This is a genomic window from Nocardia vulneris, assembly GCF_001613425.1.
In the GTDB taxonomy this organism is placed as follows: domain Bacteria; phylum Actinomycetota; class Actinomycetes; order Mycobacteriales; family Mycobacteriaceae; genus Nocardia; species Nocardia vulneris.
In genome coordinates, this window is the sequence record NZ_BDCI01000047.1 from 112,802 (window position 1) to 168,611 (window position 55,810).

The 55,810-nt window shown below is 68.8% G+C and carries 59 protein-coding genes and 1 riboswitch (2 of these 60 cut by a window edge); of the genes, 24 read left to right on the forward strand and 35 right to left on the reverse strand.

Features of this window, described 5'->3' with window-relative positions; all coding sequences use genetic code 11:
- The 3 genes in view from NVU01S_RS38440 to NVU01S_RS38450 are tightly spaced (at most 45 nt apart) and all read right to left on the reverse strand, a layout consistent with a single transcriptional unit that may run on beyond the window.
- Positions 1–30, reverse strand: the 5' end (the start) of a protein-coding gene (locus NVU01S_RS38440) for a copper homeostasis protein CutC (protein ID WP_043676821.1). Its footprint begins 714 nt before the window's first position; the window shows 30 of its 744 coding nt (coding positions 1–30); its start codon is at positions 28–30; the stop codon falls past the left edge of the window.
- A 26-nt stretch (positions 31–56) separates the two neighbouring features.
- The gene (locus NVU01S_RS38445; protein ID WP_043676900.1) at positions 57–332 is read right to left on the reverse strand and encodes a hypothetical protein; all 276 of its coding nucleotides are present in this window, start codon (positions 330–332) and stop codon (positions 57–59) included.
- Between the two features lie 45 nt (positions 333–377).
- Positions 378–1,610, reverse strand: coding sequence for an FAD-dependent oxidoreductase (locus NVU01S_RS38450; RefSeq protein ID WP_209444841.1), 1,233 nt, complete (start codon positions 1,608–1,610; stop codon positions 378–380).
- A gap of 388 nt (positions 1,611–1,998) precedes the next feature.
- Between NVU01S_RS38450 and NVU01S_RS38455 the strand changes: the two genes are divergently transcribed.
- A complete protein-coding gene (locus NVU01S_RS38455; RefSeq protein ID WP_052281009.1) occupies positions 1,999–2,667 on the forward strand; it encodes a TerD family protein in 669 nt (222 codons plus the stop codon).
- A gap of 12 nt (positions 2,668–2,679) precedes the next feature.
- Here the strand turns inward: NVU01S_RS38455 and NVU01S_RS38460 are convergent, their stop codons facing one another.
- Positions 2,680–4,794: an acyltransferase family protein gene (locus NVU01S_RS38460; protein ID WP_043676822.1), complete on the reverse strand. Its 2,115-nt coding sequence runs from the start codon at positions 4,792–4,794 to the stop codon at positions 2,680–2,682.
- 213 nt (positions 4,795–5,007) lie between these two features.
- Between NVU01S_RS38460 and NVU01S_RS38465 the strand changes: the two genes are divergently transcribed.
- Positions 5,008–6,168 carry an AbrB family transcriptional regulator gene (locus NVU01S_RS38465; RefSeq protein WP_082032255.1) on the forward strand — a complete coding sequence of 387 codons (1,161 nt, stop codon included), beginning with the start codon at positions 5,008–5,010 and terminating at the stop codon, positions 6,166–6,168.
- A gap of 10 nt (positions 6,169–6,178) precedes the next feature.
- Here NVU01S_RS38465 and NVU01S_RS38470 read toward each other — a convergent pair whose 3' ends face one another.
- On the reverse strand, positions 6,179–7,198 hold the full coding sequence (locus NVU01S_RS38470) for an ABC transporter substrate-binding protein (RefSeq protein WP_244467398.1): 1,020 nt from the start codon (positions 7,196–7,198) through the stop codon (positions 6,179–6,181).
- 128 nt (positions 7,199–7,326) lie between these two features.
- On the opposite strand from NVU01S_RS38470, the gene NVU01S_RS38475 reads away from it, so the two are divergent.
- Positions 7,327–8,844: an endoglycoceramidase I gene (locus NVU01S_RS38475; protein WP_052281011.1), complete on the forward strand. Its 1,518-nt coding sequence runs from the start codon at positions 7,327–7,329 to the stop codon at positions 8,842–8,844.
- Between the two features lie 14 nt (positions 8,845–8,858).
- On the opposite strand, the gene NVU01S_RS38480 is transcribed toward NVU01S_RS38475, so the two are convergent.
- The 12 genes from NVU01S_RS38480 to NVU01S_RS38535 form a co-directional block, all read right to left on the reverse strand.
- On the reverse strand, positions 8,859–9,695 hold the full coding sequence (locus NVU01S_RS38480; RefSeq protein WP_043676825.1) for a siderophore-interacting protein: 837 nt from the start codon (positions 9,693–9,695) through the stop codon (positions 8,859–8,861).
- A gap of 37 nt (positions 9,696–9,732) precedes the next feature.
- A complete protein-coding gene (locus tag NVU01S_RS38485; protein ID WP_052281012.1) occupies positions 9,733–10,728 on the reverse strand; it encodes a Fe2+-enterobactin ABC transporter substrate-binding protein in 996 nt (331 codons plus the stop codon).
- Between the two features lie 57 nt (positions 10,729–10,785).
- Positions 10,786–11,634, reverse strand: coding sequence for an ABC transporter ATP-binding protein (locus tag NVU01S_RS38490; RefSeq protein ID WP_082032256.1), 849 nt, complete (start codon positions 11,632–11,634; stop codon positions 10,786–10,788).
- Between the two features lie 29 nt (positions 11,635–11,663).
- Positions 11,664–12,686 carry a FecCD family ABC transporter permease gene (locus NVU01S_RS38495; RefSeq protein WP_043676910.1) on the reverse strand — a complete coding sequence of 341 codons (1,023 nt, stop codon included), beginning with the start codon at positions 12,684–12,686 and terminating at the stop codon, positions 11,664–11,666.
- Between the two features lie 26 nt (positions 12,687–12,712).
- Positions 12,713–13,723 carry a FecCD family ABC transporter permease gene (locus NVU01S_RS38500; protein ID WP_052281013.1) on the reverse strand — a complete coding sequence of 337 codons (1,011 nt, stop codon included), beginning with the start codon at positions 13,721–13,723 and terminating at the stop codon, positions 12,713–12,715.
- 107 nt (positions 13,724–13,830) lie between these two features.
- Positions 13,831–14,787 carry an alpha/beta fold hydrolase gene (locus NVU01S_RS38505; RefSeq protein WP_043676829.1) on the reverse strand — a complete coding sequence of 319 codons (957 nt, stop codon included), beginning with the start codon at positions 14,785–14,787 and terminating at the stop codon, positions 13,831–13,833.
- 225 nt (positions 14,788–15,012) lie between these two features.
- On the reverse strand, positions 15,013–15,825 hold the full coding sequence (locus NVU01S_RS38510) for an MBL fold metallo-hydrolase (RefSeq protein ID WP_043676831.1): 813 nt from the start codon (positions 15,823–15,825) through the stop codon (positions 15,013–15,015).
- Positions 15,826–15,951: 126 nt separating this feature from the next.
- The gene (locus NVU01S_RS38515; protein WP_043676832.1) at positions 15,952–17,394 is read right to left on the reverse strand and encodes an MFS transporter; all 1,443 of its coding nucleotides are present in this window, start codon (positions 17,392–17,394) and stop codon (positions 15,952–15,954) included.
- Positions 17,391–18,113 carry a tRNA-dependent cyclodipeptide synthase gene (locus NVU01S_RS38520; RefSeq protein WP_043676834.1) on the reverse strand — a complete coding sequence of 241 codons (723 nt, stop codon included), beginning with the start codon at positions 18,111–18,113 and terminating at the stop codon, positions 17,391–17,393. Before NVU01S_RS38520 ends, NVU01S_RS38515 begins: the two co-directional genes overlap by 4 nt.
- 2 nt (positions 18,114–18,115) lie before the next feature.
- Positions 18,116–18,889: a 2OG-Fe(II) oxygenase gene (locus NVU01S_RS38525; protein ID WP_043676836.1), complete on the reverse strand. Its 774-nt coding sequence runs from the start codon at positions 18,887–18,889 to the stop codon at positions 18,116–18,118.
- A gap of 153 nt (positions 18,890–19,042) precedes the next feature.
- Positions 19,043–19,161: riboswitch (SAM riboswitch) on the reverse strand.
- A gap of 82 nt (positions 19,162–19,243) precedes the next feature.
- Positions 19,244–19,984 (reverse strand): phytanoyl-CoA dioxygenase family protein, encoded by a 741-nt coding sequence (locus NVU01S_RS38530; protein ID WP_280140807.1) that lies wholly within the window; start codon positions 19,982–19,984, stop codon positions 19,244–19,246.
- A gap of 125 nt (positions 19,985–20,109) precedes the next feature.
- Entirely contained in the window at positions 20,110–20,706 is a 597-nt protein-coding gene (locus NVU01S_RS38535; RefSeq protein ID WP_052281014.1) for a TetR/AcrR family transcriptional regulator, read from the reverse strand.
- Between the two features lie 198 nt (positions 20,707–20,904).
- Between NVU01S_RS38535 and NVU01S_RS38540 the strand changes: the two genes are divergently transcribed.
- Both NVU01S_RS38540 and NVU01S_RS38545 read left to right on the forward strand, forming a co-directional pair.
- Positions 20,905–22,002: an agmatine deiminase family protein gene (locus tag NVU01S_RS38540; RefSeq protein WP_043676840.1), complete on the forward strand. Its 1,098-nt coding sequence runs from the start codon at positions 20,905–20,907 to the stop codon at positions 22,000–22,002.
- Positions 22,003–22,028: 26 nt separating this feature from the next.
- A complete protein-coding gene (locus NVU01S_RS38545) occupies positions 22,029–22,607 on the forward strand; it encodes a VC0807 family protein (protein ID WP_156161779.1) in 579 nt (192 codons plus the stop codon).
- A 1-nt stretch (position 22,608) separates the two neighbouring features.
- Here NVU01S_RS38545 and NVU01S_RS38550 read toward each other — a convergent pair whose 3' ends face one another.
- From NVU01S_RS38550 to NVU01S_RS38560, 3 genes are read right to left on the reverse strand one after another with little or no spacing between them, the layout of a single operon-like run.
- Positions 22,609–22,797, reverse strand: coding sequence for a hypothetical protein (locus NVU01S_RS38550; RefSeq protein WP_043676841.1), 189 nt, complete (start codon positions 22,795–22,797; stop codon positions 22,609–22,611).
- A gap of 47 nt (positions 22,798–22,844) precedes the next feature.
- The gene (locus NVU01S_RS38555; protein ID WP_156161780.1) at positions 22,845–23,831 is read right to left on the reverse strand and encodes a hypothetical protein; all 987 of its coding nucleotides are present in this window, start codon (positions 23,829–23,831) and stop codon (positions 22,845–22,847) included.
- Positions 23,828–24,607, reverse strand: coding sequence for a bestrophin-like domain (locus NVU01S_RS38560; protein WP_043676845.1), 780 nt, complete (start codon positions 24,605–24,607; stop codon positions 23,828–23,830). The genes NVU01S_RS38555 and NVU01S_RS38560 overlap by 4 nt, the downstream gene beginning before the upstream one ends.
- A 582-nt stretch (positions 24,608–25,189) precedes the next feature.
- Between NVU01S_RS38560 and NVU01S_RS38565 the strand changes: the two genes are divergently transcribed.
- Genes NVU01S_RS38565 through NVU01S_RS38580 form a run of 4 tightly spaced genes read left to right on the forward strand, consistent with a single transcriptional unit; the run spans position 25,190 to position 29,740 of the window.
- Positions 25,190–26,509, forward strand: coding sequence for an extracellular solute-binding protein (locus NVU01S_RS38565; protein ID WP_052281016.1), 1,320 nt, complete (start codon positions 25,190–25,192; stop codon positions 26,507–26,509).
- Between the two features lie 6 nt (positions 26,510–26,515).
- Positions 26,516–27,475, forward strand: coding sequence for a carbohydrate ABC transporter permease (locus NVU01S_RS38570; RefSeq protein WP_043676848.1), 960 nt, complete (start codon positions 26,516–26,518; stop codon positions 27,473–27,475).
- Entirely contained in the window at positions 27,466–28,338 is an 873-nt protein-coding gene (locus tag NVU01S_RS38575) for a carbohydrate ABC transporter permease (protein ID WP_014985904.1), read from the forward strand. Before NVU01S_RS38570 ends, NVU01S_RS38575 begins: the two co-directional genes overlap by 10 nt.
- A gap of 1 nt (position 28,339) precedes the next feature.
- On the forward strand, positions 28,340–29,740 hold the full coding sequence (locus tag NVU01S_RS38580; RefSeq protein WP_043676851.1) for a beta-N-acetylhexosaminidase: 1,401 nt from the start codon (positions 28,340–28,342) through the stop codon (positions 29,738–29,740).
- Positions 29,741–29,744: 4 nt separating this feature from the next.
- Here the strand turns inward: NVU01S_RS38580 and NVU01S_RS38585 are convergent, their stop codons facing one another.
- Complete coding sequence (locus tag NVU01S_RS38585; protein ID WP_043676854.1) at positions 29,745–30,626, reverse strand: phosphotransferase enzyme family protein; 882 nt, start codon at positions 30,624–30,626, stop codon at positions 29,745–29,747.
- Between the two features lie 111 nt (positions 30,627–30,737).
- Here NVU01S_RS38585 and NVU01S_RS38590 point away from each other — a divergent pair, with 111 nt between their 5' ends.
- From NVU01S_RS38590 to NVU01S_RS38600, 3 genes are read left to right on the forward strand one after another with little or no spacing between them, the layout of a single operon-like run.
- Positions 30,738–31,637 carry an SAM-dependent methyltransferase gene (locus tag NVU01S_RS38590; RefSeq protein WP_043676923.1) on the forward strand — a complete coding sequence of 300 codons (900 nt, stop codon included), beginning with the start codon at positions 30,738–30,740 and terminating at the stop codon, positions 31,635–31,637.
- Positions 31,638–31,697: 60 nt separating this feature from the next.
- Entirely contained in the window at positions 31,698–31,985 is a 288-nt protein-coding gene (locus NVU01S_RS38595; protein ID WP_373864243.1) for a hypothetical protein, read from the forward strand.
- Positions 31,985–32,317 carry a ribbon-helix-helix protein, CopG family gene (locus NVU01S_RS38600; RefSeq protein WP_043676857.1) on the forward strand — a complete coding sequence of 111 codons (333 nt, stop codon included), beginning with the start codon at positions 31,985–31,987 and terminating at the stop codon, positions 32,315–32,317. Before NVU01S_RS38595 ends, NVU01S_RS38600 begins: the two co-directional genes overlap by 1 nt.
- Here the strand turns inward: NVU01S_RS38600 and NVU01S_RS38605 are convergent, their stop codons facing one another.
- The 4 genes from NVU01S_RS38605 to NVU01S_RS38620 all read right to left on the reverse strand — a co-directional run bounded on the left by NVU01S_RS38605 (position 32,318) and on the right by NVU01S_RS38620 (position 35,177).
- On the reverse strand, positions 32,318–33,253 hold the full coding sequence (locus tag NVU01S_RS38605) for a phosphotransferase family protein (RefSeq protein ID WP_082032257.1): 936 nt from the start codon (positions 33,251–33,253) through the stop codon (positions 32,318–32,320).
- A 55-nt stretch (positions 33,254–33,308) separates the two neighbouring features.
- The gene (locus tag NVU01S_RS38610) at positions 33,309–33,872 is read right to left on the reverse strand and encodes a PadR family transcriptional regulator (RefSeq protein ID WP_043676863.1); all 564 of its coding nucleotides are present in this window, start codon (positions 33,870–33,872) and stop codon (positions 33,309–33,311) included.
- Positions 33,873–33,900: 28 nt separating this feature from the next.
- Positions 33,901–34,629: a DUF8817 family protein gene (locus tag NVU01S_RS38615; RefSeq protein WP_043676866.1), complete on the reverse strand. Its 729-nt coding sequence runs from the start codon at positions 34,627–34,629 to the stop codon at positions 33,901–33,903.
- Positions 34,630–34,745: 116 nt separating this feature from the next.
- Complete coding sequence (locus NVU01S_RS38620; protein WP_244467399.1) at positions 34,746–35,177, reverse strand: alpha/beta fold hydrolase; 432 nt, start codon at positions 35,175–35,177, stop codon at positions 34,746–34,748.
- A gap of 66 nt (positions 35,178–35,243) precedes the next feature.
- Between NVU01S_RS38620 and NVU01S_RS38625 the strand changes: the two genes are divergently transcribed.
- The 5 genes from NVU01S_RS38625 to NVU01S_RS38645 all read left to right on the forward strand — a co-directional run bounded on the left by NVU01S_RS38625 (position 35,244) and on the right by NVU01S_RS38645 (position 41,129).
- Positions 35,244–36,116 (forward strand): LysR family transcriptional regulator, encoded by an 873-nt coding sequence (locus NVU01S_RS38625; RefSeq protein WP_043676868.1) that lies wholly within the window; start codon positions 35,244–35,246, stop codon positions 36,114–36,116.
- A 105-nt stretch (positions 36,117–36,221) separates the two neighbouring features.
- Positions 36,222–36,404 (forward strand): tautomerase family protein, encoded by a 183-nt coding sequence (locus tag NVU01S_RS38630; RefSeq protein ID WP_042260280.1) that lies wholly within the window; start codon positions 36,222–36,224, stop codon positions 36,402–36,404.
- Between the two features lie 157 nt (positions 36,405–36,561).
- Entirely contained in the window at positions 36,562–38,862 is a 2,301-nt protein-coding gene (locus tag NVU01S_RS38635) for a GH92 family glycosyl hydrolase (RefSeq protein WP_043676872.1), read from the forward strand.
- Positions 38,863–38,955: 93 nt separating this feature from the next.
- Positions 38,956–40,317: a M14 family zinc carboxypeptidase gene (locus tag NVU01S_RS38640; RefSeq protein WP_052281017.1), complete on the forward strand. Its 1,362-nt coding sequence runs from the start codon at positions 38,956–38,958 to the stop codon at positions 40,315–40,317.
- A 365-nt stretch (positions 40,318–40,682) separates the two neighbouring features.
- Entirely contained in the window at positions 40,683–41,129 is a 447-nt protein-coding gene (locus NVU01S_RS38645) for a nuclear transport factor 2 family protein (RefSeq protein ID WP_043676874.1), read from the forward strand.
- Here the strand turns inward: NVU01S_RS38645 and NVU01S_RS38650 are convergent.
- The 4 genes from NVU01S_RS38650 to NVU01S_RS38665 form a co-directional block, all read right to left on the reverse strand.
- Positions 41,126–42,001, reverse strand: coding sequence for a lysophospholipid acyltransferase family protein (locus NVU01S_RS38650; protein ID WP_052281018.1), 876 nt, complete (start codon positions 41,999–42,001; stop codon positions 41,126–41,128). The genes NVU01S_RS38645 and NVU01S_RS38650 overlap by 4 nt on opposite strands.
- Positions 42,002–42,025: 24 nt before the next feature.
- Complete coding sequence (locus NVU01S_RS38655) at positions 42,026–42,730, reverse strand: hypothetical protein (RefSeq protein ID WP_052281019.1); 705 nt, start codon at positions 42,728–42,730, stop codon at positions 42,026–42,028.
- Positions 42,727–43,377, reverse strand: a complete 651-nt coding sequence (locus NVU01S_RS38660; RefSeq protein WP_244467400.1) for a hypothetical protein — start codon at positions 43,375–43,377, stop codon at positions 42,727–42,729. The genes NVU01S_RS38655 and NVU01S_RS38660 overlap by 4 nt, the downstream gene beginning before the upstream one ends.
- 104 nt (positions 43,378–43,481) lie before the next feature.
- The gene (locus NVU01S_RS38665; protein WP_043676877.1) at positions 43,482–44,372 is read right to left on the reverse strand and encodes an NAD(P)-dependent oxidoreductase; all 891 of its coding nucleotides are present in this window, start codon (positions 44,370–44,372) and stop codon (positions 43,482–43,484) included.
- 49 nt (positions 44,373–44,421) lie between these two features.
- On the opposite strand from NVU01S_RS38665, the gene NVU01S_RS38670 reads away from it, so the two are divergent.
- Entirely contained in the window at positions 44,422–44,814 is a 393-nt protein-coding gene (locus NVU01S_RS38670) for a MerR family transcriptional regulator (protein ID WP_043676879.1), read from the forward strand.
- An 80-nt stretch (positions 44,815–44,894) separates the two neighbouring features.
- Here the strand turns inward: NVU01S_RS38670 and NVU01S_RS38675 are convergent, their stop codons facing one another.
- Together NVU01S_RS38675 and NVU01S_RS38680 are read right to left on the reverse strand one after the other, a co-directional pair.
- Positions 44,895–45,086, reverse strand: coding sequence for a ferredoxin (locus NVU01S_RS38675; RefSeq protein WP_043676882.1), 192 nt, complete (start codon positions 45,084–45,086; stop codon positions 44,895–44,897).
- Positions 45,083–46,516, reverse strand: a complete 1,434-nt coding sequence (locus tag NVU01S_RS38680) for a cytochrome P450 (protein ID WP_043676935.1) — start codon at positions 46,514–46,516, stop codon at positions 45,083–45,085. The genes NVU01S_RS38675 and NVU01S_RS38680 overlap by 4 nt, the downstream gene beginning before the upstream one ends.
- A gap of 134 nt (positions 46,517–46,650) precedes the next feature.
- Between NVU01S_RS38680 and NVU01S_RS38685 the strand changes: the two genes are divergently transcribed.
- The 3 genes from NVU01S_RS38685 (at position 46,651) to NVU01S_RS38695 (ending at position 49,508) form a co-directional block, all read left to right on the forward strand.
- Complete coding sequence (locus NVU01S_RS38685; RefSeq protein ID WP_043676885.1) at positions 46,651–47,319, forward strand: TetR/AcrR family transcriptional regulator; 669 nt, start codon at positions 46,651–46,653, stop codon at positions 47,317–47,319.
- 263 nt (positions 47,320–47,582) lie between these two features.
- Positions 47,583–48,698 (forward strand): PheS-related mystery ligase SrmL, encoded by a 1,116-nt coding sequence (srmL, locus tag NVU01S_RS38690; protein ID WP_043676887.1) that lies wholly within the window; start codon positions 47,583–47,585, stop codon positions 48,696–48,698.
- 276 nt (positions 48,699–48,974) lie between these two features.
- Positions 48,975–49,508, forward strand: coding sequence for a DUF4360 domain-containing protein (locus tag NVU01S_RS38695; RefSeq protein WP_244467402.1), 534 nt, complete (start codon positions 48,975–48,977; stop codon positions 49,506–49,508).
- Here the strand turns inward: NVU01S_RS38695 and NVU01S_RS38700 are convergent.
- From NVU01S_RS38700 to NVU01S_RS38710, 3 genes are all read right to left on the reverse strand, one after another.
- Complete coding sequence (locus NVU01S_RS38700; RefSeq protein ID WP_063776017.1) at positions 49,472–51,010, reverse strand: FAD-dependent monooxygenase; 1,539 nt, start codon at positions 51,008–51,010, stop codon at positions 49,472–49,474. The genes NVU01S_RS38695 and NVU01S_RS38700 overlap by 37 nt on opposite strands.
- A gap of 67 nt (positions 51,011–51,077) precedes the next feature.
- Positions 51,078–51,275, reverse strand: coding sequence for a con-10 family general stress protein (locus NVU01S_RS42895; RefSeq protein ID WP_014985927.1), 198 nt, complete (start codon positions 51,273–51,275; stop codon positions 51,078–51,080).
- 159 nt (positions 51,276–51,434) lie between these two features.
- A complete protein-coding gene (locus tag NVU01S_RS38710; protein ID WP_043676889.1) occupies positions 51,435–52,712 on the reverse strand; it encodes a glycosyltransferase 87 family protein in 1,278 nt (425 codons plus the stop codon).
- A gap of 130 nt (positions 52,713–52,842) precedes the next feature.
- Here NVU01S_RS38710 and NVU01S_RS38715 point away from each other — a divergent pair, with 130 nt between their 5' ends.
- Positions 52,843–53,235 carry an ankyrin repeat domain-containing protein gene (locus NVU01S_RS38715; protein WP_042253376.1) on the forward strand — a complete coding sequence of 131 codons (393 nt, stop codon included), beginning with the start codon at positions 52,843–52,845 and terminating at the stop codon, positions 53,233–53,235.
- Positions 53,236–53,304: 69 nt separating this feature from the next.
- Positions 53,305–53,721 (forward strand): nitroreductase family deazaflavin-dependent oxidoreductase, encoded by a 417-nt coding sequence (locus tag NVU01S_RS38720; protein WP_209444844.1) that lies wholly within the window; start codon positions 53,305–53,307, stop codon positions 53,719–53,721.
- A gap of 3 nt (positions 53,722–53,724) precedes the next feature.
- Here NVU01S_RS38720 and NVU01S_RS38725 read toward each other — a convergent pair whose 3' ends face one another.
- Complete coding sequence (locus tag NVU01S_RS38725) at positions 53,725–55,098, reverse strand: FAD-dependent oxidoreductase (protein WP_043676891.1); 1,374 nt, start codon at positions 55,096–55,098, stop codon at positions 53,725–53,727.
- A gap of 158 nt (positions 55,099–55,256) precedes the next feature.
- Between NVU01S_RS38725 and NVU01S_RS38730 the strand changes: the two genes are divergently transcribed.
- Positions 55,257–55,810 carry the 5' end (the start) of an amino acid permease gene (locus NVU01S_RS38730; protein ID WP_043676945.1) on the forward strand. It continues 1,000 nt past the right edge of the window, so 554 of the gene's 1,554 nt are visible here — the first part of the coding sequence; it begins with the start codon at positions 55,257–55,259; its stop codon lies beyond the right edge, outside the window.

A 55,810-nucleotide genomic window follows, 5' to 3' on the forward strand; every position in this document is an offset into this window, starting at 1 on the left:
GACCGACTCCACACAGATCTCTACGCGCACAGCAGCGAGTATCCCCCGCCGACCCCCTACCCGGACCGCAGCACCCGATAGATCGTCTCGGATTTCGGACTCGGCCGCGCCACCTCGTTCCACCCGATCTCCTCGGCCCGGCGCGCGATCGCCGCCCGCACCTGCGCGGGATCGACGTCGTCCTCGAAAAACGCCACAGACAGCCCATTTCCGGTCTGCTCGTCGACGAGGTGATAGGCCTGTAAGACGCCCGGGACGGCTTTCGCGGCGTCGATCACCCACTGCCGGTCGTCGTCGGGCATCGGTTCCCACACAGCTACGCGAGCGAACATGTCCATCCTTTCCGCGGGGACGAGGTGACGGTACCGCCGGTCTGTTCAACTCGGCAGTGGATCCGCACCGAGGGTTTTCGTCCCGTTCGCCGCGGACAGCCGCACCATCGCGAACCCCTCGTCGAGCATGTCCCGCTCGTAGTCGCGGATCGCGTCGAGTAGTGCGTCCTGATCTGTCGCAGCGGTCAGCGCGGCGGCCAGCGCCGCGGCGTCCCGCAGCGCCATGTTCGCGCCCGCACCGGCCGCGGGGCTCATGGCGTGGATCGCGTCACCGAGCAACGTCACGGTCGAACTCGGCCACGGTGCGACGGGCACGCTGCTGCGCACGACGATCGGGTAGACGCTCGACGGGATCCAGCTCCCGACGATGCGAGTGACCAGCGGATGCCAGCCGGACAGCTGGCCGAGCACCAGGTTTCGCAGCTGCGGGCCGTCTGTCGAGCGAAGATTGTTGTCCCCCAAAGGGAGTCGGTCGACGTGACAACCGAACTGCACGGCGAGAGTGTCCGTCACCGCGCCCAGCCGGAGTCCGGGGGCCAGCCGGGCGGCGGCCGTCGCCGGAGGTTCGCGGTATTGCACGGGTGCGATACCGACGAACCGCCGGTCCGGATCCACCACGGAATTGAACACACCGAACATCGTCGGCGGGAGGGCGCGTCGCAGTTCCGGCGTGAGCGGCACCCGCCCGTAGATCAAGCGCGTCCGGGTGTCGACGACGCGGGCCTGTGGCAGCCGCACCCCTCGGATCGTCGAACCGACACCGTCCGCGGCGACCAGCACCGTGCCGCGCGCCTGCCCGCCGTCCGCGAATTGTGCTGTCACGCCGCCATTTCCACTGACGTATCCCACGCAACGACGTCCGAAATGCACTGCGTCACCGAGACCGGACAAAAGGATCCGTCGCAATATCCGCCGGTCGATCACCGTGTGCGCGGGCATGACCTCGGCCCCGACGCTCTGCTCAGGTGCCGGCTCGTCCAGGGTGAACACCCCCGTCGGACTCAGCTGCGCATCGAAACCGTGCACCAGGGGCGCAGGGCGTCCGGCAATCGCACCGATGAGCGAGAACAGCTGCGGCGGAAGGCTTTCCGCCAGCGCCCGCCGTCCGCGCCAGTCGAGGTGCAGCCGATGCCCCTGCGCCCTGACAGCTACCGCAGCATCCCGTTCGTACACGGCGACACCGATCCCGGCCCGCCGCAATCCTTGGGCCAGACAGAGCCCACCCAGCCCCGCGCCGATCACGATGACATCCGGACACACCGAATCGAGCTTGCGCACAACACACCTCACCGAAGTCGATTTACGACTCCCACCTCCCCGATGCCGCCGGACATCGAGAAACCGTGTAGTGAGGCCGAAGCCCGCGAGTGTCCACAGGACGCTCCGGTGAGAAGACCACCCCAGCCTACCATCGGCCGGACGAATACCGCCGCGGCCGTTGGTTGCTCGAGGTATACTGCGGGTACGCGGATGATTGTGCGAGACGAAACCCGTTGCGGCGCAAACACGGTGCGTCACGGGTGGTATCGAGATCGAATTCCGTCGCGGAGAACATGTTCGATCGACCTCGGGTCGAATTCTGCTGATAGATCGCCACACTGGCTGTTCGGGGGAACTGCCCACTGCATCGGGGTCCGAGTCGGCACGCGGAGAAAAGGAGTTGCCCATGCAGCGAACGAGCAACGATGCGACCACCCGGCTGATGCGTGACCACGGCGTCCGGATCGGACGTTCCCACCAACGGCAACAACGGATTTCACGGATAGCGCACACCGGAGCGTACGCGTCCGGGTCCGCGCCGGTCCGCCATGTCGAACCGCCCGCCGGCCGCAGTGCGACACTGCGTTACGTTCGCATGGGCCTCGGCTGGGCGCCGTTCGACGGCACGCACCTCGCCGCCGACCTCGACGCCACCGCCCTGCTCTTCGACGGCCACCGCCTGCTCGACGCCGTCTATTTCGCCCAGCTCACCTCCGGTGACAACGCGGTCCGCCACCACGGCACCGGCCACCTCGGCGCCGGTCACGGCGACAGCGAGATCATCACCGCCGATCTGTCGCGCGCCCACCCGCGCGTCAGCACGGTCCTGTTCGTCGTCACCTCGTACCTGCACCACACCTTCGACCGTGTTCCCGACGCCTACTGCCGGATCGTGGACGGCGTCAACCGCACCGAGCTCGCCTACCTCGACCTGACCCGCACCGCATGCACCGGCATGGTGGTCGCCGCCGTGCACCGCACCGGTCACGGGTGGAAGCTGCGTCGCATCGCCCGCCCGATCACCGCCACGCACCCGCTCGAGGCGGTCCCGCTGAGCGGCACCCACCTCGTGTGAGCTACGGATCGATCACCACCAGCCGAGGATCGGTTGCAGCCGGCGGCCGAGTTCCGGTGCGAGCGAACGAGAATAGCTGGCGGTCAGGTGGTGCTCGTCGTGGTAGATCAGGATGTTGCCCTCCGCGATCGGGCAGACCTCCGGCTCGCACACCGCGTCGGTGAGGTCGAGCGGGAACACATTCGGATACGAGGCGGCGGGCGCGGCGGCCGGATCGACGGCGTCCAGCGCGTCCGCCCGCTGCATACCGCAGCTGATCCGGTCGCCACCGTGCGCGAGGCAATCGATGCCGCGGTAGCGAATCCCGTTGCGCCGCAACCACGGGGTGTCGCGCATGGCGAGCAGGTTCAGGTTGCGCTCGGACAGCGCCGACCACACGTCGAGGTACTCGGGCGGCGTCTCGTCGCCGATATCGTCGCGCGGGCGGGTGCTGGTGGTGAAGACCCAGTCGGGGCGATCGGCCCCCAGCCGGTCGAGCACGTCCCGGGACCAGTCGCGGCAGTCCGGGTTCGGTTCCCCTTTGTAGCTCACCTCTTCGGCGATCGTCAGCGGGCAACCCATCTTCAGATACACCTCGACGCGGAACTGGTGTTCCTTCCCGAGCAGGTCGAGCGCGGGCACCCAGTGTTCGGCGTGCGAGCTGCCGGTCACCGCGATGGTCCGGGACGCGGCGACATCGCCGTAGCTACAGGTGATCACGTCCCGGGTCAGCCAGTCCGCGATGCATCCGTCGACGCTGGGATAGGCGGCTTCGGCGGGCGCCTCGAACACCGTCGGCCGCATCCGCGCGGCGGGCACCTCGGCGCCCGAGGCCAGTGCTTCGGCCCCCGGATAGTGCAGGGGGTCGAGCAGCGCGGCGGGTTTCGGCGGGTTCGCCCGGACCACGATGTGCCAGCCGAATCCGACACCGACCACGCAAAAGCCCACCAGCGCAACGGCCACCCCGGCGGTCCGGCGATAGACCAGCGCGGCCCGCGGCGCCGGCGCGCGCCCGGACCGCGTGCGCAACGGCTCTTCGATCAGGTGGTGCGTGAGGTAGGCGAGGACCAGTGACACCACGATGACCAGCGCGCCGTCGGTGAGGCCGATCGCGCTGGTCCCGCGCTCGGTGAGCACGAAGATCAGGATCGGCCAATGCCACAGATACAGCGGGTAGGCGAGTTCCCCCAGCGCGACCATGGGACGGGTGGCGAGCAATCGGCTCGGCAGCGGACGCGCCGCGGGCGGAACTCCGTTGCCCGCCATGATCAGAGCCGCGGCGGCGGCCACCGGGAACAGGGCGGCCGGGCCGGGGAAAGAATTCGCGCCGTCGAAGAGCAGCCCGCACAGCAATACCGCGACGGTCCCGAACGCGGCGAGCAGCAGCCGCACCCAGCGAGGCGCGCGCAACCACGGCACGGCGATCGCGAGCAGACCGCCGGCCAGCAGTTCCCACGCCCGCGCGCCGCTGTCGTAGTAGTTCCAGCCTTGCCGGTGCGCGACGCCCAGGGTGGCGTAGACCAGCGACATCGCCGCGAGCCCGCCCAGCACGGACGCCAGCACGACGCGTAGCTGCGCGGCGTGCCCGAAGGTTCGGCACGCCGCCGCGACCAGCGCGATCACCAGCAGAATCGCCAGATAGAACTGGGTCTGCACCGACATCGACCACAGATGCTGCAGCGGACTCACCGACGGATCCGCGGCGAGGTAGTCCGCCCACGAGAGGGCCAGATCCCAATTCTGGTAGTACAGCACCGAGGCCAGCGTCTGGTCGGCGATGTCGGACCACTGGGTGTAGGGCCGCAGCACGACGGTGGCCACCAGGACCGCCGCCAGTACCACCAGCAGCGCGGGATACAACCGCCGCGCGGTCCGGCGCACCGTCCACACCACGCCGAGCGCGCCGGACTCCGCGCGGCGCAACACCATTCCGGTGAAGAAGAATCCCGACAGCACCAGGAAAACGTCGACTCCGCCCGACACCTTCCCGAACCACACGTGGAACACCACGACCAGTGCGATCGCGACCCCGCGCAGTCCGTCGAGGTCGAGGCGGTAACGCGGGTCGTCGGCGCGGGCGGGCGCGGGGCGCGCCGACTCGGCCCGCGGCGCACCGGTGACCGTGGGTGCTGCTTCGGATTCCGTCATGGGCGCCGCGCGTACCGCTGCGAGGTCGGCGCTGCCGGTCCGGGCGAATCAGGTATGCGACGCACCCTATTCTCCTATCACGTCGGTCGGACTCGGGTCATATCCGCGATAGCGACGAGTGTGCCCATCGTCTCATTCGCGCGGTGCCAAACGTAGCCTGCCGGAACCATTGATTTGCGAGTTGTTAACTCTACGTCGGTATCGTCCGCGCATATGAGTCGTCGACAGGCGTGCACGTGGCTGTTGCTCACCGCGGTAACCGTCGGCGCTGCTTGGCTTTTGGGCAAGGTCGGCTTTCCCGCACCGCAGATGATCCTCGCGTTGCTGGTCGGCGCGGTGCTGGCGCTGGCAGGCAGACTGCCCGCGCCACTGCCCGCGAATGTGTCGCTCGGCACGCAGGCGATGCTCGGCGTGTTGATGGGCAGCTATCTACAGGTGAAGCTGCTCGCCCGGATCGGCTGGGCGATCGTGCCGGTCACCGCGGTCGCCGCGGGGAGTCTGGTCGCCAGCTGTGCCGCGGCCTATGTCTTCGCCCGGGTGACCAAGGTCGACCTCGCCACCTCGACGCTGGGCATGATCGCGGGCGGTTCCGCGGCCGTGGTGGCCGCGGCCGACGAAGCGGGCGCGGATTCCCGGATCGTCGCCTTCATGCAGTACCTGCGGGTCGGGATCGTCGTGCTGACCGCGCCGCTGGTCGCCACGGTGATCCGGGACGGGGATCGCACCGCCGACGGCCCGCACGTCGACGGGCACGCGGCGGTCGACGCGGCCCTGCCGGGCTGGGTGATGGTCGGGCGCGGCGATCAGGTGGCCGGACTATCGATCGCGATCGTGCTGGCCATCGCCGGCATCTGGCTCGGTCGTCGATTGCGCCTGCCCAACGCCCCGCTGATCGGTCCGATGCTGATCACGGCGGTGCTCACCACCACGGGTGTGACGCACGGTTTCGCGCCGACCAACCTGTTCCGGGATGTGCTGTTCGTGCTCATCGGTTTCGAGGTCGGCGCGCGCTTCACCAAACCGGTGGTGCGACAGATGTTCCGGATGATCCCGGCGATGGTGGCGGCCATCGTCGCGTTGTGCGCGACCGTCGGCGGGGTCGCCGCGGTGGTCTCGGTCCTGGCCGGCCTGGAGTATTCCGACGTCTACCTGGCCACCACACCGGGTGGCATCAATGCCGTGCTCGGCATCGCGGAGTCACTGAACAGCGACCTCACGCTCATCGCCGGCGCGCAGAGCCTGCGCCTGTTCGCGATGGTGCTGGCACTGCCGCTGGTCCTGCGGCTGCTGCGGGACCGGGAGCCGCGCGCCGAGCCGAACGCCGAACGCCCGGTCGCCGCCGAGCCGCAGGCAACGGTGCCCGAGCAGCGCTGAACGCCAGGCTTCAGCTGACCTTCGTGGCACGCCGGATCGCCGCGGCCAGATCCTCCAGCAGCGGTGCGGCGCCCGCGTGCGAGAACCGGAACACCGGTTGCCAGTCGGCGACCTGACCCGCGCGCACCGCGGGCAGGCTGCGCCACACCGGATTCGCGTTCAGCGCGTCCAGTGACAGCGCGGCCGCGCGGCGATCGAGCAGGATCAGGTCGGCGGGGTATTTGTCGGTGCGTTCCCAGCTCAGCTCCTCGAAGAAGCCGTCACTCGCGACGTTGTCGGGCACCACCATGTCCACGCCGAGTTCCGCGAAGTAGCTCAGGTCGGCCGAGACCCGCGGGTCGGACACGTAGAAGATGCCGGGCGCGGCCGAGGCCGCCAGCACGCGCAAACCCGGGCGCTGGGCCAGCGCGTCGCGGACGGCCTGTACGGCGGCGTCGAAACGAGCCTTGGCCTGCGCCGGCCGGGGTGCGTTCAGATCCGCGCCCAGCGCCGTGGCCAGCTCGCCGTAGCGGGTGATGAGCTGCGGCAACGTTTTCCGGGCGATCCGCACCGCGATGACGTTCGGGTTGATCGCCAGGATCTTGTCCTTGCTCGAATCCGGGACATACCAGAGCCGATCCGGCACGTACTCGTCGGTGATCAGCAGGTCGGGTTCGAGGCTCGCGTATTTCTCCAGATTGAAATCGCCCCAGTTGGTGCCGAGGACGGTCACCTTCTGCACATCCAGGTCGCCTGCCAGCGCGGAGGCCTGCCCGGTGGGCGTCACCGCTTCACCGAATACGCCGACGACACGATCCTGCAGGCCGTAATCGGCGAGCAGCCCGGCGGAACCACCGAAGGCGACGATCCGGCTCGGGATCCCGTCGGTGCGGACCGTACTGCCGCGATCGTCGGTGAAGCTCCAGCTGCCGCCTGCCGCGGCCGGATCGTCCCCGGGCGAGCGGCCGGTGCACGCTGTGACGACGGCACCGAGACCGGCTGCACAAGCGGTGGCGAGCAGACGGCGGCGGGATAGCTGGATCGTGTCCATGACGGCCATTAGAACATATCAGTTAGGCAAGCCTTACCTGGATCGAGCCGTCGTGCGGCCGATTCCCCAGCGCGCAACTGGGGAAAGCACCGTTAGGGTCAGTCGAACTGGACATGTGACCATCAGGCATGCGCACAGCGATGAAGCGGACACTGGCCGGGGCACGAGCGCGCGGCCGACGATGGGTGGCCGGTGCCGCCGTCGCGATGATCGGATGTTCGACGGTGGTCGGCTTGCCCGCGCAAGCCGCGCCGACCCCGGCGGCACCGGCGCTCAGCCGGATTCAAGCCCAGGGTGCATTTCTCGTCGACGCTCAGGGCCGAAAAGTGTTGCTGCACGGCGTCAACAACGTCGACAAGGACGCGCCGTACGTCGAGCCGGGCGACGGTTTCACCGTGACCGACGAAGACGCCGCCCTGCTCGCCCGCCACGGGTTCAACACGGTGCGGCTCGGCGTGAACTTCGCCGGGCTGATGCCCACCCGCGGCGTGGTCGACACCGCCTATCTCGACCGGGTGGTGAAGGTGGTTGATATTCTTGCGGCACAAGGCATTTACACCTTGCTCGACAATCACCAGGACGGACTGTCGAAGATCTGGGGCGGCAACGGTTTCCCGGAGTGGTCGCTGCGCGCCCGCCCGGGCAAGCTGGAACCGAATCCCGGCTTCCCGCTGTACTACCTGATGCCGAGCATGAACCGCGGCTGGGACGAGGTGTGGGACAACAGCAACGGTGTGCTGGACCAGCTCGGCACGGCGCTCGCCGCGTTGGCGGAGAAGGTCAAGGGCCGCAACGGCGTCCTGGGCCTCGAATTGCTGAACGAACCGTGGCCCGGCTCGGCCTTCCTGAGTTGCTTCCCGGACGGCTGCCCTCGCTTCGACACCAAATACCAAGCGGCGATGCAGAAGCTGACCGACGCGGTACGCGCACGCAACGCCGACCTACCTATTTTCTGGGAACCGAATGTGACCTGGAACGAGACGATGCCCTCGCATCTGGGCAAGAATCCGCCGATCACATCGCCCGATATCGTGTTCGCACCACACGATTACTGCATACCGAGCCAGCTGGCGATCTATCTCGGGCTGCCCGAAGAGCTGCGCGGGGTGTGCCCGGTGCAGCAGGACAAGACCTGGGGCAATATCGACTCCTTCGCCCGGCGCACCGGAATCCCCACGCTGGTCACCGAATTCGGCGACGGGGATGCGACGGTGCTGCGCAACACGCTCACCCGGGCCGACGAGCGATTCATCGGCTGGCACTACTGGCACTACGCCTCCCGCTTCGGGCAGGGCGGGCCGAAACCCGACCCGTTCCTCGGCGAGATCGGACGCGATCTGGTGCGCACCTATCCCCGCGCGACTGCGGGCACTCCGCAACGCCCGCAGTTCGACCCTGCCACCGGGGATTTCGCCTACCGGTACACGCCGCAGGCACTGTCCGCGCCCACCGAGATCTACGTCTCCGACCTGCACTATCCGGAGGGCTACGAGGTCCGCGTCGAAGGTGGGAAGGTTACCTCGGCGGCCGGCGCCCGGGTCGTTACCGTCGAAGCGACCGGCACGGCCACGGTCACGGTGCAGATCCATCGACCGGGATCGAAGGGGGCCACCGCACCGGCCGGACCGATCAGCGGCACGCGCTGACCGGTCCCGGCCGGTCACTCCTCCCGGTCGAAGTCGGCGACACCGCGTTTCCAATATCCCGCGATCAGGAAATCTTTCGGACCGACGCCGAGTTCGGTGCGCACCCAGCGGCGGATCGGGCGCAGACAGCCTGCCTCCGCCGCCATCCACACGTAGATGCGTTGTCCGGCAGGCGCTTCCACGGTGCGGACCGCCTGCTCCAGTGCGTCGCTCTGCCCGGGTGCGGCCGCACCGCGAGGCACCCACCGCACCCGCATCCCGGGCGGAGCCGTCAGCGGGATCTCCTCGTCGGCCCCGCCCACTTCGATGAACGCCCAGCCGGACGCGTCGTCCGGCAGCCATTCGAGCCAGCGAGCGATGGCGGGCAACGCGGTGATGTCTCCGGCGAACAGGTACCGGTCGTAGTTCGCCGGCACCACCACGCCGCCCGGCGGGCCTGCGAGATGGATGCGCGTGCCCGGCCGCACCGTTTCCGCCCAGGCCGAGGCGAGTCCGCCGGGATGGATCGCGAAATCGATGTCCAGCTCACCGTTCTCGGCGTCGTAGCGGCGCACCGTGTACTCCCGCGATACCGGTCGCGGATTGCCCCACTCCAGGGACAGCCCGTCCCGGCGCGGCAGGTGCAACTCCCCCGCCGCGTCCGGAAAGATCAGGCGCACATGCTCATCCGGCACATAGCTGTGGAACCCGGCCAGCTCCGGGCCGCCGAAGGTGATCCGGAGCAGGCCGGAACCGACCGGCGCACGGCGCAGTACCTCGATCTCGCGCAAGCCGATCGGATAGCCCACCTTCGCGCCGTGCGATCCGGCCAGTACCTCCGCGATACGTTCGGCGTAGGCGGCCCGATCCATCAGTCGTCCTCCTTGCCGGACAACGGTCCCGCGCAGCTCACTTGAAGCGCGCCTCGAGCAGATCGAGGGTGTTCATCGCGTTGCGGTAGTCCGGGCGCTGGCTGGTCGGCGGCAGCTCGTAGACCTGGCCCGACTGGAAGGCAGGCAGCTTGGCCATCAGCGGATCCTGCTTCAACTGTTCGACCGTGCGGCCGCCGTCGAGCTGCACCACGATCACCGCGGGCGCGTCGACCACCGTGGTCAGCAGTTCCTGGCTGAACGCCACCCAGTCCGCCGCCGCGGCCCGGGTCGGGTTGCCCGCCTTGGCCTCTACCTGGTTGTCGATGGTGAATCCGACGTCGGTGAGCAGCGTGGCCAGCGGCGTGCCGGGGGCGATCACCGACGGCTTCAGATCCTTGCGCGACTGGAAGACGGCGACCGCGCCCTGCGGCGGCTTGATCGCGGACCTGACCTTCGCGACCCGGTCCCGGTACGCGGTGATCAGCGCGTCCACCTTGTCGGCCCGGCCGATGGTTTCGGCCACCACCTTCAACTGGTCCTGCCAGTTGTTGAGGGTGGTCGGCACCAGCACGGTCGGGGCGATCGCGGAGAGCTGGTCGTAGGCCTGCAACGACTGCTGGCCCGGATATCCCTGGCCGCCGCCGATGATCAGATCCGGCTGCTGGGCCGCGATGAACTCCAGGTTGATGTCGTCGCCGGACGGAAGGAGCGCGGTCCCTTGCTTTTTGGCGTCCGCGTCCCAGGCGGCCGGGAACTCGCCCGGCTGCAGCGTGACGCCGAGGACCCGCGGATCGGCGGCCTTGACGTTGGCGCCGAGGTCGAACAGGTAACCGGCGAGCGCGCCGTTGACGACGGCGATGCGCTGCGGTTCGGCCGGCACCGTCACCGCGCCGCGCTCGGTCTGCACCTGCCGGGTGGCGGACTTGTCCGCGTCGTCCGAGCCGGAACTACTACAACCGGCCACCGCGACCAGCGCGAGGATCAGTAGGGCGACGGCGGCGCGCAGGCGCGCCGTCATTCGGGACAGCGTCATGAATCGGTGTTCCTTCTTCTCTCGGTGGTGGGCAAGCTCGTAGAGGTCTCAGCCGTCTCAGCCGACGCGGGCGGCATTCTCGGCCAGCGGGATAACCAGTGGCGCACCGGTTTCCGGGTCGTCGATGATCCGGCACCCGAGATCGAAGACCTCGCGCACCAATTCGGCGGTGACGATCTGCTTCGGCGGGCCCGCGGCGACCACCCGGCCGTCCTTCATCGCGATGAGGTGGCCCGCGTAGCGGAAGGCGTGGTTCAGGTCGTGCAGGACGGCGACCACGGTGCGGCCGGAGTCGCGGTGCAGCGTCCGGCACAGGTCGAGCACATGGATCTGATGCGCGATATCGAGGTAGGTGGTCGGTTCGTCGAGCAGGATCACCGGGGTGTCCTGCGCGAGCACCATGGCGATCCACACGCGCTGGCGCTGCCCGCCGGACAGCTCGTCGACCGGGCGCGCCGACAGTTCGGTGACGCCGGTCGCGGCCATGGCCGCCGCCACCGCGTCCGCGTCGGCCTGTGACCACTGGCGTAGCAGCGACTGATGCGGGTACCGGCCGCGCGCGACCAGGTCGGCCACCCGGATGCCGTCCGGCGCAATGGAAGTCTGTGGCAGCAGACCGATCCGGCGGGCCACCTCCTTCGCCGGATAGGTGGCGATGGACTTGCCGTCCAGCAGCACCGCGCCGGATTCCGGGGCGAGCAGGCGAGCCAGGGCGCGCAGCAGCGTGGACTTGCCGCACGCGTTCGGGCCGATCACCACGGTGAACTCGCCGTCCGGCACGTCGACCGACAGCTGGTCGCTGATCGTGCGCCCGCGATAGCCCAGGCGTACCCGATCGGCCCGCAGCGCAGCCTGTTTCGCGGTGCCGACGCCCGATTCGGGCGGGGCACCGTTGTTTTCGCTCATCTTCGCTTCCTCAGTTCCTGCACCCGGCACTACGTCCGCCGTGCCTCGGTCACCAGCAGGTACGCCAGATACAGGCCGCCGATCGAGACGGTGACCACGCCGACGGGCAGCTGCGTCGGCGCGAACGCGCGCTGCGCGACCCAGTCCCCGGCGATCAGCAGCAGCGCGCCCATCGCCGCGGCCGGCGCGAGGGCGGTCGACGGGCTGCGGGCGAGCCTGCGGCCCAATTGCGGTGCGGCGAGGGCGACGAACGCGATCGGCCCCGCGACGGCGGTGGCGACCGCGGTCAGCGCGACGCTCAACACGATCAGCAGCAGCCGCGTCCGCCCGACCCGGACGCCGAACGAACTCGCCAGATCGTCACCCAGTTCCAGGACATGCAGCCGCGGCGCGGCCGGAATCACGAGCAGCGCGAGCACTCCCAGCAGGATGAGCGCGGGACCCACCTGCGGCCAGGACAATCCGTTCAGCGAGCCCGCGCCCCAGGCGGCGGCCGACATCGCGGAATTCAGATCGGCGCGCAGGATGAGCCAGGTGTTCACCGAGGCCAGCATCGCGCTGACGCCGATACCGATGATGATCAACCGGAAGCCGGTGACGTTGTTGCGGAACGCGAGCAGCTGAATGACCAGGGCCGCCGCGAGACCACCGATCAGCGCGCCGAGGGCGGTCTGGAAGTGCCCGCCTACACCGGCGAGCAGTACGAGCAGCGCGCCGGTGTAGGCGCCGGTGTTGAAACCGACGATATCCGGGCTGCCCAGCGGGTTGCGGGTGACCGACTGCAGGATCGCGCCGCTGAGACCCAGCGCCGCACCCAGCGCCAGCGCCAGGACCACGCGGGGAAAACGCCACTGCCACACCACGAGCCGATCGAATCGGTTGTCGCCGACCAGCAGCGCCCGCAGCACCCGGTCCGGCGGGATCACGTAATCGCCGGTGCCGAGGGCGAGTACGGCCACGGCGCACGCGGCGACCACCAGCACCACGCAGACCACGGTGGTGCGCACGCTGATTCGCGCGCCGAAGCCGCGCGGGGCGCGCAGCACCACCATCGCGCGGCCGAAATCGATCGGGGCGCTCACGCGGCACTCACCCGGTCGCGCCGGGCCAGCCAGATCAGCACCGGCGCACCGAGGAACGCGGTCACCAGACCGGCGGGCACCTCGTCGGGCCGAATGATGAGGCGGCCGACCACATCCGAACCGAGCACCAGGATCGGTGCGAGCAGCATCGAATAGGCGATGATCCAGCGCTGGTCGGGGCCGACGATCCAGCGCGCCACATGCGGCACCGCCAGCCCGACGAAGGTGATCGGCCCCACCGCCGCGGTCGCCGTGCCGCACAGCAGCGTCAGCGCCACCGCGGTGAGCAGCCGGGAACGCCCGACGTGCACGCCGAGCGAACGGGCGAGGTCGTCGCCGAGCGCGAGGGCGTTGAGCGAGCGGGCCGCGACCACCGCGGCGAGCAAGCCGACGACGATGAACGGCGCCGCGCCCGCGATGACGTCGTAGCCGCGTCCGGTCAGCGAACCCGAATCCCACTGCCGCCACTCCTCGAAGGCCTTGGGGTTCAACAGGATCAGGCCCTTGGTCAGGCCGGAGAGCACCGCGGTCACCGCGACGCCGGCCAGGGTGAGCCGGATCGGATCCGAGCCCTGCCTGCCCGCGGTGCCCAGCCGGTACACCGCCAGCGACACCAGGGCGGCCCCGGCGAAGCCGAACCACACGTACGCCGTGATCTGGGTGACGCCCAGGAACGCGACCGCGAGCGTGATCGCGAAGGCCGCGCCCGCGTTGATGCCGAGCAGGCCGGGATCGGCCAGGGGGTTGCGGGTGAGTCCCTGCATCAGGCAGCCCGCGACGCCCAGCGCGAGCCCGGCGAGCAAGCCGAGCAGGGTGCGCGGCAGGCGATATTCGGTGACGATCAGGTGATCCGGCGAGCCGTCACCACCCCAGAGCGCGGCCCAGACTTCCCCGAGCGGAATCGCTTTCGTGCCCACGATCAGGCTCAGCAGGCACGCGGCAGCCAGCACCGCCGCCGCCACCAACCACCCTGACCAGCGCAGGGGCTGGTTGCTCGGCAGGTCCATCGGGTTCTATCTCCAGTGCGGTCGGGCAGCAATCAATGCAGCTTAGCCTTACCTACCTCCCCGAATGGAAATTGTCCGAATGAGACCTTCGCAACGCGGTCGCTCTGCTATGCGACGAGAGTGAGGTGCGCGCCCCGGATCCGGCCGGCGCCGCCCGCCCGGGTCAGCAGGCGTTCGAGCGCCGCGGCGACCTGGTTCGGCTGCTCGAGAATCACCGAGTGCCCGGCGCCCTCGACCAGCACCAGATCCGCATACTCGACGGCCGCGGCCATCGCGACGGAATGCGCGGGCGGGGTCATCAGATCGGCGGTGCCGCACAGCACCAGGGTGGGGATCTTCGAGAGCAGCGCGAGCGCGTCGGTCTGGTCGTAGACCATGAAGGCGCTCAGGAAACTCGCCATCGTCACGATCGGCGTCTGGTTGTGCATCGCGTTGGCCAGCGCGAGCACCCGCGGGCTCACCGTGCGATCGCCGAACTCGGCGGCCCGGATCACCGGCGCGAACACCTTGCAGGCCACCAGCTTCGCGCGCTGCATCAGCCGCGGCGCGCGCCGCACCGCGGCCTGGAACACCGAGATCACCGGATTGCGCAGCAGGCGGCCGAAACCCGCGTCGGCGAGGCCGCTGGCCGCGGTCGCGACGAGCGCGACCCCGGCGACGCGGGAACCGATCACGTGCGGGCGCTGACTGAGGTAGGTCAGGACGGTCATGCCGCCCATCGAATGACCGACCAGAACGACCGGACCGCACGGCGCCACCGCGTCGAGCACCCGGCTCAGATCGTGGGCGAGCTGCTCGAGCCGGTAGGTCTGCCGGGGTGCGACCGCCGAGTCACCATGACCACGATGGTCGTAGCAGACCACCCGGGCGCCGGGATACCGGCGCAGCAGTGCGTCGCGCACATCGGTCCACGACTCCGAGCGCAGGCAATGCCCGTGCACCAGCACCACAGTAAGTTCCGCCTGCCGCGGTCCGTACTCGTGCACCGCAAGCGCCACACCGTCTTCGGCCGGCACCGTGGCACGCCGCGCGGCCGGGACGGCGAAGGTGCTCGAGGTGCGCATCGGTCTCTCCGATTCGAGTAGGCGGTGACACGTCCTACTCTCCGCCGCGTCCGCCCCGCGCAGCAGCACCCCGAGTACTGGGGTCCGTTCCCCAAGGTGGCGCCGTCCCCCACCCAGGGTGCGGTTCAGGTGCGCGGTTGCGGACCAGCAGCGCCCTTCGGCCCTGGGCAGAAACAAGCCCGCCGCCCTTCTCGAAGTGCGAGGGGCGGCGGAAGGTGACCAGGATCAGGTCAGGTGGTCGTGGTCGCCGCGGACCCAGGAGACGTAGCGGGCGGCGGAGGTGCGGATGGTGGTGCGGGCGTCGGTGTCGAGCGTTTTGCCGAAGTTGTCGTAGAGACGGGTGAACTCGAACTCCTCGACGACCTTGGTTACGCGCTCTACTACGTTGGGCGACAAGGGAATCCGGTTCGGATAGCTGCGCATGAACGCTACCGACTTGCGGTCCGGGTTGGCCTGGATGGTGTCGGCGCTGAACAGCACGCCCTGCCCGCCCGCGCCGGCCGCCCAGTGCGCGACCGCGCTGCCCGGGAAGTGGCCGCCGAGCTGGCGCAGGGTCAGACCGGGCAGCACTTCCAGCCGCCCGGACCACGGGCGGATCACCGGGTCCGGGCGCGCGACCCACTCCAGATCCGCCTCCGCGACGAAGACCGGCACCCCGCCGAGTGCCCGGCTCCATTCCACCTGCACGCCGTAATGGTGCGGGTGCGACGGCACGATGGCGACGACTTCGCCGAGTTCCCGGACCCGGCGCACCGCGTCCTCGTCGACGTAACCGGTCACGTCCCACAGCAGGTTGCCCGCGGGCGTGCACACCAGATGCGATTCCTGGCCGATGCCGACCTGGGGCTCGGCCGTCAAACCGAACAGGTCCGGTTCGAGTTCACGCATCGCCACCTTGTGCCCCGCCGCGACCAGTTCCTCCAGCGTGATCCACCGCTGCCCGTCGGCAGGCATCCACTGCCGCTCGTCGGCACAGATACGGCAGAGCTGCGCCGCGGCGTCGTGCTCCACCGCGCAGGTCTGACAGATCTTCCACATATCACCCTCGCTATCCGGTACACCCACCCCTGTTTCTACACAGCGGACGAATTCCGTGCAGCGAGTTACGTGATTGCGCGTCCGGTTCGGGTGCGGCAGCGCTCGCCCGCCGCACCCGAATCCGTCCTACGCGGTGCCCGCCTCGACCGGAACGGGGTCGGACGACGCGGAAGGTTCCGGCTGCGCCGGTGTCTCGGTGCGCCCACGGGTCAGGAGCAACACCACGATCGCCGCGACCACGCTGGTGGTCGCGATCAACGCGGCCACCCGCCCGGTCGCGTCGCCGACCGCACCCGACAGGTCCAGGTCGACGTTGCCGAAAGCCACGGTGGCCACCGCCGCGCCGATCGCGCCGCCCAGGTTGTGGAACGTCCACGAGGCGCCGACCGCGAACCCGGTGCGGGTCGGTTCGACCGACGAGATCGCGAGCACGGTCGCCGGACCGAGCACCAGCGCCCAGCCCGCGCCGAACAACACCAGCGCGACCAGGAGCAGCGCCAGCCCATCGCCGAACGCCGCCACGGCGATACCGAGCCCGGCCAGGGCCAGCAGCCCGAAACCCCACGGCAGCAACGCAGGTGGCCCGAAGCGATCGACGAACCGGCCCGCGACCGGGGACGAGAGCGCCAGCGTCCCGCTGACCAGCAGCAGCAGGAAGCCCGCCTGCCGCACATCGAAATCCCGGCCCTGGGTGAGATAGGTCGGAATCACCAGCAGCGCGGACGCATAGAACAGACCCAGTGCGAAGTCCGAGACGATCGCGGCGACGAATCGGCGCTTGCCGAACAGCGCGGGGTCGATCAGCGGATTCGCCGCGCGGCGTTCCACGACGATCCCGCCGGCGACCGCGGCAACCAGCACGACGGCCGCGGCGATCACCCACGGCGAGGAGAACCCGCGTAGGTCGCCGAGCACGAAGATGCCGACCGCCGAGACGACGGCGAAGGCGACCGCCACCTGCCCCGGCCAGTCGGTCCCGCCGGTCCGGTCCGGCACGCTCGGCGGCACCGCGAAGGCGATGGCGGCGAGCGCGGCCAGGCCCAGCGGCAGGTTGATCCAGAAGATCGACTGCCAGCCCAGGCTCGGCACCAGCAGGCCACCGAGCACCGGCCCGATGGCCAGGCCGAGCCCGTTCACCGAGTACAGCCAGCCGATCGCCTTACCCCGATCACCTTGCGGGAACAGCGATTCCACCAGCGTCGACGTGCTCGTGTACAACACCGCGCAGGCCGCGCCCTGGACGAAGCGCGCGACGATCAAGACACCGATCGACGACGCCGCGGCCGCGCCCACCGACGCGACCACGAACAGCGCGAGCCCGAACAGCAGCACCCGCCGCCGCCCGAACCGGTCGGCGACCCGGCCCGCCGTCACCATGAACATCGACAGCGCCATCAGGAAAACGCCCAGCGTCAGTTCGGTATTCGACGGACCCGCGTGCAGATCGGCACCGATGGCGGGCAACGCGGTGGTGACGATCGTCAGGTCGATGCAGCCGAGGAACGACGCCACCGCGAGGCCGCCGAACCCGACGACCCGGCGCCGCGCGGGAATCTCGACGGTGGTCACTGCTCCTCCCCTGCCGCACCGTGCAACGCCGACTTCCGCTTCTTGAAACGCAAAGGGAGCCAAGCGACCCGGTCCGGATGCTCCGGCACGACGAACAGTTCGCGGGTGCGCCCCATCGCCGCCGAGATGCGCTGCGGGTAGATCACGAAATCGAAGCCCTCGTGCGCCCACAGCGGCATGATGATCGGGCATTCCTCCAAAAGGTATGCGCGGCAGGCTTTCCGGACCGACTCCTGATCGACGTCGGGTTCCCGGCTGAGCCTGCGCTCGATAAAGCGGTCGATAGTGCTGTCGACCGCGTGCCGGTACGGTGCGTCGGTCTCGTAGGCGTGCTCGACGGCGTCGTACAGGTCACCGTAGCGTGGATGCGACAGCGCGAAATCCCAGCGCAACACGTTGGTGGGGCAGTCGATCCGGTCCAGCAGGGCGCTGTTGCGGGCGATCCATTCGTCGCCGGCGATGCGGGCCCGGGCATGCCGGTCGATATCGGTGCCGCCGCTGAGATTGTGCCGTTGCAGCGTGTCCGCGACGGCGATCGAGACCCGGCCGAAATTCGACCTGTTGATCAGATCTATTGTGGCCGCGAGCTTTTCACCCTCGTGATAGTCGGCGCCGACGCTGACCAGCAGCACGGTCGAGCGACCGTCGGTGGTGATGCCGTCGGACCGCAGATCGTAGGCGGCCTTGTGCGACGCGGAGAGCAGCGTGGTGGTCGTCATCGTCAGCTCCAAACCTTCAGCGCGGCAGCCGGATCGCCCACGCCGATGAACAAACCGATGGTGATGCGCGGGCGATCCTGCGACGGTGCGACCGCGTGCACGCGGCGCGGATCGATGAAGATCGCGTCGCCGACCCGCGGGGTGATGACCAGCGCGGGCGCACCGACCTGCGCCCGATCGATGCCGTACACCCGATCGCCGGAACGATCCCGGTACTCGTGCTCGTCCGGGTAGTCGTCCCAGATCTCCAGTTCCCCGCCCTGATCCGGCACATCCAGGTAGACGTTCACCGACAGCTGACGCGTGATCCGAACCGCGAAGTCCGCAGGCAGGTTTCGGCTCACATTGTCGGTATGCGGCTCGAGATCGACCCCCGCGAGTTGATAGCGCGCGACACCGGCGAAGAAGGCTTGCCCGTCCTGGCGCAGCAGACTCGCACCGGAGGGCCAGATCTCGTCGAGCAGCAGCCGAAGATCGTCCGCGGGATACGAATACGGCGCGGCGATCTCCCGCAGGCGCTCGATATTGTCCCGCGCGTGCTCGAAATACTGCGCCCGGCCGCTGTCGGTGCTCGTCTCCGAGAAGGCGTGACCGATCCGGCGGAACTGCGGGTCGGTGGCCAGCGGGCCGTGGTCCTGCCTGCCCACGAACGCCTTTCGCAGATGTGCGAGCGCGTCCGGCCGGACGAACCCCGACAGCCGCACAGCGTGCACGTCTCCGTTCAACAGTGCGGTCAGGGACGCACGGTCGAATCCCTGCCTGGTGGTGTCCAACACGCGTTCTCCGAGAGATGGCGTGGCCGTAGTCATGTCGTTCCCCTCTGGTTGTCGCTCTGTGGACCGGGCACAGGCCCAGGCAGGAGAGGAGAGTTCGGCCAGTAGACATGGTTCGACCCCCAGTTCTCTCGAGAGGGCCCCAGTTCTCGACGGAGCCCGCGCTTGCCCGGGCCGCGGTGAGCGGCTCGGCCTGGTCTTGACCCGGGGCACCCCGCCGCGGATGGAGGGTTGCCGGCCAGCTAGCCGGGGACTTGACGCTGGCACTCTTGACCTGGCTCAAGCATCCGGCACGGCAGAACCGTTGTCACGCTTTAGAATCGCGCTGAGTTTCAAGATCCCGAAGAGGGGCGCCCGTCAGGTATCCAGGCCCGCCCGGATCGCCCGTTCCACCGGGGAGTAGTCGCCGTCCGGCCGATCCAGCACGCACGGACCACGCGACAACAGCGGCGGCTGCGCGAGGAAACGCGGCGTGTGACCCCGATGTCGTTGTGCGGCATGCACCAGGAACGGATGGCAGAGGTAGACGTCGCCGGCCCGGCCGGTGGCGGTGGCGACCGGCAGGTCGGCCGTGGCCTGTGCGTAGTCGAATCGGGCGAGATCCGCGCCGGCCGCCCCGAACGGCGCCAGCAGTGGCGGTATGCGCAGATGCGAACCGACCCGGATGCGGGTCGGCGCGTCCTGCTCCCCCACATCCGAGAACAGGAACAGCATCAGCAGCGCCCGGCCCTGCGACCACAGATTCACGCGCCAGGTCAGGTAGTCGGCGGGATCATCGCCGGGAAAACTGACATCGATATGCCAGCCGTCGTCACCCGGCGCCCCGCCGACCGGAAACCGAATCGGGAACGTGCCGATACTGTTTCGCGGCAACCACCGGCCGACGCCCACCAACTGATCGAACGCCGCCGTCAGCGCGGGCGCATTCACCGCCGCCGCAAAAGGCGCATCACCGCGATCCCCCACCCGCACCACCGGCTGCGTCCACGAACTCCGATCCCCCGGATCACAGCCGCTCGCCCCCCAGAGAATCTCCCGCCCCGCCGCAGCCACCTCCCCCGAAAACGCCCCCGCCACCTTCACGAACCCCTCAGCCACAAACGACTCGACCTGCCCACCATCCAACATCCGAACCTCCCACCCCCACCCTCTCCCCCGACCACAACCCCACGCCACCGAATTTCAGGCAGTAGATACGAAGAAGAGGAACTGCGGCTGGCAGCTCAGCTCGGTGCGACGGTCCAGGTGTGGGTCCAGGTGCGGGCTATGCGGCGGGCTCGTTCTGGGGAGATGCGGGTGGGTTCGGTGATGGTGGCGATGGCCAGGCCGTCGAGGAGGGCGAGGAGTTCGGCTGCGGCGTCAGGGGATTCGGCGGCGCGGGCGGGGTTGACGCGGGCAAGGACGGTGGCCAGGAGCTCTTCGGTTTCGCGCCACTGGGTGCGGTGCAGGGCGGCGATCTCGCGGTCGTGGGTCGCGCGGGCGACGAGCGCCAGCCACACGCGGGTCAGGCGGTCGTCGGGGGTGGGGCTGAGCAGGAGTTCGGTGAGGCCGAGCAACTGATCCGCGGGGGCGAGGTCGGCGACGCCGGACTGCCGGAACCGTTCGGCGGCCTGGGCGCGCACATGATGCCACGCGGAGAGGAGCAGTTCGGTCTTCGTCGAGAAGTGGTATTGCACGGTGCCGATCGAGACGTTCGCGCGTGCGGCGAGATCGCGGATGCTGACGCCTTCGATACCGCCCTCGGCGATCGCGTCGGCCAACCGGTCCAGCAACTGGCTGCGCCGGTCCGTGCCCTCGACGGCAGTGCGGCTTTCGACCATCTCGACCCCTCTCGTTCCACCTCGAAGCGGACCCGTCCCAGTGCACCGTAACCCCTGCCGCCGTTCCAGCCGAGGAAAACACCACTCCGACAGTCATACGAACGTCCAGCGATAACCAATATTAGCACTTCAACGCCTAATACATTCGTATGGTAGCGTGCATCGACGGACCGATACGCACATAGAAACGGACCTCTTATGCGAACCCACGTGTCCAGCACACCCGCCACAGACGGCTACCGCTTGCCCGCCGACTGGGAACCGAACACCGCCTGCTACCTGGCCTGGCCGGAGAACACCTACTTCTGGCGCGCGGGCGCCAAACCCGCGCAGCACACCGTGGCCACGCTCGCCGACACCATCGCGGAAGCCGGCGAACAGGTGACGGTCACCGTGTCCGCGAGCCAGTACCTGCACGCGCGACTCGCACTGAGCGCGGCGGTGCGGGTGGTGGAGGTGTCGTCGAGCAATGTCTGGGCGCGCGACACCGGACCGATGTTCGTCGTCGACGATCGCGGCGGCCTGCGCGGTGTCGACTGGCGGTTCAACGGCTACGGCAACCGCTCCCCGCACTGGCATATCGATGACGCCTACGCCGGAAAGCTCCTCGACCTGGAACGCGTGGACCGCTACCCCGGCCCGATCGTGTTCGAAGGCGGCATGCTCGACGTCGACGGCCGCGGCACCGGCATGGTCACCGAGGAATGCGCGCTGGACCCGGCCCGCTACCCGGAGCCCGATCGCGACACCATCGCGACCGCATTGCGCGAGTTCCTCGGCGTCCGCGAACTCATCTGGCTGCCGTTCGGCCTGGTCGACGACGGCACCCGCGGCCACATCGACAATCTGGCCCGCTTCGTCGCGCCGGGCGAGGTGGCCCTTGCGTGGACCGACGACGAACGCGACCCGCAGTTCGAGCGCAGCGCGGCGGCCCTGGCCCGGCTCGACGGCACGCCGGACGTGGACGGAAAACCGTTGACCGTACACAAGATTCCGATTCCCGGCCCGTTGTCGATGACCGCGGACGAGAGCGCGGGCACCGATATCGCCGCCTTGCACGACCAGACCGGCAACCGACTCGCCGGTTCCTACCTCAATTTTCATCTGATCGAGGGCGCCGTCTTGATTCCGCAGCTCGATCCGGCCACCGACGACGCAGCCGCCGCCCTTTTCGGCGACCTGTTCCCCACCCGTACGCCGATCCTGCTGCCGACCCGCGAACTGCTGCTCGGCGGCGGCAATATCCATTGCGCGACAAGGCAGGTACCCGATCCGGCACGCAGCGGGGCACAGTGAGCAGGGCCGTCCGAACAGCGTGGCTCGTGGGCGATCTCGGCATCTCGCCCGCCGCGTTCTATCTCACCCAGGCGGCGGGGGTCGGCGTGGTCGGCTCGCTCGTCACAGCAACGGTGGTGGCCGCGCTGTGGGTGCTCGTCGGAGTGATCCGGACCCGCCGGATGGACGCACTCGCCGCGACGATGCTGGGCACCTACGCGCTGATGCTGGCCATGGCCGCCGCGACCGAGGACGCCCGGCTGGTACTGCTGCGCGATCCGGTGATCAGCGCCGTCGCGGGCGCACTGTTCCTCGGCAGCTGCCTGACCGGCACGCCGGCCACCGCCTATCTGGCGCAGCGCCTGCACGGCGAAACACGCAGCGACACCGGCTATCTCCGCAGCCACCGTAGGCAAACGCTGGTGTGGGGCGTGACCCTGACCGCCGAGGCGCTGGTCCGCGTGTGCCTGGTCTTTCTCCTGCTCATCCCGGTGGTCGCCGGACTCTCCCCCACCGTCGAACTGGTATTGCTCGCCATTCTCGCGGCATGGACGTTCTGGTATCGCAGGCGCCGGCGAACGAGGCAATCCGCCGCCCGCGCAACAGATTTCGAGATGAGCCGCTGAGCTAGTGCCGAGCCGGGGTGGTCGTGGGGACCGTACTCGCCGGCAACTGACCGACGACGGCGGTCAGCGGCGTCGAGACCGGGGGCAGCGGCTCCATCTGCCGGTCGTCCCACCGCACGACGAACAACGCGACGAATACGAGCAGAAAGGCCGCACACCCGCCGAGCAGAGGTCGGAGGTAGGCGCGCACAAGCGGACTATCGACGCCGGGCGAGGCTACGTTACGCCACCGTAGGTTCAGGGTTTGCGCTTGCGCGCGGCGGCCGCCGACGAGGCGGACGACACCAGCACGATCACCACGAGGAAGGTGACCAGCTCGAGGGTATCCCAGCCGAACGGATCGGGGATGATCTCGACCGGACTGTACGGAACCGCGGCGACCGGGGCGGCCGGAGCCGGAACCGGCGCTGCCACCGGCGCGGCCACCGGCACCGGCGCGGGCACCCCTGGGACGGCCGGTACCAGCGACAGCGGAATGAGCAGCGGCGGGAACGCCGGGATGGGTGGCGAGCCGGCCGGAATCGCGAGCAGACAGCTCGTCGCCGCACTTCCGCTGAGCAGTCCGCCGACCACGCTGCCACCGAGCGCCGAGCCGCTGGAGCCGAGCGCGGCGCTACCGAGCCCGGTCACACTCGAACCCACGACGGCGCTGCCGATCGCGGAGCCGCTGGAACCCGGGCCGATCATGCCCGGCCCGATCAGCGCGGATCCCGTCGCCAACCCGAGCACGGTCGCCCCGCTGCTCACCGTCGAACTCCCCGCGCACGGCGCGGCGCTGCCCGCCTCCAGACCCAGCAGGACGGGAGTCGCCAGCTCCGCCGGACCGGCCCCGATCTCGTCCCCGGCCTCGGCCACCGCCTCGAGTTCGAGCGGCCGACCGACGGAAGGCGGCAGCGGCGGCTCCAGCGCGAGCTCGATTCCGGTTGCAGCACTTCCGGACTCCGCGAACTGCGGGTCTGCGCTGCCGGTCCCGGCCTCGTGCGGGTCCGGGTGCACACCGGGCTGCGGGGCCACACCACCCGTCGTGGCCGATTCCTGCGCGACCCCCGCGGCACTGCCGGTGGCCACCTCGCCGAAGAACGGACCCGGCACCACATCCTCGGCGACCGCGGGCCCGGCGCACAGTACCGCTACCGACAGGAACGCGCTCAGTACTACGAAAGCCCTTGCACCACTAAGGAAATGCCCGCCCCGGTGGGGGCGATCCGGCGGCGCAACGCTCATTGCCGCTCCGGCCCGCGTACGGTGCCCTCGTAGTGGGACTGGACGTAGGTGAACGCGTCCTGCGGAATCCGGATCGCGCCCGCGAACGGCCGCTCCAGGTCGTGGATGGCGAGCAGGACGCCGCCGATCACCAACCCGAGCAGCGCGGTCATCGCGATACTGCGCCAGGTGACCTGCATACCGGACAGCACCGGGTTCAGCATCACCATGATGGCGCCCAGAAGCAGTGTGATGTACAGGAATTCGGGGATGCGACGTTGCGCATCGATGGCTCGGTCGTGCCGGGCCTGGGTGACCCGATCGATGCCGGCGAGCGCGCGGGATCTGGCCTCGGTCACGGCCGGGTCGGTCGAATGCAGCGACACCACCTCGGCCCGCAGCGCGTTGAGCGTCGCGCCCGTGGCCGGGCTCAGCCGGTTCTCGTTCTCCATCATCGGCCACTCCTGACCGATGACCTGATCGGTGTAGGCGCGCAGCTGGGCCTCGAGCCTGCGCTGCTCCGGCTCCGGCATGGCCTTCGCCGCCCAGTAGGTATCGACGAGCCCCTTCGACTCGGTGATGGTGTGGGCATAGGCGTTCTGATTCTGCTGCCAGCACGTCACGAAGACGAACGCGACGACCGCGGTGAAGAACGTCTTGGCCAGGTCGAGCGCGAGTGTGCTCGCGGATTCGTCGCTGACATGCCGCCACGTGTTCGGCCGCAACATATCGCCGACGACGAATATCGATACGGCAATCGTCGCGGCACCGATAGCGACGAGCAATTCCTGAGCCATCTCGCTTCACTTTCCCGGTCAGAGTCGGTGACAACCTATTTCCGAGCGTATGTTCGAGCGGCCGGATACTCACGGCACTGGCACCATAGCAAGAGCTAGGGTGGAACATTAGACCTGGCCAGGCGCCCATATATCGCACCGTTACCGAACTGTTACCACGACGGCGGGCGTAGCGATTCAGTAGCAAATGGCTGATCCCGCACCATTTAGCACCTCGCCGCCGATTCCCTATCGCGCGGATACACGGCGCGTGACGGCATCCTCCGTTATCGCCGAGAAACATGCGAACCGACACGGAATCGCGGAGTTCCTACCGCGCCGGAGTTCACGAAACGCAGGCGACGAACAATGACCCCGCCACCGCCGCGCGAGCCGACCGGAAGCCCGGGCGACAACTCCGCGAATCCCGCGCACGCCGTCGCCGAAACCCTTTCGCCGCGCCGCGGCAGCACCCGGCGTGTGCGATCTGGGTCACATCAACCCCTTGAATGTGACCCACGTTGGTGCTAAACATTGTGGCACACAACGCAATATGCGTTGCATATATTGCAACATGATGAAGTGGCTCTCTGAAGGAAATCGATGGTGCACCGCAGGCTCCGGCCCAAACCCGTTGGCGGGCAAGTACAACGAGCGCTCATCGGTGCGGCCGCGGTCCTGCTGCTCGCGGGATGCGCACCGGTACAGTCCGATCCGGCTGGGACCGGCGGCGACGAGCAGACCGGGACCGTGCGCGTCTGGCTCTTCGACGAGGCGACGCGCGCGCCGAAAGAAGCCGTGATCAACGAGGCGATCGCGGAATTCACCGCGACCAGACCCGAGGTACGGGTCGACGTGCAGTGGGTGCCGGTCGCGGCCCGCGCGGAGAAGTTCGCCGGCGCCTTCAACGATCCGGCCAGCGCGCCCGACGTCGCCGAGTTCGGCAATACCGACCTCGCGGGCTACGCGGTGAGCGGCGCGTTCGCCGATCTCACCGCCGATCTCGCGAACTGGCCGGAGAGCAAGGACTTGGTGCCCTCGGTGCTGGACACCGCGAAATCGGGCGGCAAGGTCTACGGCCTGCCCTGGTACACGGGCATCCGGGCGCTGTACTACCGCACCGACATCTTCGCCGAACTCGGCCTGCGACCGCCGGGCACACTGGCCGAACTCACCGAGACCGCGCGGCGCATCCGCGCGGCCAAGCCTGAGCTGTACGGGATTTCGGTGGGCGGCAAGTACACCTACGCGATGCTGCCGTTCCTGTGGGCACACGGCGGCGAGATCGCCGAGTACGACGGCACGATGTGGAATTCGACGATCAACTCCGATCGGGCGAAGGAAGGCGTCACCCGCTACGCGGAGCTGATCCGCGACGACATCTGCCCGCCCGCCCAGTGCGTCGATTTCACCGGGACGCAGAGTGTCCAAGCGTTCGCGGGCGGCAAGGCCGCGATGACGATCGGCGGCGACTTCAACCGCAAGGCGGTCGAGCAGGGCGCGGCCAAGGGCAAGTACGCGGTGGTTCCGCTGCCCGGCGTCCAAAGCGGTTCGGTCGCACCGGCGTTCGCGGGCGGCAATCTGCTCGGCGTGTTCCGGGCGAGCAAGCACCGCGGCCTCGCCCGCGATTTCATCGAATTGCTGGGCGGGGCACGGTATCAGGAAAAGATGTACCGCGCGATGGGCAACCTGCCGACCCTGGCCGGCGTGCAGCGGCAGCTCGCGGCGAACGACCCGTTCCTCGCCCCGTTCGTCGAGTCACTCAGTGCCGGAACGAAGTTCGTGCCGAGCACCCCGGGCTGGTCCAAGATCGACAGCCAGAACGTGCTGCCGACCACGGTGCAGCAGATCGCCACGGGCAGCAAGGCCCCGGGAGCGGCGCTCAACGCGGCCGCCGCCGTGATGAACAAGGCATTCAGGTAGGCACACATGGCTATTCGAGAACTACCGACCACCGCGCCGGCGCCGCGAATCGCGCCGAAACCACGCAGGCTGCGCCGGGACACGATCGCCGCCTGGCTCTATCTCGCGCCCGCGGGCCTGCTGCTCGCCGCGGTGCTGGTGTACCCGATCTATCAGATCGTGCTCATCTCGTTCTACGACTACGGGCAGGCGCAGGCGACGGGCGCCGCACCGCTGGAGTTCGTCGGCCTGGGCAACTATCGAGAACTGCTCGCCGACAGTCAGTTCTGGATCGTGCTCGCCAACACCTTCGTGTTCGGCGGGGTCTGCGTGATCGGCGGGCTGGTGGTGGGCACGGCGCTGGCGGTGCTCGCCACCCGGGTCCGGCCGCTGCCGCGGATGCTGCTGTTCCTCGCGGCGCTCGGCGCTTGGGCGACCCCGGCCATGGCAGGCTCCTATGTCTGGCTGTTCCTGTTCGACACCGACTTCGGTGTGGTGAACGAGGCGCTGTCCGGCCTCGGGTTGCGCTCGATGGAAGGCCACTCGTGGACCTTCGGCACCCTCAGCGCGTTCGGTGTGGTTGCCGCCGAGGTGATCTGGTGCTCGTTCCCGTTCGTCATGGTGACGATGTACGCGGGTATCAAGGCCATCCCGGAAGAAGTGCTCGAAGCCGCGGCGCTGGACGGCGCGTCCGCGTGGCGCTCGGCCCGCTCGGTGATCCTGCCGATGCTGCGCCCGCTGCTGCTGATCGCGACGGTGCAGTCGATCATCTGGGACTTCAAGGTGTTCACCCAGATCTACGTGATGACCAATGGCGGCGGCGTGGCCGGGCGGAACCTGGTGCTCAACGTCTACGCCTACCAAAAAGCTTTCGCCGGGCAGGAATACGGGCTCGGCTCCGCGATCGGAGTCCTGATGACGCTGTTGCTGTTGTCGATCACCGGCCTCTACGTCCGGTCCCAGCGCAGGAGCACGAAGTGGGCGTGACGACCAAGGTGCGCCGCACCCCGCGCAAACCGGGCCGCCTGATCGCCGAAGCAGTCACGGTGGTGATCGCGGGCCTGGTCGCCTTCCCGCTGTACTGGATGGTGCTCTCGGCGATCAAGCCGCCGGGTGAGATCCAATCGGCCGATCCCAAGCCGTGGACTCTCGCGCCGAGTCTGGACAGTTTCAGCCGGGTGCTCTCGATGAACGGCTTCGGCCGCTTCTTCCTGAACAGCTTGCTGATTGCCGTGGTGGTGGTGCTGTTGTCGCTGCTGCTGTCGTTCCTGTCCGCGGTGGCACTCACCCGGTTCCGTTTCCGCGGCCGCACCGTGCTGCTGGTGATGATCCTGGTCGCGCAGATGGTGCCGGTAGAGGCGCTGACGATTCCGCTGTTCTTCCTGATGCGCGAGATCGGCGGCACGGTGCCGGCGCTCGGGCTCAACGAACTCGGCTCGATCATGCTGGTGGACTTGGTGTTCAGCCTGCCGCTGGCGATCTGGCTGCTGCGCGGTTTCGTCGCCGCGATACCGGACGAGCTGGAGGAGGCCGCCAAACTCGATGGGGCGAGCCGGATCCGGTTCGCGTGGCAGATCCTGCTGCCGCTCGTCGCACCCGGTCTCGTCTCGGTGAGCGTGCTGTCGTTCATCCACGCGTGGAACGACTTCCTGTTCGCGAAAACGTTCATCATCTCCAAGACCGAGAATCAGACACTGCCGCAGGCGATCCTGGTCTTCTTCAAGCCCGAGGACACCGACTGGGGCGCGGTGATGGCCGCCTCCACCCTGATGACAATTCCGGCTCTCGTCCTGTTCATCCTGGTGCAGCGCAAGCTGGTCTCGGGTCTGGGCGGAGCGGTGAAAGGCTGACATGCCCGGTTTCGACACCCTGCTCCCCCGGCCGGTCTCGGCGACCCCGATGCCCGGCACCTGTCCATGGCCCGCCGCGGTCGATATCCGTAGCGGCACAGATCTTCCGGCCGAGGGCTACCGGCTGGAGATCACCCCGGACAGCATCACGCTCACGGCCGCGGATCACGCGGGCCGGGTCTACGGCGAGCAGACGCTGCGCCAGCTCGCCGGCCCGGAAGCGTTGCGGGCCGCCCCGATCGGCGGACGGGAGCTGTCGGTGCCGTGCGGTGTCGTCGAAGACTATCCGCGCTTCGCTTGGCGCGGTTGCCTGCTCGACGTCGCCCGGAACTTCCGGACCAAGGCCGAGGTGCTGCGGTTCCTCGACCTGCAGGCCGCGCACAAACTCAACGTCCTACACCTGCACCTGACCGACGACCAGGGCTGGCGATTCGCGGTGCCGGGCTACCCGCGATTGACCGAGATCGCTTCGTGGCGAAGCGGATCGATGGTCGGCAGGCACGACGGCCCGGAACGGGACGGACGCCCGCACGGCGGCTACTACAGCGACGACGATCTCCGGGAGATCGTGGCCTACGCCGCGGAACGCGCGATCACCGTGGTGCCGGAAATCGACGTGCCCGGTCATGCGCGGGCGCTGCTCGCCGCCTATCCCGAACTCGGCCCCGATCCCGAAAAGCAGTGGGAGGTATGGACGTCGTGGGGCGTCAGCAGCCCGCTGCTCGATCCGGCACCGGACACCATGGCGTTCTTCCGCCGCGTCTTCGACCATGTGCTGACCCTCTTCCCCGCACCGGTCATCGGTCTCGGTGGTGACGAGGTGCCCGGCGCGACCCCGGCGCACGGTCGTTTCGTCGCCGACCTGGCCGCCTATCTGACGGCCCAGGGGCGACGGGCACTCGGCTGGGACGAGGTCCTCGACGCCGGCGACCTGCCGCCGATGGTGATCGGGGCCTGGCGCGACGAGGCCGCGGCCGAGCGGGCCGCCAAGGCGGGCCACGAGGTCGTGCTGTGCCCGGAAGATCAGGTCTACCTCGATCATCGGCAATCCGATCACCCGGACGAACCGATCCCGGTCGGCTATCTGCGCACGCTCGAAGACATGTACAGCTACGAACCCGCCTACACCGGACCCGGCGTCATCGGCCTGCAAGCCCAGATCTGGAGCGAGCACCTGGACACCGTGCGCCGGGTCGACTACGCGGCCTTCCCGCGGCTCTGCGCGATCGCCGAAACCGCTTGGAGCCCAGCCGATCGCGACCTCGCCGAGTTCCTGGCCCGGCTCCGCGAGCACCATCTCCCTCGCCTCGACGCCCTCGGGGTGGAGTATCGCCCGCTCGACGGGCCGCACCCGTGGCAGACCCGGCCCGACGTCCCCAGGTCCGCGCACCGGCCGCGCTGAGCGCTCAGGGGCGGAGTCGATGGAAGGCGGCGATCCGCTCGCGGTGGTACTCGAGGTCGTCCGCGTCGTGCTCGACACCGCGGGCGACCGCGAGGCCGAAATAGACCGCCTCTCTGCGTAGGCGGTGCCGCATCAGCTGCGCCAGGGCTACATCGTCGAAGGGGACGGCGGTGCCGCCCGCCGCGTGATAGGCCTCGACGAATGCTCGGACGGCGGTCAGATCGCGCCCGTACTCGTCACCGAATTCCAATGCGGCCGAAGCCAGTTCGACCTCGGGCGGGGCGACCAGCGCTTCGTCCCAGTCGAGCACCGCGGTGACGTGACCGGCGCGCGAGAGCAGGTTGCCCTCGTAGTAGTCACCGTGCAGCGGCTGCGGACGCGCGGTTCGGGTGAAGTCGGCGAGCCAGCGGTCCAGGTCGGGGTCCGGTAGTTCCGCCGACGGCGCGCCGTCCAGTCCGATCTCCAGGAACGATCGGGTCGGCCGCGGTGGCGGGCGGTGCCCGGCCAGTGCGCGGTGCACCCGCGCCAGCAGCACTGCCGCCTCCTCGCGCTGCACCGGATCCTCGCTACTGGCCCACTCGCCTTCGATGAAGGGCCACACCGTGATCGGGCGACCCGCCACCACGTACACGGTCGAACCGTCGGCACGCGCCAGCGGCGCGACCGCCTCCGGAACCTCGCGGGCAGCGGCGACGGCGATGCCGTGGCACCATTCGAGCTGCGCCGGATCGCGGTCCTGCGGGCCGATCCGGACGACCACGTCGCCCACCCGGTAGGCGGCGGACTCCTCGCCGCCGAAAAGCCGTACGCCGTCGCCCTTGTGCCCCCATTCGGCCGCGACGGCCGCCCTGATGTCCTCGGTCAGCGGGATCTCGACGTAAACCACGCGACAAGTTCTACCAGTGCCCGCGCGCCCGGCGCAGGTGGATTTCCGCCGCCCCGGCGGATAACAGACCGAGTAGTGCACTATTTCCATTCGGGAGGTACCTTGGCGATCGTGCGTACCGAGGGAGATACCTGGGACATCACCACCAGCGTCGGATCCACCGCGTTGTTCGTCGCCGCGGCCCGCGCACTCGCCGGTCGGCGGCCCGACCCGTTGGCGGTCGATCCGTTCGCCGAGATCTTCCTCCGCGCCGCCGGCGCGGAATGGGCGGACCTGCTCGACGGCAAAGCTCCGGACCAGCCGCTGCTCGCACCCGGATTCGGCGAGGTCTTCCAGACCTTCCTGGAAGCCAGGACCAAGTATTTCGACGACTACTGCGCCGCGGCGTCCGCGGCCGGGGTCCGGCAGGTCGTCATCCTGGCCGCCGGTCTCGACGCGCGCGCCTATCGGCTGCCCTGGCCCGACGGCACCGTCGTCTACGAACTGGACCAGCCCAGCGTGCTGGCGTTCAAACAGCAGACCTTGGCCGCCCACGGCGACGAGCCGCGCGCCGAACGTCGCGAGGTGCCGGTCGATCTGCGCGAGGACTGGCCGAAGGCGTTGCGCGCGAAGGGTTTCGACGTGACCGCCCCGACCGCGTGGCTGGTGGAGGGGCTGCTGCCCTATCTGCCCGCCGTCGCGGTGGATCAGCTTTTCGAGCACATCATCCTGATCAGCGCTCCCGGCAGCCGGATCGCCATCGAGGAACTGGACGTCGTACCCGAACCGACCCGCGCCGCACTCGCTGAGCAACCGGAACTTCCGTTGAACGGCGGCGCCGACTGGGTGCACCTGATCTACAACGAACAGCGCAGTGACGCGGCGCAGTGGTTCGGCGCGCACGGTTGGCACACGGCGGGTCGCACCCTGCCGGACTACCTGGCCGCGGTCGGCCGGGACATCGGCTCGCCCACCTCGGACGCACCGGTGCTGCCCACGCTGGTACGCCTGGTGACCGCGATCCGGCCCTGAATCTCGCCACGCTCGTCGTCCCGGGTAGCTCGCTCCCTTTCGGCGTACTACGCGCGTATTATGTCGTCTGTGGGTTTCGAGTGGCCTGATTGGGCGCTGGACATGCTCATCGGGATCACGCCGGACGAGGTGATGCAGGTGCTGACCAGACAACGACGATGGCCACGCCGTGGTCGCGGCGTCGAAGGCATCCAGCTGCTCACCATCTGGGGCCGTACCGCGGCAGGCCGGCCGCTGATCGTCGGTTTGCGGCAGGCCGAGTCCTGGCAATGGCAGATCGTCGCCGCTCGCCCGATGAGCCCGGAGCAGGTAACCGAGTTCGAAAAATGGGAACAGGAGAACCAGTGATGGGCGACAACAACTTCCCGGCCACCCCGCAGGGGGTGGACGAACTGATGGACAGCCTCGTGTTCGACGACCAACCAGTGCACGAGGCCGAGGTGCCGCGTCCGCTCGCGCCCGGTGAGGACATCATGGTGGTGCGCTCGCTGCGCATTCCGCTCGATATGGATCAGTCCATCAAGGCCGAGGCGCGCCGCCGCGGCGTCACCATGAGCGAACTCATCCGGGACTGGCTCGCCGTGGAACTCGCCGCGCTCGCCGACGACCAGCCCATCTCCCGCGCCGACGCCCTGCGCGCCCTCGCCGGCGTCCGGCCCATCCATCCCCGGGCGAGTTGACTACCCGGCGGCCAGCCACTGACCGAGCCGCGCCCGATACTCCCCCACCAGTTCCGGTTGCCAGCGCGCGAAATACGCGGTCTGGTTCAGCGCGTACAAGCCGACGCCCAGCCGCAACCGCACCGCGTCGGCCGGGTCCGGCGGGAAATGGTCGCGGTACGACTCCAGGAACGGCTCTTGCGCCCCCGGCCACCATTCGAACAGCAGCTCGCTGAGCTTGCCGAAATCGGCGAATCTGTCGTAGTAGTGCGCATGTTCGAAGTCGAGCAGTGCCGCGGGCGCACCGTTGTCGACCAGCATGTTGTCCAGGTACAGATCGCCGTGCACGAGCGAGGCGGGCTCGCCGGTGCCGAGTTCGGCGATGACGCGAGCGAAAGCAGCAGCGATCGTCGCGGGAGTGGCGGGCAGCGCCGCTTCGGGAACCGCGCGCAGCGCGGCCTCGACCTGATCGGTGGCAGCCGCCGCCCAGGTCGTCCGTTTCGCCGAACCGGTGACCGCGCCGAAGGTTTCGCGCCGAATGCCGTGCAGGGTGCCCAGCCAGTCGCCGAGCGTGCTCGCCAGCAGGCGCAGATCGGCCCGGTCCGCGCGTAGCGCGGCGGTCCCGCTCTCGCCGGGCAGGTATTCCTGAATGGTCACCGGCAGACCGAGCGGGGTGTGCGGCACGAATTCGTGATAGTGCACCGTCGGCACGCCGGCCTCGCTCGCCAGGCGAGTCGCCGTCACCGTGGCGCGGACATACTCCGGATCGGTGCTGCGCCCGGGAATGCGCACGAGCAACCGGCCGTCGACGGTCTCGGCCAGCCAGAGACAGTTGCTGTAGCTGGGCGGGCCAGGCCGGATCGAGGTCACCCGGGCCGCCGGGCAAGCCTGCGCCAGCACTCCGGCGATATCCCCTGCCGTCCACTCGGCGGCGCTGCGAACCGGCTGACTGACCACGCTCCAGTTCTACCAGCGCGCGCCCGGGTCCCGCAGATCTGTACCCCGCGCCTGCTCAGCGTTCGTCGGCCATCTCGAAGGCGCCGGCGGTCAAGCGGTCGATCAGGCGCTGGGTCCATTCGGCGCGGCTGTCCGCCGTGTGCAGCCACAGACCGAGCACCTCGCCGACCGGGCCCCAGGTATCGAGATCGGTACCGGGCGAGAGGTGTTCGGTGATGCTCGCGCGCCACCGTGCCATCTGCTCGGCGCGCTGCCGGAGCAGATCGATGGCCTCCGCGCGCGGCAGATCGTCGATCAGCCCGACCGCGGCGGCGAGCACGTCCAGCCGCGGATCGCGCTGGGCGAGCGCCGCGCGCAGCAGACCGAGATAGGCCTGCTGCCCGGCGTCGGTGGTCTCGTATTCGATGCGCGGCGGACCACCGGTGGTGCTCGCGGTGGTTTCGTGCGCGATCAGCAGCTGTTCGGCGGTCATCGCTTTGAGCGCGTGATACACCGAGCCGGATTTGACGCCGGCCCATTCGTGGGCGCCCCAGGATTCCAGATCGGCCCGGACCTGATAGCCGTGTGCTCGCCCGCGCCGCCGCACCGCGCCGAGCACCAAGAGCCGAACTGCCGACATCGGTCCTACCTTTCGCGCCGGGAGCGGGTCACTGATCGGCTCGCCACGCGGCCAGAATACGGTGCAGCTCCGCGACACCGGCCAGGGCGTCGGCGAGCGCCGCGCGGTCCGCGCCGGTCAGCGGGACGGTTGCGATCCGGGTGAGCAGCGCGTCGGCATGGGCCGGATCATCCAGGCGCACAGCGAGTTCGGCCCGATAGACGAGCGCATCGACCAGATCGACGGTCGTCGCGCCGGCTTCGGTGCGCCGCAACGTCGCATCGAGGATCTTCGCCGCCTGCGCGTCCTCGCCGCGCGAATCCGCCTGTACCACAGCATCATCGATCGCCTTGCGGAGTTTCGACGTCGGGCCCGCCGCATCGGTGGCGCGCATCGGGAAGAAGCGGATCCAGTTCCCGCCCGGATCGACCACAAGGAAACCGGTGAGATTGTCGGTGTTCTTGCGCCTTCGGGGACGGGTCATCCGCGGCGTCCCGGCGACCAGCAGTTTGCCGTGCTTCGCCCGCATTCCGGCCGCGAACGAGTCGAACAGTGCGCCGATATCGGGTACCTGCACCACGCACGACCCGTAGGAGTCGGCGGGCACGAAGCCGGGCATCCCGAAGAACTGCAACCCGATGTCTTCGCGCTGCATCCCGATGGCGGGATTGGGCCGGGCCTGGCGGTAGGTCTGCTCGAAGCCGAGCATTCGGTAGAACTCGCCCATCTCGTCGATGTCCACGCAGGGCAACAGCGGGGTAATGATCTCTCCGGCCATGTCGGCACATCCTTCGCTGCGATGCTCGATTACTAGCCAAAATTGGCTAGCAAAGGAAGCGTAGCCGCAGCTGGTCGACTAAGCAAACTTGGCTAGTCCGTCGATCGGCGGACGCCTCAGTCGGCGCGCGGAAGCCAGGCGCGCCGCTCGTCGGCGAGGGAACCGCTCGGCGGGATCGCGACGACGTCGACGAGCAGTAGTGAGGCATACGGCACCCCGCCGACCAGGTGCGTGCGCAGCGACACCGCACCGCCGAAATCGTGCGCGACGACATGCGGCCGGTCGATCTGCCAGTAGTCGAGCAGCGCGGCGAACGCCAGCGCCTGACTGCCGAAATCGACCGGGTCCTCGGATCGCTTCGACGACGCGCCATAGCCGGGCATATCCCAGAGGTAGACGGTGAAGTCGTCGGTCAGCGCCTCGGCGAACGGCCGCCACAGCACCGACGAGAACGGTGTGCCGTGACAGAACACCACCGCGGGCCCCCGCCCCGCGCTCCCCCACGAGATCCGCCGCCCCTGCCATTCGAAATCTTCCGAAAGCTCCATAGCAGGGCCGTACCCGCCGGCCGATCGGGGGAAACGAACCACCGCGGCCGCCCGTAGGGTCGAGCCGTGGAACTGCGTCAACTCCGGTATTTCGTCACCGTCGCGGAGGAATTGCACTTCGGGCGGGCCGCCGAACGGCTGCACATCGTCCAGTCGGCGGTCAGTCAGCAGGTGCGCCGGCTCGAACGCGAGCTCGGCGTCGAACTGTTCGATCGGTCGCCGCGGCGGGTGATGCTGACCGAGGCAGGCGCGCACTTCCTGCCCGGCGCCCGGGACGCACTGGCGGCGGCCGCCCGCGCGCAGGCCTCGATCACCGGGTTCGTCGCGGGCGCCACACTGCGGCTCGGCACCGGCACCGGCCTGGGCGACCACCTCGATCGCATCGTGGCACGGCTGGTGCCGCAGGTGCGGGTCGAGCCGGTGTCCGCGTCCACCCGCGCCCGGGTCGAGCAGGTGCTCGACGGACGCCTCGACGCCGCGTTCGTCCGCGGCCCGTTCGAGCATCCCGGCCTGCGTCGCATCCCGGTGTGGGACGACCCGCTGCTGGTCGCGATCTCGGCTCGGCATCCGCTCGCCACGGCACCGGAACTCGCGCTGGCCGACCTCGCGCCTTACCCGCTGCGGATCACCGAGCGCCGGATCAATCCCCCGCTGGTCGATCTCGTCGTCGGCGCCTGTCACGACGCCGGATTCGAGCCGGTGCCGGGTCCGGTCAGCGCCGCGCTGCCGGACACCCTGGCGATGATCGGCTCCGACAGCAGTTGGACCGTCGTGTACGCCGCGCACGCGCGCCAGCTGCGCAGCACCAGGGTGGTGTTCAGTGCCCCTGCCGCGCCGGGGCTTTCGCTGGAGACGGCACTCGTGGTGCGGGCCGCGCAGGCGCCGCCCGCGTTACCCATCCTGCTCGCCGCCTGCGAATTCGACGATAGCGATCGGTGATCGCAGCGTGCGCGAACTGCCGCTTGGACCGGCGCCGCGGGTGCAGCAGATTGGTCGGTAGGCCCGCTCGAAACCGCGCGGGGCACACCGAGAAAGGATTCCACCATGCCGAATGTCGTCGTCCAGCAGCTGCCCAAGACCGACGAGGCCAAGCGCGAGCTGGTGCGCCGGATCACCGACGCATTCGTCGACGCGTACAAGTCGCCGGCCGAGTCGGTGCACGTCTGGATCGAGGAGTACCCGGCCGACGGCTACGCGGTCGGCGGAAAGTTCATCGCCGACAAGTAGACCCGCGCGCCGAGGCGATCGGCCCCGTCGCAGCCGACGGGGCCGGTCTCGACAAACGCGCTGATCAGCGGCGTGTCGGCGGGTGACGGCGGACCGTGCAATGCCAGGATGAGCAGGCACTGGGCAACGTTGTCGGAGGCTCGTCGAGGGAGCATGCATGTCGCGTCGCCGTCTGGCCTGCCTCGTTGTCCCGCTGTTGCTTCCGTTCGTCCCCGCCGGGGCGCAGGCCGAAACCGCGGTCGATACCAGCCGGTACGTGAATCCGTTCGTCGGCACCCAGGACGGTGGGCCCGATTTCGGACACGGCGGCGGCGCGGGCATGACCTTTCCCGGCGCGGTGGCCCCGTTCGGGATGATGCAGTGGAGCCCGGACACCGTGCGCTCCGCGGGCGGCGGGTACAAGTACGAGGACAACCGGCTGTACGGATTCTCGATGACGCATATCTCCGGACCGGGATGCACTGGCGCGCAAGACTTTCCGGTACTGCCGATCAGCGGCTCGATCGGCCGGTCGCCGGCCGTCGACGGGGCGGGCTACCTGCAGACCTTCGACCACGCGAACGAGCGGGCCGACCCGGGCTACTACAGCGTGACCACCGATTCCGGGGTGCGGACCGAGCTGACCACCGCCACCCGCGGCGGCGTCGCCCGGTTCACCTTCCCCACCGGCCGGCCCGGCACGGTGCTGCTCGACGTCACCGGCTCGGTCAACGGCGTCGAGGACGCCGAGATCACCCTCGACGGCAATGCGGTATCCGGCTGGGCGCACACCGGCGGGTTCTGTGGCGCGAAGAGCCGGTACCGGGTGCACTTCCACGCCACCTTCGATCGTCCGATCACGGCGTCGGGCACCTGGCGCGACGATGTCCTCTATCCCGGCGACCATTCCGTCACAGGCAAGGCGCAGACGCGCCGCACCCGGTCCGGCGAGATCGCCAGCAACGGCCAGGGCAGCGGGCTGTTCCTGCAGTTCGACTCCGACCGCCCGGTGCAGATGCGCACCGCCATCTCCTATGTCAGCGTCGAGGGCGCCCGGCGCAATCTCGCCGCCGAGGTCGGCGCCAAGGATTTCGACACCGTGCGGGCGGAAGCGCACGCGGCCTGGCAGCGCAGGCTGGATCAGATCGTGGTTACCGGCGGTGCACCAGATCGGTTGCGTACCTTCTATTCCGCGCTCTACCACGTGTTCTTGCAGCCGTACATCTTCGACGATGTGGACGGCAACTACACCGGGTTCGACGGTCGCGTCCATCAGGTGCGCCCGGGACATCATCACTACGCCACCTTCTCCGGGTGGGACATCTATCGCAGTGCGGCACAACTACTCGCCTGGCTGGCACCCGATGTCGCCTCGGATATCGCGCAATCCATGTACGACAACGCGCACGCGCTCGGGGACGTGTGGGATCGGTGGTCGCATCAGAACACCGTCACCGGCGTGATGAACGGCGACCCGTACCATTCGATCCTCGCCAGCGCCTACGCCTTCGGGGCACGGGACTTCGCGGCCGCGGACGCACTGGCCTCGATGATCGCCGGCGCCGAACGCGTCGGCGAGCTGTCCGGCTACACCGAACGCCCCGGCAACGACCAGTATCTGCGGCTCGGCTGGGTACCGGATCAGGTGTCGGACACCCTGGAATACAACATCGCCGATTTCGGCATCGCTCAATTGGCCGCACGACTGGGCGCAACCGAGCAGCACGACACCTTCCTGCGCCGTGCGAGCGGCTGGGAGCATCTGTTCAATCCGTTCACGGGCTGGCTGCAACCGCGCTCCGGGATCGGCTTCTTCGGGCTTCTGTTCGATCCGGCGGCCACCGCGGGTTACGTGGAAGGCAATGGGGCGCAATACCATTGGATGGTTTTGCACAACGTGGGTGCGCTCTTCGCCAAGATGGGCGGCCGGGACCGCGCCGCCGCCCGCCTCGACGAGTTCTTCACCGAACTCAACGCGGGCCCGCACGCGCCGCATGCCTACCTCGGCAACGAACCGTCGCTGCAGACCCCCTGGCTGTACGCGTGGGCCGGGCGGCCGCACCGCACCCAGGACGTGGTGCACCGGGCGCGCACCGAACTCTTCGGCCCGGAAGCCGACGGCCTGGCCGGCAATGACGATCTGGGCACGATGTCGGCCTGGTACGTCTGGGCCGCGCTCGGGTTGTATCCCGTGATCCCCGGCCGCGCCGAGCTTTTCGTACACGGGCCCGCGTTCGAGTCCGCCGTGGTGCGCCGCTCGACCGGCGCCGAATTCACCATCGTCGCGCCGGAAACCTCCGACGCCAACCGCTACATCCAATCGTTGCGGGTCGACGGCGCGGACACGACGAGGGCGTGGCTGCCCGAGTCGTTCGCGCTGTCCGGCGGACGCCTCGACTTCACCATGGGCCCGCGACCCGCGCCCCGGTTCGGCGCCACGGACGCCGACACGCCGCCGTCGTTCGGCGTCCGGCGGTAGCCACCGGGCGCGGCGTCGGGCGCGGCGCGGTGGAATCGGCGTTGCTGCGGGCGAACCGACCCGTTCGCGCCGGCATCGATCCCACTATTGACTATGGACACAGACGAAGTGGCGGCGGACGAAGTAGGCAGACTCGTCGGTGCGGTGGCACCGACCGATTCGTTCCCTACGGTCGACGAATTGGACCACTTCGTCGACGCATTGGCCCGCGCGTTACCCGATCGGGTCACCGTCACAGAGCTCGGCGGGTCGCGCGGCGGGCACCCGATCAGGTGCGTGCGGATCGGCGCCGGGCTCCGGCAAGTGGTGGTGGTCGGCAATCCGCATCCGAACGAACCCATCGGCATGGCGACCATCCGGCACCTGCTCGGCAGGCTCACCCGCGAAGGCGACCGGACCCTCGGCGCGACTTGGCATTTCGTGCTCTGCATGGACCCGGACGGCACCCGGCTCAACGAGGGCTGGTTCGCCGGACCGCGCACGAGAACCACTGTCGCGCACGGCTTCTATCGGCCACCGGCCGCCGAGCAACCGGAGTGGTGCTTCCCGACCAGCTGGCGCGGCCACGCGGTGGGCGCGCCGCTGCCCGAGACGAAAGCGCTGATGGGTCTGATCGATCGAACCCGGCCCGCGCTGATCGTGTCGTTGCACAACGCCGATTTCGGCGGCGGATTCTTCTACACCACCGGCGGTGACCCCGAATACTGGTCCGGGCTGACCGGACAGCTCGCCGCCGCCGGCGTGCCGATCTACACCGGCGAACCCGACGTTCCCGGCGCGACGACCTGGCAGCCCGGGGTCTTCGAACTGCCGCCGTTCCCACGGATCGCCGAGGCGCTGGCCGGCGACGGCATCGAACCGCTGGCGATGATGTACGGCGGCGGCATCCGCGACTACGCCGCGTCCCACGCAACCGCCATCCTGGTGTGCGAACTGCCGCTGTGGGTGGACCCGCGGGTCGCCGACGAGACGCCGAGCGGCCACCGGATCGCCGATGTCCTGCACGCCACCGCGACCGATTACGAGGAGATCGCCGACCTGATCAGCGGGGTGCTCGGTCGCCTCACGGCCCACCTGGACGGCAGCAGCCCTTTCCAACGAGCCTTGACCGACACGGTCCGGGCCCTGCGCGGAAACGCGATCGCCAAACGATCGGCCACCGATACCCGGCAGGCCACCGTCGGCGAGATCTTCATCGAGAAGTACGTGTGGGCGGGGGTAGCCCGGTTGCGGGCCGGCGGCATGTTGCTCCGACTGCTCGAATCGTCCGCGGGCACCGGGCCGCAAGAGGTGGTCGCCGAACGTCTCCGCTTCGCGCCGATCTTCGACAAGTGGTGTGCCGACATCGAGGCCGACGCGCCCGGACAGCCCGTGCCGATCCAGCACCTGGTTGCCGTCCAGTCCGCCGCCATCGTGACCGCCGTGGCCCGGCTGCGCGACGGCCGGCCGATCTGACCCTGACCGGCGGATACGCCACCGATTTCGAAGTCACGGTTTCGTAACGGACGGCGTTGGGTAATCACAGATACATGACATCGACGGATAACCGACCCAGCCGCATCGCCGGCTTGGAGCCGGGGACCGCGGTTTTGGCATTCGCTACGTGCCTTGCCTTTTCGATCGGCATTGCCACTCTTACGCAGTCTGCTGTCACCACGGTCCTCGCCTGCCTCAGCATCGCGGCCGGACTCGTACTCGTACTGAACATCTTGCCGCACAAGGCCTGACACCCGACTCCCCCGCTCGCGGCCGGGTCTTGCATCCCGCGCACAACCCTGGTGGCATTGCGCCGAACCGTTCGGCGTAATTCGGAGGCGAGCATGCTGTCCCTGCAAGAGATTTCCGATCGCATGGAGATCCAGGACCTGATGGTCCGGTATTCGCACGCGGTCGACACCGGGCAGTGGGACCTGCTGGACGACATCTTCACCGATGACGCGCACATCGACTACACCGCGATGGGCGGTCCCGCGGGCGACGTGGCGGCGACGAAGCGATTCCTCGCCGCCATGCTGCCCAATTTCCCCGCGTTCCAGCACCTCATCAGCAATTCCTCGATCACCGTCGACGGCGACACGGCCATCGGTCGCACCATGTGCCACAACCCGATGATGATGTCCGGCGGGGACGGTCCGTCGAGCCTCATGCTGTGCGGGCTGTGGTACCTGGACACCTTCGCCCGCATCGACGGACGCTGGCGCATCGCGCGCCGGGTCGAGGAGAAGAGCTATATGTTCGTCGCACAGGCATTGCCGGGCACCGGTTAGCCCAGGATCGGCAGGCCGCGCTCCGCGCTCAGCCGCGTCAACGCATCCTGCATGACGCCGGTGACGTGATCGTAGGCGGCGTCGAGATTTAGTTCGGGTCCGTGCTCGGAGCGCAGGTCGATCGGCGGGAGAAACTCGATCGTCACCTTGCTCGGCAGCGGGATGTGCCCGGCCAGATCACCGATGTTGAGGCCCCAGGGCAGCGCCAGCGAAATCGGAAACACTTTGAGGCGCAACATCTGATCCAGCCGCAGCAGCCGCGCCAGCCGATCCCCGCGGCTGAGCATCAGAGCGGTCTGCTGTGCACCGACATTGACGAAGGGGACAATGGGAACATTTGCGTCCCAAGCCAATCGGAGAAAGCCCGTGCGGCCCGCGAAATCGATCTGGTCTTCCTCCCAGGTCGGTCGATGCACCTCCCAGTCACCACCGGGATACACCAGCACCGCCGCGCCCGCCCGGAGCACCTGGCGCGCGCGTTCCGGATCCGCGCCCACCGTGCCGAAGCGTCGCAGCAGCGTGCCGATCACCGGATAGGCCATCACCATGTCGTGCGCGAGTTGAAAGAACGGCCGATGCGGCCCGAACCGGCGCACGAACGCCAGCGTGGTGACGAGCACCTCCGGCGAAACGTTGCCCCCGGAATGATTGCCGACCAACAGGACCGGACCTTCGTCCGGGATGCGGTCGAGGCCGCGGACCTCCGCCCGGAAATACATCCGGGCGAACAGCCACGCCGGCCCCACGGTGTCGATGATGAATTCGGGATCCCGGTCGGCCGGATCGGCCGCCGGGACCCGCGACTTCACCTGACGAGCAACCCAATCGGTCAACCGGTCGATCCGGTCGGTCGGCAATCCGGGCAACTTCATGGGCGATGTTCCGTCGTTCGGTTTCTACGATTCGATGGTCAGCAACCGCCGGAAGAACCCGCGGTAGCCGCGCAACGCCTGACGTAGTTCCTCGGTGTCGGCGTCCTGCAGACCCGAGCTGTGCTCCTCGAGCACGCGCTTGCGTTCGGCGTACGCGGTGGTCAGCTGGTAGATCACGTCGCTGACGATCTTGTCCGCCTGGGTGACCGCGTCGCGCGGGCTGTCGACGAAGGCACCCTGCACCTCGCGCCACTGGGTGCGCAGCCGATCGAGGTCGGCCTCGCCGAACCACGCCCCGCCGACGCCGTCGAGCGAAGTACGCTGCTGCGCAGTGGTATTCGCGGTCGCCGCGACCTCGTTGCCGGCGGCGGCGCCCGGATCCGCGGCAGGCTCGTCGAAGCGTGCCTCGGTAGCTGCGTCCCGCTCCGGAACCGCGGTGGCATGCGGGTCCACATCGGCTTCGGTCAGCGCCTCGGCGTGCTGGTCCGCGGCGGATACGTGCCCGCCGGAATCGGTTTCACCGAACGCGTCGGTCCGCTGTGGCGAGTCCGCCGTGCTCGATGCGGTGGACGTCCGCTCCGTTTCGGTGCCGTACTCGGCCGCCGCCGCTTCCCGCTCGTCCGCGTGCGCTTCGGATTCCGCCGTCGCCCACTGGTTCTCGTGCTCTTTCGGTGAATCCGCTGCGGTGGCCCGCTCGGGCTGCACGGTGCGGTCGTATTCGGTGCTCATGACAGTGCCTTCTTGTCGTGCCGGGTCTGCTCGGTCGTCTCGTGGTGCGCCTGCTGCTGGGCGGCGGTCGCGTCCCGTTCGGCCGTCTCGACGGGTGCGGCCTTCTTGTCGTCGGACGCGCCGTTCAGCAAGTCCTGGAACAGATCCCGGTAGTGCACGATCGCGGTGCGCCGGTCCTCGGTGGACACGGCGGTCCCACTGGGCCGGGTCGCGATCTCGTGCGCAGTCCGGTAGTGCCCGAGCGGTGCCGCGTGCTCCACCGACAGATCGGCCACCTGCTGATCGAAATTCTCGGTGGGATAGCCACGTTCGGCCATCACGGTGGTCAGCAGGCGGTCAGCGGCGAGCAGGGCCGCCGCCGGATCATCGATGAACTGCTCCTGCACCTCGACCCAGCGGGCCGTGTACAGCTGCTTCTGCTCGTCGGACAGCGCGCGCAGTTCGAGCTCGGCATGGCGGCGTTCGCGTTCGGCCAGTTCACGTTCCGCGGCGCGACGGTCGTCGTGTTCCTGAACCGTCCGGTCGTATTCCGGGCCGAATCGGCTGCGCAGCCGTTGCCTGCGCACCATCGGCCACACCAGTAAGGCGATGACCACCGCAGCGAGGACGACCAGAACGATCACTGTGATCAACACTCCAGACGACACTTGAACCTCCTTGCCGAGCCTGTCGTATCGGACAGGTAATGCCTCACCGCCGAGGTTCCAAACTCTTGATCTCCCGCAGTCACTTTCACGCCGCTACCCGATGATCACCGCGGTGGCGCACTCGCGGCTTTGGCGAATTCCTCGATCAGCACGGGATATTGCTCGGCGCCGTGCCCGGCCGCGATCGCCCGGTCCGCCATCGCCTTGATCAGTTCGGGCAGTTCGGTATTGACGCCGACCGCCGCGCTCTCCGCGAGCAGGTGTGCCATTGCCCGCACATCGGTCTCCAGCGCGGATACCTGCGCGGGGAAGGCACCCCGATCGATCTGCTCGGCATAGCCGGGCAGCCAACTCGCGACGCCGGCCGCGATCTGTTGCGCGAACGGCGCGTACGCCGCCGCGTCGACACCCGCCGTACGGAGCATCGCGGTGCCGTGCAGCCACGCGTTCAGCACGCTCCACATCATCGCCAGTCCCGCCACGTCGTACAGGGACGCCAGTCCGTGGTCCGCACCGAGGTAGGTCACGGTGCCGAGCGCGTCGAGGATCGGCCGGTGCGAGTCGAAGTCCGCGTGCGGGCCGCTGTGCAGAATGACCGCCTCGGCAGTGCCGATGGCCGACGGGATCGCCATGATGGCCCCGTCCAGATACCGCGCGCCTCGCGAAGCGGCCCACGCGGCGGCGGTTCTGGCCTGAGCGGAGTCACCCGAGGTCAGGTTGATCAGCGTCGTCGCGCCGAGGTCGAGGTCATGGGTATCGAGCAGTTCGCGCACGGCCTGGTAATCGGTGAGGCAGATGATCGTCAGCGGGCTCGCCGCCAGCGCGTCGACGAGGGTGGGCGCCTGCCGGGCACCTTCAGATACCAACTGGTCGGCTTTATTTGCCGTGCGATTCCACACCGTGGTCGGATGGCCTGCCCGCAGGAACGCCGCGGCGAGGGCCCGGCCCATCAGTCCGAGTCCGAGGACGGTCACCGTGGTCTGTTGTGTACTCATGGCAGCATCTTCAACGTTGATATCGGTGTGAAGGTCAAGTGAGGTTTCGATGCGAATCGGGGAACTGAGTCGTCGCACAGGCGTCAATGCCCATCAACTGCGGTACTACGAGGCTCAGGGCTTGTTGGCAGCGGCGCGGGGCGCGAACGGTTACCGCGAGTACGACGAGGACGCCCTGCTGCGCGTGCAGCAGATCCGGCACCTGCTCGGGGCAGGCCTGTCCTCCGAGGACATCGCCTACTTGCTGCCGTGCGCCGTCGGCGCGGCCCCGGAACTACTCGGGTGCCCGGAGTTGTTGTCCGCCATGCGGTCCCGGCTGCAGCGACTCGACGAACGGCTGCACGGACTCGCGCAGTCGCGCGATGCGCTCGCCCGGTACATCGCCGCCGCCGAGCAGACCGGCGCCGAGCACTACCCACCGTTCGACGCGGTCTCGGCCTGACTTCGCGCACCCTTTCCGCGTTCCCGCACCCGCTTCCGCAGGCCAGAGCGGGTGCGGGAGGTCAGAAAGGGTGCGGGAGGTCAGGGGGTGCGGCGCAGGGCCTCGACCGGACAGCTGTCCACGACCAACTGGACGAGGTCCGGGTCGGACTCGGCGGCCGGGTCCGCGAGCGGTTCGACGATGCCGTCATCGCCCACGCGGAACAGGCTGGGGGCCAGGGCTTCACACATGCCGTGTCCCTCGCACCGGGCGCGGTCCGCGACGATCCTCACGACAGTCGTTCCAGCCGGATCGGGAGACCGTCCGCGGGCATCGGGCCGGTGCCCGCAACGAGCGGCACCTCGTAGCCGGGCCGCAGCGACCAGCGGTAGCGCAGCAACATCTGGTGCAGCACGGCTTTCACGGTCATGCCGCCGAAGTAGAGGCCGATGCACTTGTGCGCGCCGCCGCCGAACGGGGCCCAGGCCAACCGATGCGATTTGTCCTCGCGCCGGTCGGCGGCGAACCGTTCGGGATCGAACGCGTCGGGATCGCGCCAGTACGCCTCGGTGCGCATCATCGGGTAGGCGCCCACGACGACGAGCGTGCCCCGCGGCAGGTAGTGACCCAGGATATCGGTGTCCCGGATGGTTTCCCGAACCTGCTGCGCCACCGGCGAATACAGCCGCAATGCCTCTTTGAACGCGAGATCGAGGCTGGGCAGACGGTCGAGGTCGGCGTAGTCGAGCGTGGGTTTGCCGAGCGCCCGGGACTCGGCCCGCAGCCGCTCCTGCCACTGCGGATGGCGGGCCAGCTCGTAGGCCAGCATGGTCGCGGCGATCGTGCTCGTGTCGTGCGCGGCCATCATCACGAAGATCATGTGCTCGATCACTTCGCGATCCGAGAACGTATGCCCCTCTTCACTTTCCGCGGCGCAGAGCACGCTGAACAGATCCTTGCCCGCACCCGCGCGCTTGGCGGCCAGTTCGCGCCGGAAATAGTCGGCCAGCACACGACGACCGCGAAGGCCACGCGACCACACACCGCCGGGCACATCGGTCCGCAGCAACGCGGTCGCGCCGTGCACCGCGTCTTCGAAAGCCCTGCTGAGCATGACACTTTCGGGCCCGAGTTCGGCGCCGGCGAACACCTCGGTGGCCTGCGCGAGCAGGATCTTCTTGACCTCGTCGTAGAGCGCGAAGTGCGCACCGGGCCGCCACTGCGCGATCCCCCGGGTGATCCGCGGCGTCGTCAGCTCTAGGTAGCCGACCAGGCGCGGCCTGGTGAACGCCTGCTGCATGATCCGGCGGTGGAACAGATGCTCGTCGAAATCCCGGAGCAGCAGGCCGCCGTGGAAGAACGGGCCGATCACGAACTCCCAGCCACGCTGCGCCGAGAACACCTTCTCCCGGTCGAGCAGCACCGCCTCGACCGCGGCGGGGCTGAACACACCGACCGTCCGGCGACCGAGCAGACCCATCCAGCTCACCGGACCATAGCGTTCGAATCGGTTGCGCGCCAAACCGATCGGATCGCTCAGCGCATGCAGGGTGTAGCCGATGCCCGGCGCGCCGAAGTCGCCGGGCACGGGCAGCAGGTCACTGCCCGCCGGCGGCGGCGCGAGCGGCCGCGCCGTGGACGGATAGCGCTCGACGACCCGGGCGCCGAGAGTTTGCGCCTGCCTGGCGAGGCGCGCCCGCAAGTGCCGGACATCCCCTGATATATCGGTAATTCTCTGGGGCACAAGAAGACTCATTGCGGCCGTCCCTTCGCGACGCTGCGATGCTCCGACCATACCGGAAACGCACGTTTCCGTAAACACTTGTTTCCCGACTTCTGCTGTGCGAGGCTCCTGAGGTGACCCGAGCATTCAGCGGCACCTATCGCGGCACGTCCACCGCCGAACGCCGGGAAGATCGGCGCAGGCGGTTGATCGACGCCGCCCTGGACATCGTCGGCACCCAGGGTTTGTCGGCGCTGACCGTGCGCGGGGTCTGCGAACAAGCCAAGGTCGGCCCGCGTTTCTTCTACGAGGCCTTTCCCGACCTGGACGGGCTCGCCGCCGAGTTGCTGCTCGAGGTCCAGGAGGCCGCCCTCGAACGGGCCCGAGCCGCGATCGCGGACACCGCGGGTACACCCGCCGACCGGATCCGGGCGGGTGTCGCCGCGTTGATCATCGAGGTCACCGACGATCCACGCCGCGCGCAGATCATCTTCGCCCAGGCGTACGGCAGCGAGGCGCTCATGCGCTCGCGCTTCGCGGGAATGCGCCGGGTCGCCGATGTGATCATCGAACAGACCCGGCTGGTGCTCGCCCTGCCCGCGGGCCAGGACACGGCCGTGGCCGCCACCTCGCAGCTGATCACCGGCGGCGCCGCCGAACTGGTGCTGGTGTGGCTCGACGGCGGCCTCGACGTCGACCGCGACGGTTTGATCGATCTGATCGCCGATTTCGCCATCGCCATGGTCATGCGCCTGCCCGACGTCGCCCAGCGCCTCTCCGGCGGCTCCCCCGCCTCGTGCTGACGCGCGGTACGCCGCCCGGGCCGAACTCGGCGCGAAAGGCGAGCAGTTCGCGCCCCAGCACAGCTCCCTGTGCGCAAAGAATCGGCTGGCCACTGCGCCGGTGGATCGTCTACCCTCGACGCATGAACGCAGGCAGGCGATTTCTTCGCCCCGGGCCGCCAGTCGGCCGCGGGGACAGCCGCGTGCGTAGCCGCACGTAGTTCCTGTGGCCGTCGCCGGTTCGGGGGTTGTACCGAAACCGACCGGCTACCAAGGAATTACCGATGCCTGCCTATCTCACCACCCTGGATCTGTCGCGCGCGCTGACGGTGCGCGACCTCAGCGACGCCGCCCAGGGCCCGCACGCCATGCAGCAGCTGCTCGACGAACTCGTCGCTGCGCTCACCGCGCCTGCCGGGCCGACCGTGCGCATCGTGCGCAATTCGCCGATCGTCGCGGTCGCCGACAACTACGACAAGCTCGGCTACGACCCGGCCGACGTCACCCGCGACGCGCGCTACACCCGATACCTCAGCCCGACCGCCATGCTGCGCAGCCACACCACCGCCGATATCCCGGCCGCGCTGCGCCGCTATGCCGAAATACGCACCGTGACAGATGAATTGATCGTCGTACCCGGTCTCGCCTACCGTCGCGACGTCGTGGATCGCAGCCACGTGGGCGAACCACACCAGCTAGATCTGTGGCGTCTGCGATCCCGCCCGGACATCGGCGAAGCCGACCTGCAGGAAATGATCGCCCGGCTGGTGGCCGCGGTGCTGCCCGGCGCGGTCTGGCGCACCACCCCCGCCGTGCACCCGTACACCGCGCTCGGCCGCCAAGTCGACGTCCGGCTCGGGGACGACTGGCTCGAACTCGCCGAATGCGGGCTCATCGCCGAACACATCCTGGCCGGTGCCGGGCTCGATCCGGGTCGCTGGTCCGGCACCGCACTCGGGCTCGGCCTGGACCGAGCGTTGATGCTGCGCAAGGGAATTCCCGATATCCGTTATCTGCGTTCGGCCGACCCGCGCATCGCCCAGCAACTGCGCGACCTGACACCGTGGCGCCCGGTGTCGATGCTGCCACCGATCCGGCGCGATCTGTCGGTGGTGATCGCGGACCACACCGACGACGAGACCCTCGGCGATACGGTGCGAAAAGTGTTGCACGACAGGCTCGACGACATCGAGTCGGTGCTCGTCACGGCGCGCACCCCGTATGACCGGCTACCCGATTCGGCGCGCGAGCGCCTCGGCATCCGGCCGGGGCAAGCCAATGCCGTCGTACGACTCACCCTGCGGCCGCTCACCCGCACGCTCACCGACGAGCAGGCGAACGCGATCCGTAACGAGGTCTATCGGGCGATTCATATCGGACCGCGCCTCGAACTCGCTTGAACAATAAAGAACCGTCCACCCCGATCGCCAATCCCGTACGGACGCAAACCATTCCGTATCCTCCCCACTTCACTGGGGAGGATACGGCAGGCGGCACCGACTTAAAGTGAGGTTTGTCCCGCAACCGGAACATTCCGAGGAATTCCAATGTACAAGAAATTAGCCGCCGTCGGCGCCGCCCTATTTGCGTTCGCTTTGCCGATGTCCGGTTCCCCCGTTTCTGGGCAGCCCGGGTCCGACTGGCCGGGCGCCCCACCGGACAAGATCGTCATCGACGTGGTGACCGTCAACGGCACCGGTTGCCCCAAGGACACAGCGGCAGTGGCGGTTTCACCCGACAATACCGCCTTCACGGTGACCTACAGCGCCTACACCGCGCAGGTCGGCCCGGGCGCCGGCCCCACCGACTTCCGCAAGAATTGCCAGCTCAACCTGAAGGTGCACGTCCCGCAGGGCTTCACCTACGGAATCGCGCAGGCGGACTACCGCGGTTTCGCCAGCTTGCAAAAGGGCGCGACCGCGCTGGAACGGGCCCGTTACTATTTCCAGGGTAATTCACCGACCGACTTCGTCGATCACACATTCAAAGGCCCGTTCTCCGACGACTGGCAAAAGACCGACACCACCGAGGTAGGCGCGATCGTCTATCTGCCGTGCGGCGAAACCCGGAACTTCAATATCAACACCCAATTGCGGGTGGACGCGGGCAACTCCGACCCGAAGAAGACCAGCTTCATCACGATGGACTCGACCGACGGCGCCATCAACACCACCTACCACTTCGCGTGGAAGGTCTGCCCGAACCCCTGACCCTCACTGCCTGACACTGGAATCCCGTTGGTGACAACGGGATTCCAGCCATGTCGGCATGCCGCGCGGAACCAGCGGTGGTGCGCGGCGGCCAGCCCGTCGAGACTGCCGCCCTCGCCCGCCCACGCCACGTACCCGTCGGGCCGGACCAGCAGGCCGGACAGCTCCCGCGCGTCCACCGGCTTGCCCGTCACCACCCGGACGCCCGGCGGCCAATTCGCCGCCAGCGCACGCAATTCCGCCGAGTCGGCCAGATCGAACAGCACCGCCGCACCGTCGGCGAAATGCTCGCCCAGGCGTGTCCCGTCGGACAGCTCGAAGTCCGGCACGACCGCCCCGACCCGTTCGTGCGTGCCGCCGAGATCGTAGCGGTGCAGCACACCGGAGATCCGTTTGAATACCGTGGTCGTACCGTCGCGGGTGGCCAGCAGCTCGGTCATGAAAGCGCGAAGTTGCTTGCTGCGCTGGTCGAGTCGCATCAGCGCGATCTGTGCCCGGCTCCAGTTCAGCACCGTGGCGCCGATCGGATGCCGCTCCGCGGTGTAGGTGTCGAGCAGGTCCTCGTCCGCCCGGCCGCGCACCACGGCCGCGAGCTTCCAGCCCAGGTTGACCGCGTCCCCGATACCGAGGTTGAGGCCTTGCCCGCCGAATGGCGAATGGACGTGCGCCGCATCGCCTGCCAGCAATGCCCGGCCCCTGCGGTACGAGGTGACCTGACGGGTGTTGTCGGTGAACCGCGTGGCCGAGTGCACGGCCGTGATCCGCACCGGCACACCGGAAACCGCGCGCAGGGCGGCCTGGAGTTCCGCGGCGGTGATCGGCGCGTCCCGATCGGCGGGCGGGCCGTCCAGCTCGACGGTGAGGATCCGGCCGGGAGTCGGCCCGTAGGTATACATTCCGGTGGGCGTCGTGATCCAACCCGGCTGCAACTCCTCGGCGCCGGTCATCTCGACGAGCGCCTGATGCCCGGTGATTTCGGCCGCCAGGCCGGGAAAGTCGAAACCGGCGCGTTTGCGCACCGTGCTGCGGCCGCCGTCGCAGCCCACCAGCCATTCCGCCCGAACGTCGGTGTCGCCCAGGCGAACTGTCACGCCGGTGCCGTCGTCGGTGAAGTCCGTCATGGTGACCCCGCGCCGGATCTGCACCCCCAACTCCTCGGCCCACTCGCCGAGCATCGACTCCAGGTTCTGCTGGGTCACCAGAAAGATGTGGGACGCGGGACCGAGATCGGCGAACGCCGGGTCCTCGAGGTCGAGGGCGTCGCGCCGTAGCATGATGCCCGCGAAATGCCCGACGAACGGCGGCCCCTGCGGAACCTCCGGTGCCGCATTCTCTTCCGCCCCCGCGACGCCGAAGGCCGCGCGCAGCGGCGCGGGACTCTTGTCCTGTGCCGCGCGCAAACGTGCCAGCAGCCCGCGCCGATAGATCGCCTGCGCGGCCGGCACGGTGATCGCGGCGGCCTTGATCGTCTGATCGATCTCGGTCCGGCATCCTTGCGTCACTCTTGCGCCGACCGGACAGCCGGATGGGGCGAGGCCGCGGCCTCGCCCCATCGTGCGGTCGCCGGGGCTACCGGTTGCGGTGGCTGTGCGAGCCGCCGAGGCGTTTGGCCGCGGTCGGTTGCGCCGCGGCCCCCTTCTTGCCCGCCTCGCTGGCCCGCTTGGGGTCGTTGTCGAAGCTGCCGCTGCTCGCCTTGCCGCCCAGGCTGGCGATCTTGCGCTGCTGCGCTGCGTCCATAGCGGCAAAGCCGCGTGGGGCGTCGGCCATGCGTATCTCTCCTTGCCTCGGGTGTTCTTACCGCGACGGCCGGGGCGTCTCTGTGGCCCGGTTGGTGCCGTCGGACGCAGTCCGTCCCTAGCCGCGCACGGCCGGAGCGGATGCGTAGGTATCGCCTACCCGAGGTACCGGCGAGCAAACACGACCGGCTCAGCTCTGCTGCTGAGCGACCAGCACCGGGGCGGGTTCCGCCCTGCTCACAGCCCTGCGGCCGGAGACGAAATACAACGCGACGAGCAGCACGCTGAACCACACATAGGTGTTGCCCACGACGTGTTGCCAAGCGGTCCACTGGGTTTCGCGATGTTCGCCGTCGGGCAGCCAGTTCTGCGGTCCGTACACGAAGATCGCGGTGATGACCGCGATCGTCACCCACCAGCCGATGGCCTGACGCCGCGGCAGCCTGGTGGCGGCGTAGCCGACGGCGCCGAACAGGGCCGGGGCGATCCACACCCAGTGGTGCGACCACGAGATCGGCGACAGCAGCAGCGTGAACACCGCGTTGATGCCGAGCGCCAGCGGCGGGAAATCGACCGCGCGGCGCATAGCCGCGACCACCAGCACCAGCAGCGCGGCGCCCAGCACCAGCCACAGGACGGTGAACGCGGGCTCGGGCACCTGCAGCCGGGCCAGTACGGCCTGGATCGACTGATTGGTGTGGAAGGCCGAACCGCTCAAGCCGGACACATTGCCCAGCCCGCCGAACCAGTATTTGGCCGAGTCGTGCGGCAACACCACGAACCCGAGGCCGGTCGCCGCGGCGCCGGTGATCGCTGCCGTGGCCGCCGACTTGTAGTCCCGGCGCACCAGGAAGTAGAGCACGAACGCGGCCGGGGTCAGCTTGATCGCGGCCGCGATGCCGATCAGCATGCCGCGCCGCCAGCGCGGCTTGTGGGCCAGGCAGTCGGCCGCGACCAGCGCCATGAGCAGCAGGTTCACCTGGCCGAAGTCCAGCGTCGCATGCACCGGTTCCAGCAGCAGACCCAGCGGCGTGGCACACAGCGTCGCGAACAGCGCCAGCTTGCGCTGGCCGGCCGCGGGCCAGATCCGGCGCGCGACCAGATACAGCGTCAGTGCCAGCGCGGCCACCGAGGACACGAAGAAGGTGAACGCGGCGGCGTGCCAGGGCAGCAGCGCGAACGGACTCAGCGCCAGCGCGGCGAACGGCGGATAGATGAACGGCAGTCCCGCGCCGATGGTGGTCTGCGGCAGCTGGCCGTACATGTCCTTGCCGTGCCGTAGCGCGTCCACACCCAACCGGTAGACCTGCAGGTCGATGAACCCGCCGGTGATCTCGTGGAACGGCCACACCGGCAGCAGCAGACAGAACGCGGAGAACCCGATGGCGAGGGCCGGTGCCAGCCACACCACGACCCCGAGTCGACGGTGCTGTGCTTCCGGCTCAACGCGGGTGGTGACACTACTCATCCGCGGCGACTATACCGACCCGTGCGGCGCGGCACACCAGGTGGGAGGGGCTACCCGCGAGTATTCGACCGGACTCGGGGTCGCGGCGCGCGCGACCGGTAACCGCGCGGGCGGTGGTAGTAATGAGCCCATGGGCGCTGACATGGATCCGGAACTCATCGAGCTCGCGACCAAGGTGTTCGATTTCGCCCGGCAGGGCGATGCGACGGCGCTGGCGACATACATAGATGCCGGAGTACCCGCGGACCTCACCAACGAAGCGGGCGACACGCTGCTCATGCTCGCCACGTACCACGGGCACCGCGCCGCCGTCGCGGCGTTGCTCGACCGCGACGCCGATCCGACGCGCGCCAACGACAAGGGGCAGACTCCGTTGGCGGGCGCGGTGTTCAAAGGGGAAACGGAGATCGTGCGGCTGCTGCTCGAATCCGGCGCCGACCCCGACGCGGGCACCCCGTCGGCGCGCGACGCCGCCGTGCTGTTCGGCAAGACCGACCTGATCGAGTTGTTCCGCGACTACTGAGCGGCCCGGAATTTCGCGGTGGCCGATCGGTGTTGTCAGGACGGAATCGACGAACCGGAGGCGAACGACGTGGCACAGAACAGCTTCAACGAACAGGTCATCGCGGAGTTCCGCGCGAACGCGGGCAAGGTCGGGGGCATGTTCGAGGGCGCGCACATGGTCTTGATCACCACGACCGGCGCGAAGTCCGGCCGGCAGATCACCAGCCCGCTGGTCTTCCTGCCCGACGGCGAGCGGGTGGTGCTCATCGCGTCCAACGGCGGCGCGGACAAACACCCGGCGTGGTATTTCAACCTGCGCGCGAACCCCGAGCTGACCGTGGAGATCGGCACCGAACGCTACGAGGCGAAGGCCGAGGAGGTCACCGGGGCCGAACGCGACGCGCTGTACGCCAGGATGGTCGAGATCATGCCGGGCTTCGGGGAGTACCAGGAGAAGACCTCGCGGCGCATCCCGGTGTTCGCGGTGTACCGCAAGCAGGCCTGAACGCTAGCCGCGGGCACGCACCGCGGCGACGGCCTTACGCGCCGCCACCAGCACCGGATCCCACACCGGGGAGAACGGCGGCGCGTAACCGAGGTCGAGCGCGGTCATCTGCTCGACGGTCATCTGAGCGGTGAGCGCGACGGCGGCGATGTCGACGCGCTTGCCCGCGCCCTCCCGTCCGACGATCTGCACGCCGAGCAGCCGGCCCGTGTGCCGCTCGGCGAGCAGCTTCACCGTCATCGCCGCGGCGTCGGGGTAATAGCCTGCGCGGCTGGTGGATTCGATGGTGACCGTGACGAACTGCAGTCCGGCGGCCTGAGCGTCCTTCTCGCGCAACCCCGTTCGGGCCACCTCGAGGTCGCAGACCTTGCTCACCGCGGTGCCGACCACCCCGGGGAAGGTCGCGTATCCCCCGCCGACGCCCGCGCCGATGATCTGACCGTGTTTGTTGGCGTGCGTGCCCAGGGCGATATGCCGTTCCCGGCCCGACACCAGGTCGAGCACCTCGACGCAATCGCCGCCGGCCCAGATGTTTTCGTGACCGCGCACCCGCATGGCGAGATCGGTCAGCAGCCCGCCGTGCGCACCGAGCGGTAAACCGGCGGCACGCGCCAACTCCGTGTCGGGGCGCACCCCGATGCCGAGCACCACCACATCCGCCGGGTATTCCGCGCCGTCGGCCACCACCGCGCGGGCGCGACCGTGCTCGTCGGTCCGCACCTCGGTCACCTCAGCCTTGCTGACCACCGTGATCCCCATGCCGCACATGGCTTCCCGGACCAGCGCGCCCATGTCCGGATCCATGGTCGCCATCGGCTCGGGGCCGCGATGCAGCATCGTCACGTCGTAGCCGCGCCGAATCAGCGCCTCGGCCATCTCGACGCCGATATAGCCCGCGCCGACCACCACCGCGCGTTTGCCCGTCGTGGTCTCGAGCGTATCGATCAACGCCTGTCCGTCGTCGAGCGTCTGCACGCCGTGCACGCCGGCGGCGTCGATGCCGGGCAGCGGCGGCCGGATCGGCCGGGCGCCGGTGGCGAGCACGAGTTTGTCGTAGTCCGTCCAGGATTCATCGCCCGAGTCGAGCGCCCGGGCGCGCACCCTGCGGCCCGCGAGATCGAGCTCGACCACCTCGGTGCGCAGCCGCAGGTCGATGTCGCGGGATCGATGCTGTTCGGGCGTGCGGGCGATCAGGTCGTCGCGGTGGAGCACGTCGCCGCCCACCCAGTACGGGATGCCGCATGCGGAGAACGAGGTGAACCGGCCGCGCTCGAAAACAACGATCTCCAGTTCGCGCGCCGAGCGCAGCCTGCGGGCCTGCGAAGCCGCCGACATACCCGCCGCGTCACCACCGATGACCACCAGTCGCTCCGTCATACCGCCCACGCTACGACGGCGAACCGCCCGGCAGACGGCGGGGGTCGGCGCGATTTGCCGTGGAATTCCTGGTTGCCGTGCGGTTGACCACCGATTACTTCACACTGATCTTCTGGCAAACGCTGTGTGAGGGCAGCGTTTACACCCTGGAGCAGTACATGAGCGATAGCACGCCACCCCCTTCCGATGATGAACGCCGGCTCGCCGAGCTCGGCTACAAACAGGAATTGGCGCGATCCTGGTCCGGATTCTCGAACTTCGCCATCAGCTTCACCATCGTCTCCATCCTGACCGGCGGATTGGCCAGTTACGGAATAGGTTTGGCCAACGGCGGGCCGATCACCATGGCCTGGGGCTGGCCGCTGGTCTCGATCATGGTGCTGTTCGTGGGCATGGCGATGGCGGAACTGGCCTCGGCCTATCCCACCTCCGGCGGCCTGTACTGGTGGGCGGCGCAGCTCGGCGGACCGGTGTGGGGCTGGTTCACCGGCTGGTTCAATCTGATCGGTCAGATCGCGGTGACCGCGGCGATCGATTACGGGGCGGCGATCTTCACGACGGTCGTGCTGAATGTGATCGGCCTCGATATCGGCACCGACCGCACCGCGATCTTCCTGGTCTTCGCCGTCATTCTGGTGCTGCACGCGGTACTCAACGCGATCGGCCCGCACCTGTCCGCGGTGATCAACAATATCTCCGCGTGGTGGCACGT

Bases quoted from the DNA above. Each gene is read 5' to 3' on its own strand.
- NVU01S_RS38500 (WP_052281013.1), bottom strand. From the start codon at position 13,723: ATGGACCTGCCGAGCAACCAGCCCCTGCGCTGGTCAGGGTGGTTGGTG.
- NVU01S_RS38495 (WP_043676910.1), bottom strand. From the start codon at position 12,686: ATGGTGGTGCTGCGCGCCCCGCGCGGCTTCGGCGCGCGAATCAGCGTG.
- NVU01S_RS38520 (WP_043676834.1), bottom strand. From the start codon at position 18,113: ATGACGACCACCACGCTGCTCTCCGCGTCGCACAAGGCCGCCTACGAT.
- NVU01S_RS38670 (WP_043676879.1), top strand. From the start codon at position 44,422: ATGCGAATCGGGGAACTGAGTCGTCGCACAGGCGTCAATGCCCATCAA.
- NVU01S_RS38595 (WP_373864243.1), top strand. From the start codon at position 31,698: ATGTCGTCTGTGGGTTTCGAGTGGCCTGATTGGGCGCTGGACATGCTC.
- NVU01S_RS38600 (WP_043676857.1), top strand. From the start codon at position 31,985: ATGGGCGACAACAACTTCCCGGCCACCCCGCAGGGGGTGGACGAACTG.
- NVU01S_RS38480 (WP_043676825.1), bottom strand. From the start codon at position 9,695: ATGGATCGGGCCGCCTACGCCGAACGTATCGCGGAGGTACTGGCCGGA.
- NVU01S_RS38725 (WP_043676891.1), bottom strand. From the start codon at position 55,098: ATGACGGAGCGACTGGTGGTCATCGGTGGTGACGCGGCGGGTATGTCG.
- NVU01S_RS38460 (WP_043676822.1), bottom strand. From the start codon at position 4,794: ATGACGGAATCCGAAGCAGCACCCACGGTCACCGGTGCGCCGCGGGCC.
- NVU01S_RS38650 (WP_052281018.1), bottom strand. From the start codon at position 42,001: ATGAAGTTGCCCGGATTGCCGACCGACCGGATCGACCGGTTGACCGAT.
- NVU01S_RS38645 (WP_043676874.1), top strand. From the start codon at position 40,683: ATGCTGTCCCTGCAAGAGATTTCCGATCGCATGGAGATCCAGGACCTG.
- NVU01S_RS38630 (WP_042260280.1), top strand. From the start codon at position 36,222: ATGCCGAATGTCGTCGTCCAGCAGCTGCCCAAGACCGACGAGGCCAAG.
- srmL (WP_043676887.1), top strand. From the start codon at position 47,583: ATGCCTGCCTATCTCACCACCCTGGATCTGTCGCGCGCGCTGACGGTG.
- NVU01S_RS38620 (WP_244467399.1), bottom strand. From the start codon at position 35,177: ATGGAGCTTTCGGAAGATTTCGAATGGCAGGGGCGGCGGATCTCGTGG.
- NVU01S_RS38610 (WP_043676863.1), bottom strand. From the start codon at position 33,872: ATGTCGGCAGTTCGGCTCTTGGTGCTCGGCGCGGTGCGGCGGCGCGGG.
- NVU01S_RS38455 (WP_052281009.1), top strand. From the start codon at position 1,999: ATGCAGCGAACGAGCAACGATGCGACCACCCGGCTGATGCGTGACCAC.
- NVU01S_RS38475 (WP_052281011.1), top strand. From the start codon at position 7,327: ATGCGCACAGCGATGAAGCGGACACTGGCCGGGGCACGAGCGCGCGGC.
- NVU01S_RS38580 (WP_043676851.1), top strand. From the start codon at position 28,340: ATGCCCGGTTTCGACACCCTGCTCCCCCGGCCGGTCTCGGCGACCCCG.
- NVU01S_RS38715 (WP_042253376.1), top strand. From the start codon at position 52,843: ATGGGCGCTGACATGGATCCGGAACTCATCGAGCTCGCGACCAAGGTG.
- NVU01S_RS38710 (WP_043676889.1), bottom strand. From the start codon at position 52,712: ATGAGTAGTGTCACCACCCGCGTTGAGCCGGAAGCACAGCACCGTCGA.
- NVU01S_RS38445 (WP_043676900.1), bottom strand. From the start codon at position 332: ATGTTCGCTCGCGTAGCTGTGTGGGAACCGATGCCCGACGACGACCGG.
- NVU01S_RS38565 (WP_052281016.1), top strand. From the start codon at position 25,190: ATGGTGCACCGCAGGCTCCGGCCCAAACCCGTTGGCGGGCAAGTACAA.
- NVU01S_RS38535 (WP_052281014.1), bottom strand. From the start codon at position 20,706: ATGGTCGAAAGCCGCACTGCCGTCGAGGGCACGGACCGGCGCAGCCAG.
- NVU01S_RS38465 (WP_082032255.1), top strand. From the start codon at position 5,008: ATGAGTCGTCGACAGGCGTGCACGTGGCTGTTGCTCACCGCGGTAACC.
- NVU01S_RS38510 (WP_043676831.1), bottom strand. From the start codon at position 15,825: ATGTGGAAGATCTGTCAGACCTGCGCGGTGGAGCACGACGCCGCGGCG.
- NVU01S_RS38490 (WP_082032256.1), bottom strand. From the start codon at position 11,634: ATGAGCGAAAACAACGGTGCCCCGCCCGAATCGGGCGTCGGCACCGCG.
- NVU01S_RS42895 (WP_014985927.1), bottom strand. From the start codon at position 51,275: ATGGCCGACGCCCCACGCGGCTTTGCCGCTATGGACGCAGCGCAGCAG.
- NVU01S_RS38560 (WP_043676845.1), bottom strand. From the start codon at position 24,607: ATGGCTCAGGAATTGCTCGTCGCTATCGGTGCCGCGACGATTGCCGTA.
- NVU01S_RS38635 (WP_043676872.1), top strand. From the start codon at position 36,562: ATGTCGCGTCGCCGTCTGGCCTGCCTCGTTGTCCCGCTGTTGCTTCCG.
- NVU01S_RS38505 (WP_043676829.1), bottom strand. From the start codon at position 14,787: ATGCGCACCTCGAGCACCTTCGCCGTCCCGGCCGCGCGGCGTGCCACG.
- NVU01S_RS38640 (WP_052281017.1), top strand. From the start codon at position 38,956: ATGGACACAGACGAAGTGGCGGCGGACGAAGTAGGCAGACTCGTCGGT.
- NVU01S_RS38470 (WP_244467398.1), bottom strand. From the start codon at position 7,198: ATGGACACGATCCAGCTATCCCGCCGCCGTCTGCTCGCCACCGCTTGT.
- NVU01S_RS38665 (WP_043676877.1), bottom strand. From the start codon at position 44,372: ATGAGTACACAACAGACCACGGTGACCGTCCTCGGACTCGGACTGATG.
- NVU01S_RS38615 (WP_043676866.1), bottom strand. From the start codon at position 34,629: ATGGCCGGAGAGATCATTACCCCGCTGTTGCCCTGCGTGGACATCGAC.
- NVU01S_RS38655 (WP_052281019.1), bottom strand. From the start codon at position 42,730: ATGAGCACCGAATACGACCGCACCGTGCAGCCCGAGCGGGCCACCGCA.
- NVU01S_RS38555 (WP_156161780.1), bottom strand. From the start codon at position 23,831: ATGAGCGTTGCGCCGCCGGATCGCCCCCACCGGGGCGGGCATTTCCTT.
- NVU01S_RS38485 (WP_052281012.1), bottom strand. From the start codon at position 10,728: ATGACGCTGTCCCGAATGACGGCGCGCCTGCGCGCCGCCGTCGCCCTA.
- NVU01S_RS38570 (WP_043676848.1), top strand. From the start codon at position 26,516: ATGGCTATTCGAGAACTACCGACCACCGCGCCGGCGCCGCGAATCGCG.
- NVU01S_RS38540 (WP_043676840.1), top strand. From the start codon at position 20,905: ATGCGAACCCACGTGTCCAGCACACCCGCCACAGACGGCTACCGCTTG.